Below are 55448 nucleotides of genomic sequence, written 5' to 3'. Positions count from 1 at the left end.
TTTGCTTGGACGGGAACTCGATACGGCTCAGGCCGGCTTTTGGCTCGGTCGGCTGGGCGATCTTGGCCATAGCCGGGCCTTTGGGCAGCGACGCGGACACCTTGGCCGTCATGGCTTCAGCTTCGGCGCGGGTCAGGTCGCCCACCACTGCAATCACCGCGTTACCCGCCGCATAGGCCTTGGCGTGGAACGCCTGCAACTGCGCCAGGGTAATCTTCGGCACGCTCTCGGGGGTGCCTTCGCTCGGGTGCGCGTAAGGGTGGTCGCCGTACAGACGCTTGAACAGCTCGATGCTCGCCAGTTTGCCAGGGTTCTGCTTCTGGTACTCGAAACCGGCCAGGATCTGGTTCTTGATGCGTGCCAGTGAGTCTGCCGGGAACGTCGGCTGGCCGATCACCTGGTTGAACAGTGACAGGGCTGCGTCACGCTTGGCGCTGTCGCTCAGGCTGCGCAGGGTCACCAGCGCCATGTCGCGGTAGGCGCCGTTGCCAAAGTCGGCCCCCAGGCCTTCGAACCCGCTGGCGATCTGGCTGACATCCTTGCCCGGCACGCCTTCGTTGAGCATGGCGTTGGTCATCAGCGCCAGGCCTGGCACGTCGCCATCCTGGCTGCTGCCGGCGGCGAACAGCAGGCGCATGTCGAACATCGGCAACTCATGGGCTTCGACGAACAGCACCTTGGCGCCTTCGGCGGTGGTCCAGGTTTGTACGTCGAGCTTGCGGTTGGTCGGTGCCTTGCCATCCAGTTCCGCCAGGGATTGCAGGGTGCTGGCCGTTTGAGCCTTGTCCAGGGCCTGGCTGGCGACCGACTCGCTGGGGCGCAAGAAGTAAACGGCGCTGGCCGCCATCAGGGTGACGGCGATCAGGCCGGGCAGGATCAGGCGGCTGTTTTTGCGATCACTCATGAGCGGTCTCCTCAGGCAAAACATGGGCGACGCTCAGACGTTCGCGGGTGAAATAGGTGCGTGCAGCCTTCTGGATGTCTTCCGGGGTCACGCTTTGCAGGTCGGCAAGCTCGGTGTCCATGAGTTTCCAGGACAGGCCGACGGTTTCCAGGGAGCCAATGGCCGTGGCCTGGCTGGTGATGGAATCACGCTGGTACACCAGGCCGGCAATCACCTGGGCACGGATGCGCTCCAGTTCTTCGGCGGTCGGCGGCTTGGCCTTCAACTCATCGAGCAGGCGCCACAGGCCGGCTTCGGCTTGCGCGACGGTTTTCTTCTTCTGCTGGTTCGGCGTGGCCGAGAGGGTGAACAGGCTGTCGCCACGGGTGTAGGCGTCGTAGTTGGTGGAAGCGGCGGACACCAGCTCCTCACCGCGTTCCAGTTGCTCGGAGATCCGTGCACTGTAGCCGCCGTCCAGCAGGGCCGAGATCAGGCGCAGGGCCTGTACCGAGCGTTTGTCTTCGGCGGTGGCCAGGCCGGGCACGTTGAAGCCCAGGAACACGCTCGGCAGTTGGGTCTGCACGTGCAGGGTCAGCAGGCGCTCGCCGGGCTCGGCCAATTCCATCGGGATTTTTGCCGGCGGCACGTCACGCTTGGGGATCGGCCCGAAGTAACGTTGGGCGAGGTTTTTCACCTCGTCCGGGGTCACGTCGCCGACCACCACCAGGGTGGCGTTGTTCGGCACGTACCAGGATTGGTACCAGTGGCGCAGTTCCTCGACCTTCATGCGGTCCAGGTCGGCCATCCAGCCAATGGTCGGCGTGTGGTAGCCACTGGCCGGGAACGCCATGGCCTTGAAGCGCTCGAACGCCTTGGACATGGGGTTATCGTCGGTGCGCAGGCGGCGTTCTTCCTTGATTACCTCGATTTCACGGCTGAACTCGTCGGCCGGCAGGCGCAGGCTGGCCATGCGGTCGGCTTCCAGCTCAAAGGCCACGCCCAGGCGGTCACGGGCCAATACCTGGTAGTACGCGGTGTAGTCGTCGCTGGTGAACGCATTTTCTTCGGCGCCCAGGTCGCGCAGGATCAGCGAGGCTTCGCCGGGGCCAACCTTGGCGCTGCCTTTGAACATCATGTGTTCCAGGGCGTGGGACAAACCGGTCTGGCCCGGGGTTTCGTAGCTTGAGCCAACCTTGTACCAGACCTGGGAAACCACCACCGGCGCACGATGATCTTCGCGCACGACCACCTTGAGGCCGTTATCGAGGGTGAATTCATGGGTGGGTTGTGGATCGGCAGCCAAAGCTGAGAGAGGCAGACAAACTGTGCTGAACAGCAGGCCTGCGGCGCGGCGGGCTAGAGCATTCATTCGTTTTTAAACCTGTTGGGCTGCCCGCTTGGTCTTAGCGTCGGCGGGCGAGGAGGTGCTAGGATACTGGTCCGACTTAAGGACGGCCACTGCGGCTGTCTTGTGAAGGCCCTATTTAGGCCTTACAAAATGTTGCGCATGAACGAGCTGGCTAAAAAACAGTCTGTTACGCATCGAATTTTATTTACCGGCGCGCCCTGTGGCGCGTCGCTACCTTGAGATAGCCGTCTCCATGTTTGGTTCCAACGACGACAAGAAGACCCCAGCTGCGGCTGGCGAGAAGAAAGGCCTGTTCGGATGGCTGCGCAAAAAGCCGCAGGAAACCGTCGTCGAACAGCCACAGGTTCACGCCGAACCGACCCCTGAACCCGTAATAGAAGCCGAACCGGTTGCCGAGACGCCAGTTCCGGTGGTGTTGCCGATGGCTGAGCCGGTGTTGCAGCCGGTCGCCGAGGCCGCGCCGGAGCCCGAGCCCGAGCACAAGCCCTGGTTGGAGCTGCCCGTGGCCGAAGAGCCTGTGGCGTTGGTGGAGGATGTTCAGGCCGAGCACGTCGTGCCGCCGATTCCTGCGGTGGTTGAGCCGGTGCCGGTAGAGGTTGTGGCTGAAGTACCGCCCGTCGTTGAAGTGCCTGTACCGGTTGTCGCTGCACCTGCCGTTATCGAGCCAGAGCCTGTCGTCGCCACCACCGAAACCAGCAAAACCGGATTCTTTGCCCGCCTCAAGCAGGGCCTGAGCAAGACCAGCGCCAGTATTGGCGAAGGCATGGCCAGCCTGTTTCTGGGCAAGAAAGTCATTGATGACGAGTTGCTGGAAGACATCGAGACCCGCCTGCTAACCGCCGACGTGGGCGTCGAAGCCACCGCCGTGATTATCCAGAGCCTGACGCAGAAGGTCGCGCGCAAGCAGTTGACCGACGCCGATGCGCTGTACAAATCCCTGCAGGCTGAGCTGGCCGCCATGCTCAAGCCGGTTGAGGCGCCGCTGGTGATCACGCCGAAAAAGCCTTTCGTCATCCTCGTGGTAGGCGTAAACGGCGCTGGCAAGACCACCACCATCGGCAAGCTGGCCAAGAAGCTGCAGGGTGAAGGCAAGAAAGTCATGCTCGCCGCCGGTGACACCTTCCGTGCCGCGGCCGTCGAGCAGTTGCAGGTGTGGGGTGAGCGCAACAAGATCCCGGTGATCGCCCAGCACACCGGTGCCGACTCTGCTTCGGTGATCTTCGATGCTGTGCAAGCCGCCAAGGCGCGCAACATCGATGTGCTGATCGCTGATACAGCCGGCCGCCTGCACACCAAAGACAATTTGATGGAAGAGCTGAAGAAAGTGCGCCGCGTGATCGGCAAGCTCGACGCCGATGCACCCCATGAAGTCCTGCTGGTGCTCGACGCCGGTACCGGCCAGAACGCCATCAGCCAGGCCAAGCAATTCAACCAGACGGTGCAGCTGACCGGCTTGGCATTGACTAAGCTCGACGGCACGGCCAAGGGCGGTGTGATTTTCGCCCTGGCCAAACAGTTCGGGTTGCCGATTCGTTATATCGGCGTCGGTGAAGGCATCGACGACCTGCGCACCTTTGAAGCCGAACCCTTTGTACAGGCACTGTTTGCCGAGCGGGAGCGTTCATGATTCGATTCGAACAGGTCGGTAAACGCTATGCCAACGGGCATGTGGGCTTGCATGAGCTGAGCTTTCGAGTGCGTCGCGGCGAATTCTTGTTTGTCACCGGCCATTCGGGCGCAGGCAAAAGTACGCTGTTGCGCCTGCTGCTGGCCATGGAACGCCCGACTACCGGCAAGTTGCTGCTGGCGGGCCAGGACCTGGCCACTATCAGCAATGCGCAAATTCCATTCCTGCGCCGCCAGATCGGCGTGGTGTTCCAGAACCACCAGTTGCTGTTCGACCGCACGGTGTTCAACAACGTGGCCCTGCCGTTGCAGATCCTCGGGCTGTCCAAGGCCGAGATCGTCAAACGCGTGGACTCGGCCCTGGAACGCGTGGCCTTGTCGGACAAGACCGACCTCTTCCCCGGCGACCTGTCCACCGGCCAGCAACAGCGTGTCGGTATCGCCCGCGCCATCGTCCATCGCCCGGCTTTGCTGCTGGCGGACGAGCCCACCGGTAACCTCGACCCGCGCCTGGCGGCCGAGATTATGGGGGTGTTCGAAGACATCAACCGCCTGGGCACCAGCGTCTTGATCGCCAGCCACGACCTGGCCCTGATTGCCCGCATGCGCCATCGCATGCTCACCCTGCAACGCGGCCGCCTGATCGGCGATGGGGAGGCTGGCGTATGAGTGCTACACGCAGCCCTAAAGTATCCGAACGGGTGGCTCCGAAGCCGGCCGACCCGCAACCGAAAAAGAAAAAACACGACGAAGACGACGGCCCGGACTTCGGCACCCTGGTGCACGCCTGGATCGAAAGCCACCGCGCCAGCCTGCTGGACAGCCTGCGTCGCCTGGGCAAGCAGCCGATCGGCAGCTTTTTCACCTGCCTGGTCATGGCCGTGGCCTTGAGCCTGCCGATGGGCTTGTCGCTGTTGCTTAATAATGTGGAGCGCCTGGGCGGCTCCTGGCAGCGGGCGGCGCAGATTTCGCTGTACCTGAACCTGGACACCAGCAGCAAGGAAGGCGAAGCGCTGCGCGATGACATCAAGAACATCCCGGGGGTTGCCGAGGCTGAGTACATCAGCCGCGACCAGGCCCTTGAAGAGTTCCAGCAGCAATCGGGCCTGGGCGAGGCGCTCAAGGAGCTGCCGCAGAACCCGCTGCCGGGCGTGGTGCTGGTAACGCCGAACGAGGTCGACAAGCCGGCGCTGGAAGCCCTGCGACAAAAACTCGCAGAGATGCCGAAGGTGCAACAGGCGCAACTTGATCTAGTCTGGGTAGAGCGCCTGGCCGCGATCCTCAAGCTGGGTGACCGCTTTGTGTTCGGCCTGACGGTGTTATTAGTGTCTGCATTACTTTTGGTGATAGGTAATACCATTCGTCTTCATATTGAAAATCGTCGCACCGAGATAGAAGTGATTAAACTGGTGGGCGGCACAGACAGCTATGTGCGTCGGCCTTTCCTCTACATGGGCGCGTTGTATGGCCTGGGTGCGGGGATCTTGTCCTGGGGCGTACTGGCGTTTGGCCTGGATTGGTTGAACGACGCGGTTGTCGGCTTGGCCGGGCTCTACGGCAGTGATTTCGCGTTGGCGGGTGTGCCGGTAGCCGATGGTCTGAGTCTCTTGCTTGGCGCGGTCTTGTTGGGGTATATCGGTGCGTGGATTGCGGTGGCACGGCATTTACGTGAGCTGGCGCCGAAGTAGTTAATGCCAGATTAATGTGGTTTCGTTTGTATTGACCGTATCAGCGGTTTAGGGAACTTGTCCTACGGTTCCCAGGTCAATTTTCGCAGTGCTGAACTGCACGAGTTATGTGAGTCGGAGGTTTTTTCGTATGACCACTTCTTTGCAACCTGCTTATGCCTTGGTCCCAGGTGCGAACCTGGAGGCTTATGTGCACACGGTCAACAGCATTCCATTGCTGACGCCCGAGCAGGAGCGTGAACTGGCCGAGAGTCTCTACTATGAGCAGGATTTGGGGGCGGCTCGGCAGATGGTGCTCGCCCACCTGCGTTTTGTCGTACATATCGCCCGTAGCTATAGCGGCTACGGTCTGGCCCAGGCCGACCTGATTCAGGAAGGCAACGTCGGCCTGATGAAGGCTGTGAAGCGTTTCAACCCTGAAATGGGTGTGCGCCTGGTGTCGTTTGCCGTGCACTGGATCAAGGCGGAAATCCACGAGTTCATCCTGCGCAACTGGCGCATCGTGAAAGTGGCCACCACCAAGGCCCAGCGCAAGCTGTTCTTCAACCTGCGCAGCCAGAAAAAACGCCTGGCGTGGCTGAACAACGAAGAAGTCCACCGCGTGGCCGAAAGCCTCGGCGTGGAGCCGCGTGAAGTGCGCGAGATGGAAAGCCGCCTGACCGGCCATGACATGGCCTTCGACCCAGCCGCCGAAGCGGATGACGACAGCGCCTTCCAATCGCCGGCCAACTACCTGGAAGACCACCGGTACGACCCGGCGCGTCAACTCGAAGACGCCGACTGGAGCGACAACTCCAACCACAACCTGCACGAAGCGCTGGAAGTGTTGGACGACCGCAGCCGTGACATTCTCTACCAGCGCTGGCTGGCAGAAGAAAAAGCCACGCTGCACGACCTGGCGCAGAAGTACAACGTGTCGGCCGAGCGGATTCGTCAGCTTGAGAAAAGCGCAATGAACAAGCTGAAGTTGTCGATCGCCGCCTAAAACGCAGCGAACAAAAAATGCCCCGGTCGAAAGATCGGGGCATTTTTGTATGTGTTCGAAAAGTCTCAAGCCCAACTCGGTTTAATGTGGGAGCTGGCTTGCCTGCGATGAGGCCGTGTCAGTTAAAACATGGGTTACTGACCCACCGCTATCGCAGGCAAGCCAGCTCCCACAGGTCCCGTATTGTGTCAGTCGGACCAGGGGGCTTTGCGGGTAGTGTTCAGCTCCATTAGGTAACCATCCCCACCCAACTGGCTCATCTGCTGACGAATCCATGCCGCTCTGCGTGCCACATAGGCCGTCGGATGGCTGGCACTCCACACCCGCGGATTAGGCAGCACCGCCGCCAGGTAGCTGGCCTGCTGCCGCGAAAGCGCTTTGGCATTCACGCCAAAATGGTGCCGCGCCGCGGCCTCTGCGCCAAACACACCTTCATCCCATTCCACGCTGTTGAGGTACACCTCAAGAATCCGCTGCTTGGGCCACAACACTTCGATCAAGCCGGTAAACCACGCCTCCAGGCCTTTGCGCAAATAGCTGCGCCCGGCCCACAGGAACAGGTTTTTCGACACCTGCTGGCTCAGGGTGCTGGCGCCGCGAATCGAGCCGCCACGTTCGTTGTGCAGGATCGCGGCCTGGATCGCGCCGAAATCAAAACCCCAGTGTTGTGGGAAGCGTTGGTCTTCACCGGCCATCACCGCCACTTTCAGGTCATCGGAGATTTCATCCCACGGCACCCAGCTGCGTTGCAGGTCAATGGGTTCGCCATCTATCCAGGACTCAACCTTGCGCTCCACCATCAGCGCAGTGAACGGCGGCGGCACCACACGAAACAGCAGCACCAGCAACACACTGCCGATGGCAAACCATTTCACGACGTTGAGAAAGCGTTTGAAGAGGACACGCAGCATAGAGATGGCTTGGCCGAACCCGTTGAGCGGGCCATTATACAGACCCTGCCCGATGAGTCTGACTGGAGTTCCCCATGCTGCGTAGCTTTCTGATGCTGGCTGCCTTTTTCGGCTTTACTGGCGTTGCGCTGGGCGCGTTCGCCGCCCACGGCCTGAAAAACCGCCTGAGCGCCGACTACCTGGCGATCTTCCATACCGGCGTGACCTACCAGTTGGTGCATGCCCTGGCATTGTTCGGCGTGGCCTTGCTGGTGGCGCATATTCCGGGCCGGCTGGTCACCTGGGCGGGAATTTCGTTCACCGTCGGCATCCTGCTGTTCTCGGGCAGCCTGTATGTGCTGACGATGACCGGCATCAGTAAACTGGGAATCATCACGCCGTTTGGCGGGCTGGCGTTCCTGCTTGGCTGGTTCTTCCTGGGCCTGGCGGCGTGGCGCTTGCAGCTTTGACCGCTTGACGCTTGGAGCTGACCTTCAGGTTCCAATCGCGCTAGAATGCGGGCCCCTAAAAACGATGGCGGCCCGTGGCATGCGCATTCAGTTGAACGGCGAACCCTTTGAACTTCCCGATGGCGAAACCGTTGCGGCCCTGCTGACCCGTCTGGACCTGACCGGGCGTCGCGTCGCAGTGGAGCTCAACCTGGATATCGTCCCGCGTAGCCAGCACGCCGAGACTGCGCTCACCGAAGGTGACCAGGTCGAAGTGGTCCACGCCATCGGCGGCGGCTAGCCTGCCACGGCCGCAACGCATTCTGCAGAACCTCATCCAACCAGAGGATTTCCCATGAACATCGTTCGTAGCGACAAGCCTTTCGTCCTGGCCGGTCGTACCTACCGGTCCCGTCTGCTGGTCGGCACCGGCAAGTACCGCGACATGGAAGAAACCCGCCTGGCCATCGAAGCCTCGGGTGCCGAGATCGTCACCTTCGCCGTGCGCCGCACCAACCTCGGCCAGATCGAGGGCGAGCCGAACCTGCTCGAAGTGCTGTCGCCGCAGCGCTACACCTTTCTGCCAAACACCGCTGGCTGCTACGACGCCATCGAAGCCGTGCGCACCTGCCGCCTGGCCCGTGAGCTGCTCGACGGCCACAACCTGGTGAAGCTGGAAGTGCTGGCCGACCAGAAAACCCTGTTCCCCAATGTGATCGAAACCCTCAAGGCCGCCGAAACCCTGGTCAAGGAAGGTTTCGACGTGATGGTCTACACCAGCGATGACCCGATCATCGCGCGCCAACTGGCAGAAATCGGCTGCATCGCCGTGATGCCGCTGGCCGGTCTGATCGGTTCCGGCCTGGGCATCTGCAACCCGTACAACCTGCAGATCATCCTTGAAGAAGCCAAGATCCCGGTGCTGGTGGATGCGGGCGTGGGCACTGCCTCCGACGCAACCATCGCCATGGAACTGGGCTGCGACGCGGTGCTGATGAACTCGGCCATTGCCCATGCCCAGCAACCAATCATGATGGCCCAAGCCATGAACCACGCCATCGTCGCGGGCCGCCTGGCCTACCTCGCCGGGCGCATGCCGAAAAAACTCTATGCCAGCGCCTCTTCGCCGCTGGATGGTCTGATCAAGTAAGAGCTATTGATGACTGAATCAAACGAAACGCCGAACACCGTGGAAGAGGGCGACGAGTCCAAGCATCGCCGCATCAAGAGTTTTGTGATGCGCGCCGGCCGTATGACCGAAGGCCAGCAAAAGGGCCTGGAGCAGGGCACGCCGCTGTTCGTACTGCCCCTGGCCGATGCGCCGGTGGACTATGACCAAGTGTTCGGCCGGTCGGCCCCGCGCTCCCTGGAAATCGGTTTCGGCATGGGCCATTCCCTGCTGGAAATGGCCGCAGCCGCGCCGGAGCAGGATTTCATCGGTGTGGAAGTCCACCGCCCAGGCGTCGGCGCACTGCTCAACGGTGTGCTGACCCAAGGCCTGAAAAACCTGCGGGTCTACGACTGCGACGCGATTGAAGTGCTCAACCGCTGCATCGCTGACAACAGCCTCGACCGCCTGATGCTGTTCTTCCCCGACCCATGGCACAAGGCCCGTCACCACAAGCGCCGCATCGTCCAGGCCTCCTTCGCGGAGCTGGTACGCAGCAAGCTGAAAGTGGGCGGCATCCTGCACATGGCCACCGACTGGGAACCGTACGCGGAATACATGCTGGAAGTGATGAACGTCGCCCCTGGCTACCGCAACCTGGCCGAAGACGGCAAATGCGTGCCACGCCCGGCCGAGCGGCCGATCACCAAGTTCGAACGCCGTGGCGAGCGATTGGGGCATGGGGTGTGGGATTTGAAGTTCGAGAAGCTGGCTTAACTCGCGTTGCTAATCACGGCGGTGGAATCGCTGCGTTCCACTGCCGCTTCGCTTTTTACTTGTAAAGGAATACAAGCGCTTGAAAACCCTCCTTTCCAGTCTACTGTTGCTCAGCCTGCTGTCTGCGACAGCCTTCGCGGCCAGCACATCCTCTTTGGCAGTGACTTCCAGTGACGACTACTTTGAGCGTGCTCAGAAGAAGGCGGAACAACTCAAGCTGATGTTCGATGAGAACGTCAAGCTGGAGGCCAGCGGCAAGCTGGATAAAGCCACGTTGCCCGAAAAACTCAAAGAGGTTCAGGGTGTCATGATTGCGTTCCAAGATGATCTGAAAATGGCCTCGGAGGGCGGGCATGTTGTTGCGACCTATATGCTGGCCAATATCCAAAGCCGGTTCGGCATGTCCGAGGAAGAACGCAAACAGGTGTGTGAGCCGATGCACAAGGCAATGGATCAAGGTTTGTTAGCCGCCGGCGTGGGGTATTACTATCAATGTGATATGGCGTACATGCGTCTAAATCCGCTTGATCCTGGGCACGTAAAGTACCTGGAAGCGCTCAAGCAGATGCTTCTGAACGTTGACCCCAACCATGACTATTATCCGCTGTACACCAATCGCTCGCTTTGTTTCGAAGGTGATCGGCTAGCTGAGATCAAGGAAGAAAGAACCTTGGGCAACATGCAAGCACGCGCCAGCGCGCGGATGCTGACCTATGATCAGTACCGGGCGGATGCCTACTACATCTTGGCGGCGACTCGTATGAACGACAAAGGTGAGCCCGACAGCGTGAATTTGACCTACCTGAATCAGGCGCTGGCGCTGGGTTGCAAAGACCCGATGACACTTAAAGAGTATTACGAAAAAGCATTTGGCAGTCAGGTCTCTAAATAGCTTCGAGGAACTGGGCAGGAACCTGCTCCGTCAGCCAAACCCCATTCTGCGCCTGATAAAACTTGAAACCCTGGGCCAGCATCTTCGAAGTGTTGATCTTCAGAATAACCACTTTCCCATAGCGCTGCCCAACTTCCCTGGCCGTCTCAAGCTGTTCACTGAGATGCACATGATGTCGTGACCCGGGAATCAGCCCCTTTTGGTTGATTGACTCGATGAAGCGCGTTGCGGTGCCGTGGTACAGGACGGCTGGTGGTTGTCTTTCATCGAGTTGCAGCTGGACGCCTTGGTTGGAGTGACCCTGCACGGCGCGGATGTGTTGACCGTCCTCGGAGAACGAAAAGCGCTTCTTCTCGTTTGTGTGCACCACCTGCTCCAGCAGTTCTCGGCTAAGGCTGCGCCCGTCGCGGCTGGCCGCCTCAATCAGCTCTGCAATGCCTGCCCAGCCTTCTGAATCCAATGAAAGGCCAATTGCCTGAGGCTCATGGCGCAGTACATAGCTGAGAAATTTGCTAGTGTCGTCCAGAAGCTTTTTGCTCATGAGATGTCCTTGCCTTCATCTGGATGAAATCAGCGGCGGTCTGCCACAACGCCAATCAACACCAGCACCACGACCAACACCGGCGCCAGGCTGTAGTTATTGAACTGGCTCAACCCCCGCACAATCCACGGCGTGGCGTAGATCAACGCCGCGCCGCTGCCGATCAGGCACAGCAGGGCCATCAAGGGCACGCGCAAGGCGCCGGCGATGCTGCCCAGGCGTGCTTCGACCCAGCCCTTGATGTCGGCGCCGAACAGCACCAGCAAACAACCCACAAGGGCTAACGAGATTTCCGACAGGTTGCTACGGCTCCAGCGGGATACGGTGGCGAGCAGGTCGAGTACCAGATCCATTCGATTTCCTTAAGAGCTATCAGCTCAAAAACTTCTGCAACAGGTCATTGAGAAAGAGTTGCCCGCGATCGGTGGCCGCCAGGCGTGACGGTTCGACCTGCATTAATCCACTTTGTTCTGCGTCGCGGCGGCCTTCGTCGAGGCTCGCCAGATCAAGGCCGGTGCGCTCGGCGTAGAGCTTGGCATCAACCCCGTCGGTGAGGCGCAGCGCGTTCATCAGGAACTCGAACGGCAGTTCATCGTTGGTCAGTTCTTTCGCGCCGGCCTGGAAGCTTTTGGCCGGGTTGAGGTAGTCCTTCGGTGCACGGGTTTTCCAGGTGCGGATGATGCGTCCGTCCGGGTGGCTGAGCTTGCCGTGGGCGCCGGCGCCGATGCCGATAAAGTCGCCAAAGCTCCAGTAATTGAGGTTATGCCGCGCCGGCCGCCCCGGTTGGGCGTAGGCCGAGACTTCATATTGTGCGTAACCGTGTTCGGCGAGCAGTGCCTGGCCGGCTTCCTGGATATCCCACAGCGTGTCGTCTTCCGGCAGCACGGGTGGCTGGTTCCAGAACACGGTGTTGGGTTCCAGGGTCAGTTGGTACCAGGACAGGTGCGTCGGCTTGAGCGCAATAGCCTGGCGCAAGTCGCCCAAGGCGTCGTCGAGGGACTGGTTGGGCAAACCGTGCATCAAGTCCAGGTTGAAGTTATCGAACCCGGCCTGGCGCGCCATACCGGCGGCGCGTGCGGCTTCGTCACCATTGTGAATGCGGCCCAGGGCTTCAAGCTTCTCTTGCTGGAAGCTCTGGATGCCGATGGACAGGCGATTGATCCCCAGCTTGCGGTACGCCACGAACTTCTCTTGTTCGAACGTTCCGGGGTTGGCTTCCAGGGTGATCTCGATATCGTCGGCAAACGGGATGCGCGCTTCAACGCCTTTGAGCAGGCGGCCCAGTGCAGCAGCGCTGAACAGGCTGGGCGTGCCGCCGCCGAAGAAAATCGAACTCAGTTCACGGCCATAAACGGCGTGCAGGTCTTGGTCCAGGTCCGCCAGCAAGGCGTCCACATACTCTTCTTCCGGCAGCACCTTACTGGCGGTGTGGGAGTTGAAGTCGCAATACGGGCATTTGCGCACGCACCACGGAATATGGATGTACAGCGCCAGGGGCGGCAGGTGGGGCAGCGCCGCCCGGGGTGTTTGCGCGCCGCCGTGGATCAGCGGCTGCGCAGAGGTGTTCTGGGTCATTTCAAACCTAGGCGCTGGCGCAGCAACGCCATGGCGCGGGCGCGGTGGCTGATTTGGTTTTTGTCGGCCGGGCTCAGTTCGGCGCTGGAGACATTACGCTCCGGCACCCAGAACAGCGGGTCATAGCCAAAGCCATGCTCACCGCTGGCCGCCTGCAGGATGCGGCCGTGCCACAGGCCTTCACACAGGATCGGCAACGGGTCATCGGCGTGCCGCACCAACGCCAGCACGCAGACGAACTGCGCGCCGCGCTCGGCCTCCGGCACGTCCTTGAGGGCGTCGAGCAGCTTGGCGTTATTAGCCGCATCACCTTTGCCGTCGGCGTAACGGGCCGAGTAGATGCCAGGCGCGCCGCCGAGGAAATCCACGGCCAGGCCCGAATCATCTGCCAGGGCTGGCAGGCCAGAGATACGTGCGGCGTTGCGGGCCTTGAGGATGGCATTCTCGACGAACGACAGGCCGGTCTCTTCCGGCTCGACCTGGCTGAACTCGCCAATCGAACGCAGGTGCACAGACTCACCGAGCATGGCTTGCAGTTCTTTGAGTTTGCCAGCGTTGTGGCTGGCGAGTACGAGTTGGGTAAGGTTCATCATTCGGCCGGGAACAGTTCTTGGTTGAATTGGAAGCCGTGGGCCTTGCCGCCGGTTTCAACGTTGATGGTAAACGTCTTGTATTCCCGCTGGGTCACCGAGTAGGGCGCGAGGTAGCTGATGCCGCTTTTCTCTTCGATCTGCTTGAACGTCAGGATCTCGCTCTTGCCGCCCAAATCCTTGACCGTGCCAGTGACTTGCGCGGCCACCGGGCTTACGCCCTTGATCACGGTCACGTTGATCAAACCCTTCTCCTTGCTGCGCACCACACCGACTTTTTGGGCGGTCTCAGCGGGCAGGAAGCTTGAAGTGAAGGTGTTGTAATGAACGGTGATATCGCCGAAGTCTTTTTTGCGATTAGCGTCGATAGTGTCGGCGGCCATGGCGCTGGCGCCCAGGCATGCGGTCAATAGAAAAATAGCCAAACGACTCATGAACGTCCCTCTTGAAGATGATTAGACGGCAACTTTGTGGTCGGTCAGGCCAGGACTGCTGACCCGGTAAATACCAATTTCGCCCAACAGGTTGGGCCATAGCTTACTCGCCCAGCCGTGGCGGTGCTGTTGATCGACGGCAAGGCGGTTGATCACCTTGGCTTCACGCTCGCCACACAGGGCTTCGAAGTCTTCGAAGGTGCAAAAGTGGATGTTCGGCGTGTTGTACCAGGTGTAGGGCAGGAAGTCGGAGACCGGCATGCGCCCCTTGGTGGCCAGGTACCAGCGGCAGCGCCAGTGGCCAAAGTTGGGGAAAGTGATGATGCATTGGCGGCCAACGCGCAGCATTTCGTCGAGGATGCGGTCCGGGTAGTGCACCGCTTGCAGGGCCTGGGTCATCACCACGATATCGAAGCTGTTGCTGGCAAAGTTGCCCAGGCCCTTGTCCAGGTCCTGCTCGATCACGTTGATGCCCTTGGCCACGCACTGGGCGATGTTGTCCGGGTCGTTTTCCAGGCCGTAGCCGGTGACTTGCTTGTGGTCGCGCAGCCAGCTCAGCAGTTCGCCGTCGCCGCAGCCCAGGTCGAGCACGCGGCTGCCGGCGGGGATCCAGTCTTGGATGATTTCCAGGTCGGCTCTCATGGCGTTCTCACAAAGTAATGCGGTTCATGTAGTTACTGAACGCCTGCAGGTAACGTGGGATCGGAATCAGGAAGGCGTCGTGGCCTTGCGGTGCATCGATCTCCAGGTAGCAGACGTCTTTCTTGGCGGCCGTCAGGGCATCCACCAGCTCACGGGAGCGTGCCGGCGAAAAGCGCCAGTCAGTGGTGAACGACATCACGCAGAACTTGGCCGTGGCGTGCTCGAAGGTTTTTGCCAGGTCGTCATCGTGGTTGGCGGCCGGGTCGAAGTAGTCCAGGGCCTTGGTCATCAGCAGGTAGGTGTTGGCGTCAAAGCGCCCTGAGAATTCCTCGCCCTGGTAACGCAGGTAGCTCTCCACTTGGAACTCGACGCTGTGGAAGTCGTAGTTGAGTTTCTCGCTCTTGAGGCCACGGCCGAATTTCTCGCCCATGGAATCGTCGGACAGGTAGGTGATGTGGCCGACCATCCGCGCCAGCATCAAGCCACGCTTGGGGATCACGCCCGCTTCCTGGAACGAACCACCGTGGAAGTCGGGGTCGGTGAGGATCGCCTGGCGCGCCACTTCGTTGAAGGCGATGTTCTGCGCCGACAACTTGGGCGCCGAGGCGATGGCCAGGCAATGACGCACGCGGTCCGGGTAAGTAATGGTCCATTGCAGGGCCTGCATGCCGCCCAGGCTGCCGCCAATCACGGCGGCCCACTGGCTGATGCCCAGCAGGTCGGCCAGGCGTGCCTGGCTGTGCACCCAGTCTTCCACGGTCAGCACCGGGAAGTCGGCGCCGAACGGCTTACCGGTTTCCGGGTTGAGGCTGCTGGGGCCGGTGGAACCGTTGCAGCCGCCGAGGTTGTTCAGGCTGACCACAAAGAACTTATGGGTGTCGATGGGCTTGCCGGGGCCGATACAACTGTCCCACCAGCCGGGCTTGCGGTCGTCAACGCTATGGAAACCGGCGGCGTGATGATGGCCGGACAAGGCATGGCAGATCAGCACGGCGTTGCTCGCCGTGGCGTTCAGTTGGCCATAGGTTTCGTAGATCAGGTCGTAGGCTGGCAACGAACGGCCGCAGGCCAGGGCCAGGGGTTCGCTGAAATGCGCCACTTGTGGCACGACCAGTCCAACAGAATCGGGGGGGAAGGCAGCTGGCATCGACCCTGCTCTCGTTTAAATGAGGCGTAAGTCTAAAGAGCGGGGACCCTAGCGGCAAGCAATGGTCGGGGGTTAGCGTGATCGTTCCCACGCTCCGCGTGGGAATGCCTCTTGGGACGCTCTGCGTCCTGCCCTGGTGACGCGGAGCGTCACGGGCTGCATTCCCACGCAGAGCGTGGGAACGATCAGCACAAGCCATGCTATCGCAGGCAAGCCAGCCCCCATAGGGGCTACGGCATTCAGATCAGGCCAAACAACTCTTTTGGCATGTAAGCAAAGTACGCCAGGCGCGGAATCACCCAGCTTTGCAGCAACTGAATCACGATAAACGCGAAGATCGGCGAGATATCCAGGCCACCCAGGTTCGGAATCAGGCGACGGAAGGGTGCCAGCACGGGCTCGGTGATCTGAGCCACCAATTCGGCACCCGGGCTACGGCTACCCGGTGCGACCCAGGACAGGATCACGCTGATGATCATCGACCAGAAAATGATCTTCAGGAACAGCGAGAAAATCCCGATCAGGCCCCATGGCAACAGCAGGACGGTGAAGGCCTGGTAGCCATTGAGCATCAGGATCACCACGAACAGCAGGATTTGCAGCAGCAACGCCAGCACCAGCGACGACATGTCCAGGCCGAACAGGCTCGGGATCACTCGGCGCAGCGGCTTGAGCAGCGGTTGGGTGGCCTTCACCACGAACTGGCACAGCGGGTTGTAGAAGTTCGCACGCACCAGTTGCAGGATAAAGCGCATCAGTACGATCAGCAGGTACAGGCTGCCCAGGGTCTGGATGATGAAAATGGCAGCGTCATTGATTCCGAGCATGTTTGATTACCTTGGTAAGGGACGACTATTTGCCCAGTTGCTCAGCCATCTCGGCTGAACGATGTGCGGCGGCACCCAGTGCTGTTTCCACCAGGGCTTCAAAGCCCCCGGCCTGGAACGACTCAATAGCCGCTTGTGTGGTACCACCTGGCGAGGTGACGCGACGGCGCAGTTCGGCGGCATCCACCTCGCTGCCGACCGCCATCTTGGCGGCGCCCAGGGCGGTTTGTTCCGCCAGTTGCTCGGCCACGTCGTGGGGCAGGCCCAGCTTGACGCCGGCGGCCGTCATGGCCTCGATCAACAGGAAGAAGTAAGCCGGGCCGCTGCCGGAGACGGCGGTGACCGCATCCAGTTGCTGTTCCTGCTCCAGCCACACGGCGATGCCCACCGCAGACAGCAGTTCCTGGGCCTGGTCACGTTGCTGCACGGTGACTTCGCCAGTGGCATACAAACCGCTGACGCCCTGGCGCAGCAGCGCCGGGGTGTTGGGCATGCAGCGCACAATGGGCTGGGCACCGAGCCAGTTGGTCATGCTGGCGCAGGTGATGCCAGCGGCAATCGACACCACCAGTTGATGGGGTTGCAGGCTCGGGCGCAGGCTCTCGCACACGGCCTTCATGGCCTGGGGCTTGACCGCCAGCACGATCACATCGACGCCGTGGATGGCCTCGGCGTTATCGGCGAAGGTCTGGATACCGTGTTCGGCGCTGACGCGCTCGCGGGTTTCGGCACCGGGGTCGCTGGCGCGGATCTGCTCGGCGTCCAGGCCCTTGGCCCGCAGGCCACCGATCAGGCTGGCCGCCATGTTACCGGCGCCGATAAAGGCAATACGCGTGTTGCTCATGACAGGTCCTTATTTCGAGGGATGTCAGCCATTTCACGGCTGGCCGTAGTCGCGGGCGCCAAACAGGGCGGTACCGATCCGCACCCAGGTGGCGCCTTGGGCAATGGCCGACTCAAGGTCGTGGCTCATGCCCATGGAAAGTGTGTCCAGCGCCAGGTTCAAGCTGGCTTGCAAGTCGCGCACCGTGGCGAACGCCGCATCCTGCTCCGCCCGGTCTTGCGTCGGCTCGGGAATCGCCATCAAGCCCCGCAGCTTCAAGCGCGGCAGGGCGCTGATCGCTGTGGCCAGGGCCGGCAGGTCGGCGGGTGTGCAGCCGGACTTGCTGGCTTCGCCACTGACATTGACCTGAATGCAGATATTGAGCGGCGGCAGGTCGGCCGGGCGTTGTTCGGACAGGCGTTGTGCGATTTTCAGGCGGTCCACGGAATGCACCCAAGCGAAGTGCTCGGCGATAGCGCGAGTCTTGTTCGATTGAATGGGGCCGATGAAGTGCCAACTCAAGGGCAGGTCGGTTAAATCCGCCTGTTTGCCCAGGGCTTCCTGCAGGTAGTTTTCGCCAAAGTCGCGCAGCCCGGCGGCATAGGCTTCGCGCACTGCCTGCGCCGGTTTGGTCTTGCTCACGGCCAGCAGGTGGATGCTGCTTGCGTCACGTTGCACGGCGTCGGCTGCGGCGCGGATGCGCTGGCTAACCAGGCCGATGTTGTCTGCTATCGTCGACATTCAAGATGCGCCCGTGGATATGGAGTCCGCGGCATTCTACTGGAAATGGAAAGCCCTATGGATATCACGCAATTGCTGACGGCCAGCGTAAGCCGAGGCGCCTCAGACCTGCATCTGTCAGCCGGCCTGGCACCCATGCTGCGCATTGATGGCGAGGTTTGGCCCCTGGATGGGCCGGCGCTGAGCGCTACCCAAGTGGTCGACTTATTGAGCCCTTTGCTGAATAAACATCAACAAAAGGATTTCGAAACATCTCTTGAAACGGATTTTGCCTTCGAGTTGCCAGGCGTCGCCCGGTTCCGGGCGAACGTGTTCCGCCAGGATCGCGGCGTGGGTGCGGTGTTTCGGGCTATTCCGGCTGAGGTCCAGAGCCTGGAAGACCTGAGGTTGGGCGAGGTGTTCCAGCGTATCGCCCGCTTCCCTCGCGGGCTGGTGCTGGTGACCGGGCCCACCGGCTCGGGCAAGTCCACGACCCTGGCGGCGATGATTGACGACCTCAACCGACACCGTCGCCAGCATATCCTCACGCTGGAAGACCCCATCGAGTTTATCCACAGGCCGAAAATGGCCCTGGTCAACCAGCGCCAGGTGCATCGCGATACCCACTGTTTCTCGCAGGCCCTGCGTTCCGCCCTGCGCGAAGACCCGGATGTGATCCTGGTGGGTGAACTGCGCGACCTTGAAACCATCCGCCTGGCGCTGACGGCGGCAGAGACCGGGCACCTGGTGTTTGGCACCCTGCACACCTCGTCGGCGGCAAAGACGGTAGACAGGCTGGTGGACGTCTTCCCGGCCGGGGAGAAGGCGATGGTCCGCTCGATGCTGTCGGAGTCGTTGCAGGCGGTGGTGTCCCAGGTGCTGGTGAAGAAAGTGGGCGGTGGGCGCGTGGCCGCCCATGAAATCATGCTGGGCACCCCGGCGATTCGTAACTTGATTCGCGAAGACAAGGTGGCGCAGATGGTTTCGGCGATCCAGACAGGTGGGGCGTTGGGGATGAAGACCCTGGATATGAGTTTGAAGGCGTTGGTCGGCGCAGGGCTGGTCAGCCGGGAAGAGGCGCGGGAGAAGGCGAGGGTGCCGGCAGATATCTAAAACGCACAGACACACAATGTGGGAGCTGGCTTGCCTGCGATGGCGGGCTGTCAGGCACTCTCTCTGCCAACTGACACACCGTCATCGCAGGCAAGCCAGCTCCCACATTTGATTGCATTTCAAATGGGGAGCTTCAGTGACGCCTGGCTTAGCGCTGCACGATCCGCAGGTTGCTGTTCTGCTCTTTAGGCAGTACCCGCTTGGCAATTACGTAGTTCTTGTCCCAGAACGGCTTTTTCAGCGTGTCGATGCTCACCGACTTGCCACGGCGCGGTGCGTGGATAAAACGGTCGTTGCCCAGGTAGATGGCAACGTGGTTGACCTGGCGGCTCTTGAGCTTGAAGAACAACAGGTCGCCCGGTTTCAGATCCTTGCGGTCAACCTTCAACCCATGGCCGGCCGCCATGGCGTTGGAGGTGCGTGGCAGGTCCACCGCTTTTACATCGTTAAATGCATATTTCACCAGCCCGCTGCAGTCGAACCCTTTACTTGGGCTGCTGCCGCCCCAACGATAAGGTGTACCGAGCACGTTGACGGCACGGCTCAAGACGTTGCTGCTTTGCTTGGTGTTCACGGCCAGCTGGGTGGAAAGCACTTTGCCGTGGGCCTTGCTCAGTTGAGTCGGGCGGCTGACGGTCGGCTTTGCCGCTTTGGCAGTGCTGGGCGTGCTATGGACTTTAGGGGTGAAACCGTTAACGTTCGGAAGTCGTTGCTCACGATTGGTGGCGTGGGCGGCCAGTGGCATTAATAGGCAAATGGTTAGCCATGTCTTGAAAAATGGTCGCATTAGGCGTGGCTCTTATGGGTTTGCGCGCAACTTTATAACAGCTTTTTGTGCTGTTCTCAGGCCGTTTGTCGACTGAACCTTGGGGTCAAACTCAGAAAAAACGCGACGATTCGCCGCAATTGTCCTACACAAGGCAGGCGGTACAAGGCTTTGAGGGCAGGAAGATACCATTTACCGTACGTCGGGCGCCCGTAAAAAAGTCACAAAGAAAATGAAAAAATTTATCTATCGACGCAAAAGAGGTCCTTCATGAACACCTATCAACAGGTTGGTCAGCAGCACGACACCCACAGTAAGGCGATTGGTTACCTGCTGTGGATTTTCGGTTTTACCGGGGCTCATCGCTTCTATTACGGCAAGCCGGTGACCGGTACGATCTGGTTTTTCACTTTCGGCTTGCTGGGTATTGGCTGGCTGATCGACTTGTTCCTGATCCCGGCCATGGACCGTGAGGCCGACCTGCGGTTTACCGCTGGGCCGATTGAATACAACGTGGCCTGGATTCTGTTGGCGTTCCTGGGGGTGTTTGGTGTGCACCGCATGTATCAGGGCAAATGGATCACCGGCCTGATCTACCTGCTGACCGGCGGTTTGTTCCTGGTCGGAGTGCTGTATGACTTCTGGACGTTGAACACGCAGATTTCGATCCGCAATGCCGAGCGCAATAGCGGCCGTTGAGCACTATAGCGCAGTGTGGGAGCTGGCTTGCCTGCGATGCAGGCACCTCGGTGTATCAGGTAGACCGAGGTGATGCTATCGCAGGCAAGCCGGCTCCCACATTGACCGTAACCACATTAGATAGGCGAGTTATCAAGCCTGGTAGCTGATCCGCCCATCCATCAAGGTATACCGCACCGTCGCCGGCAGGCTGTGGCCGATGAACGGGCAGTTTTCGCCCTTGGACAACCAGCGCTCACCAGCCACCGTCGAGCTTGCCAGGTCGAACAGCACCAGGTCCGCCGGTGAGCCCACCGCCAACTGGCCCGCTGGCAAGCGCAGTGCCTCGGCCGGGCCGGCGCTCAGGCGTGCCAGCAGTGTCGGCAGGTCCAGCAAGCCGTCTTCTACCAGCGTCATCGCCAATGGCAGCAACAACTCCACGCTGCTGATGCCCGGCTCGGTCGCGCCAAACGGTGCCAGCTTGGCGTCGCGCTCGTGAGGTTGGTGATGGCTGGAAATCGCCGACACCACACCCGACTTTACCGCCGCACGCAAACCGTCACGGTCTGCCTTGGTGCGCAGCGGTGGCTGTACGTGGTACAGGCTGGAGAAGTCGATCAGCGCCTCATCCGTCAGGATCAGTTGGTACAGGGCGACATCCGCGGTTACCCGTAAGCCACGGGCCTGGGCCTGGGCGATCAAAGCCACGCCCCGGGCGCTGGTCAACTGGCTGAAATGCGCACGCACGCCGCTTTGTTCTACCAGCAACAGGTCGCGGGCGAGAGCCACGGTTTCTGCGGTTTCCGGAATGCCCGGCAGGCCGAGGAAGCTGGCCACTGCGCCTTCATGGGCCAGGCCACCTTCGGCCAGGTCGCGGTCCTGGGAATGGAAGATCACCGTCAAGTCGAACGTGGCCGCGTATTCCAGGGCGCGGCACAAGGTGCGTGTGCTGCGAAAGCTTTCCAGGCCATTGCCGAAGGCTACGCAACCGGCGTCACGTAGGGCGATCAATTCGGCAAGTTGTTCGCCATCCAGGCCCTTGCTCAAGGCGCCAATGGGAAACACTTTGCAATTGCCGGCTTCGCGGGCGCGGTCGAGGATCAGTTCGGTCACGGCCGACGTGTCCAGCACCGGCTTGGTGTTGGGCGGGCAACACAGGCTGGTCACACCACCGGCTGCGGCGGCCTGGGTTTCGCTGGCGATATTGCCTTTGCGGCTGTAGCCCGGCTCGCGCAGGGCGACATTCAAGTCCACCAGCCCAGGCGCGGCCACCAGGCCCTTGGCATCGATGCTCTGGCCGGCGTTGAAGCCTGCGGGGGCGGCGCCGATGGCGACGATCTTGCCGGCGTCCAGGTGTATATCGGTAACTTGGTCCAGGCCACTGGCCGGGTCGATGACTCGGGCGCCGAGAATGCTGAGCTTCACTGGGCCTGCTCCTGCTCGAATTGACGTTGCGCGGTTTGCCCGCTCATGGCCATGGACAGCACGGCCATACGCACCGCGATGCCGTAGGTCACTTGGTTGAGAATCACCGACTGTGGGCCGTCGGCCACCGCCGACTCAATTTCTACGCCACGGTTGATCGGCCCCGGGTGCATCACGATGGCATCCGGCTTGGCCATGCCCAGGCGTGCGGTGGTCAGCCCGAACAGGCGGTAAAACTCACCTTCGCTGGGCAATAAGCCCCCGGCCATGCGCTCGCGTTGCAGGCGCAGCATGATCACCACGTCCACATCCTTGAGGCCCTCGGCCATGTCGGTGTAGACCTTCACGCCATACTGTTCGATGCCGATGGGCAACAAGGTCTTGGGCGCAATCACGCGGATATCCGGGCAACCCAGGGCTTTGAGGGCCAGCATGTTCGAACGTGCTACCCGCGAATGCAGGATGTCGCCGACGATGGCCACCGAGAGGTTTTCAAAGCTGCCCTTGTGCCGACGAATGGTGAGCATGTCGAGCATGCCCTGGGTCGGGTGCGCGTGGCGGCCGTCGCCGCCATTGATGATCGCCACGTTCGGGCACACATGCTCAGCAATGAAGTGCGCAGCGCCGGAGTCGCCGTGGCGTACCACGAACATGTCGGCTGCCATGGCCTCCAGGTTGCGCAGGGTATCGAGCAGGGTTTCGCCCTTGCTCGCCGACGAGGTGGACACGTTCAGCGTGATCACATCGGCCGACAGCCGCTGGGCCGCCAGTTCAAAGGTGGTGCGGGTGCGGGTGGAGTTCTCGAAGAACACGTTGCAGATAGTTTTACCGCGCAACAACGGGACTTTCTTCACTGCTCGGCCACCGACTTCCAGGAATGAGTCGGCGGTGTCGAGGATTTCGGTGAGCAGTTCGCGGGGCAAACCGTCGAGGGACAAGAAGTGTTGCAACTGGCCCTGAGCATTGAGCTGCAGCGGGCGCTTGGCATCTAGAGGCGTCATCGCGGGGACTCTTTACAAGGCGGTTTAAAGGGCAAGGTCTTGCAGTTCGAGTTCGAGCGGCGTGGGACCGGACAATTTTACCCGTTGCTGGGGGGCAAGCGACAGGGTCGCGCCTACGACGTCCGGGCTGATCGGCAGCTCGCCAGCGTCCAGGTCCAACAGGCACACCAGGGTCACGCTGGCCGGGCGGCCATAGTCGAACAGCTCGTTCATGGCGGCGCGGATGGTACGGCCGCTCATCAGCACGTCGTCGATCAATACCAGGTGCTGGCCTTCGATCTCGAAGGGCAGGGCCGATGGGCGCACTTGTGGATGCAGGCCGTTCTGGCTGAAATCGTCGCGGTAGAAGGACACGTCCAGGGTGCCCAGGGGCGAATCGCTACCCAGTTCTTCCAGCAATGCCTGGGCCACCCACACGCCACCGGTGCGTATGCCGATAAAACGCGGTTCGCTGATGGCACGGTGTTCCAGGTGCGCCTTGAGGCGTATCGCCATCTGGCTGATCAGTTCGGCAGGGTTCGGCAAGCTCATGGTGGCTCCTTGTTAAGTGTGTAGGAGCGAGCTTGCTCGCGAAAAACTCATGGGCACCGCGTTCATCGAGCCTTCTCGCGGTATCGTTAACGTTCTTCGCGGGCAAGCCCGCTCCCACAGGATCGCGGCGGGTCAGGATTCAAATAAAGCGGTGTTTTCATCCAGCCAGCCCTGCAACAGCAAGGCGGCGGCGATGGCGTCCACCGGGTTGTCGCGGTAACTGCCTTTTTGCCCGCCACGGTCACGGCGCTCACCCTTGGCTTCAAAGGTGGTAAGGCGTTCGTCGTGGGTATAGAAGGGCAGGTTGTAGCGGCCATTGAGGCGGCGCGCGAATTTCTCGGCGCGCAGGCACATGTCGCTCGGGGTGCCATCCATGTTCAGGGGCAGGCCGACCACCACTGCGTCAGGCTTCCACTCTTTAATCAGGGCTTCGACCTGGTTCCAGTCCGGCACGCCGTTCTGGGCCTTGAGGGTGCACAGCTCACGGGCCTGGCCGGTGATGACCTGGCCAACCGCGACGCCGATCTGTTTGGTGCCGTAGTCAAAACCGAGGATCAGACGCAAAGCCATCAGGCGTGCCCCGCCTGGCTGGTCAGCAGGCTGAGGTTGACCCGCAGCTTGGCCGCGGCCGCTTCCAGGCGCAGTTCGCTGGCGGTGTTGAACAGGATGTCAGCGTCGAACGGGCAGGTCAGCCAGGCATTGCTGGCCAGTTCGGCCTCCAGTTGCCCGGCTTCCCAACCGGCGTAGCCCAGGGTGATCACACTTTGCTCAGGGCCGACGCCGTCGGCGATGGCAAACAGCACGTCCTGGGACGTGGAGAGTGACACGCCTTCAAGGTCTACCGTGGCCTGGAACTTCGGCCCGGTGGGGTGCAGCACAAAACCGCGATCGGTCTGCACCGGCCCGCCGATGTAGATCGGCACGTGCAGGCAGCTTGCCGGCGGGTCGATTTCCGGGCGCAGTTGCTCAAGGATATCCGCCAGGTTCAGCTCCTGCGGGCGGTTGACCACCAGCCCCATGGCACCATTGGCCGTGTGCTCGACGATGTAGGTCAAGGTCTGCGCAAAGTTCGGGTCGGCCATATGGGGCATGGCGATCAGGAATTGGTGCTTGAGGTAGGTCGGGCTGACGTTTTTCATGTCCGCTAGTGTGGCGTTGGAGGGACGAACTGACAAGTGCGGGCGCGAGCCTGATCGCTGATCGTTCCCACGCTCCGCGTGGGAACGCATCCCGGGGCGCTCCGCGTCCCAAGGGCAGACGCAGAGCGTCCGTGGCGGCATTCCCACGCGGAGCGTGGGAACGATCTGTAGTGCGGGCGCGATCAGTTGCTGGACAACCGGTCGCCCTTGGCAAACCGCCAGGTGCGGATGATTTCCAGGCGGTCCACGTCGTTCAAGTCGCCGCTGAACGGCGCAAAGGGCGCGGCCAGACGCACGATACGTTGCGCGGCCTGGTCCAGCAGCGGCTGGCCGGAGGACTCCAGCACCTGCACTTCATACAGCGAGCCGTCACGGTTGATCGACACCAGCAGGCGCAAATTGCCATAAATCTGCTGGCGCCGCGCCTCGTCCGGGTAATTGAGGTTACCGATACGTTCGACCTTCTTGCGCCACTCGTCCTTATACCAGGCACCTTTGTCGCGCATGGTCGAGGCCGCGTTCAGGCGGTAGATGCGCGGGCGCTTGGCATACAGCTGTTGCTCATGGGCCAGTTCGGCTTCCAGGCTGGAAATTTCGTCGGACAGCGTCGAGCTGTCGAACGTCGGCGCAGGTTTCACCGGTTCGGGCTTGGGTTCGGTCTTGGCTTTTTCGCGCTGGGTCGGGGCTTTTTGCGGCTTGGGCGCGACGGTGGTTACCGCAGCCTTGGGCGCGGCCTGCTTGACCTCGGGCTTGGGCGCCGGCGGCGGGGTGACCTTCTTGACCTGGTTGTCGTGGAAGGGCGCCACTTCGGTGGTCTTGGGCACGGCTTTCTTGTCGAGGGTGCCGCTGCCTTGCTGGTTGTCCTGGGCGAGAAAGTCAGCCTTTTCGGGCTTCTTTTCGCTCTTGAACGTGGCGAGGGTGATTTCCAGGGTCTTGGTGATCTGCTTGGGTTCCACCAGGGTGAACCCCACGCCCAGGAGCAGGGCGAGGTGAATCAGCGCAGCGAGAAACAGGGTAAAACCGAGACGATCAGCCGGGCGCACGCCGCTATGGGTGAATTCGGGGGGCAGATCGGACGGGAGTGTCATGACAAGAAAACCAACATCGCGCGTTTCACAGATGGCGCATGATAACGCAATGTTGGTGTGTGTCCGGCTGTTCTATGTCACTTGGCTTTTAGCTTGCGCTCAATGGCGGCCATCAGCATTTCGCCGATATTCGTGCCAAATGCATTGTCGATCTCGCGAATACAGGTGGGGCTGGTGACGTTGATTTCAGTGAGGTTCTCACCAATTACGTCGAGTCCGACAAACAGCAGGCCTTTTTCCCGCAGGGTCGGGCCGACTTGAGCGGCGATCCAGCGGTCCTTGTCCGACAACGGCCGCGCTTCACCGCGACCACCGGCGGCCAGGTTGCCACGGGTCTCGCCGGCTGCCGGGATACGCGCCAGGCAGTAATCCACCGGCTCGCCGTCGATCATCAGGATACGCTTGTCACCGTCCTTGATCGCCGGCAGGTAGGCCTGGCCCATGATCTGCTGGGTGCCCAGGGCGGTCAGGGTTTCGAGGATCACCGACAGGTTCGGGTCGCCGGCGCGGTGACGGAAGATCGAGGTGCCGCCCATGCCGTCCAGCGGCTTGAGGATCACGTCGCCATGCTTGGCGGCGAATTCACGCAGTACATCGGCGCGGCGGCTGACCACGGTCGGTGGCGTGCACTGCGGGAACAGGGTGGCAAACAGCTTTTCATTGCAGTCGCGCAGGCTCTGCGGTTTGTTGACGATCAACACGCCCGCACGTTCTGCCTGCTCCAGCAAGTAGGTGGAGTACACAAACTCCATGTCGAACGGCGGATCCTTGCGCATCAGGATCACGTCGAGGTCGCTCAGCGGGCTGTCGATTTCGTCAGAAAGCTCGAACCACTTCTCGGGGTTGGCGAACACCTGCAGCGGGCGCATGCGTGCGCGGGCTTCGCCGTCACCCTGGTAAAGGTCGCGCTGCTCCATATAGAACAAGGTCCAGCCGCGGGCCTGGGCGGCCAGGAGCATGGCCAGCGAACTGTCCTTTTTATAGGAAATGCTGGCGATAGGGTCCATGACAATGCCGACGCGAACGCTCATGGGGGATTTCCTCTAGCAAATTGGGGCGCATAAAAGTGGCGTCAGAGTGGCGCTGCGGCTGTTGTGGGTCAAGGAAAAACCACTGGGCGGGTGCCTCGATAGATTGCGCCAGGAGACTGTGCTAAAAAGGCTGGCACGGCGCAGCAGCCCTTGAATTCCAAGGCTTGCGGCGTTCATCCTGTGCAACGTCAGGCAGTACACACCGAAAACCGATTCGCTGTGGCGATGGTAGAGCAGATATGGAACAGCATTCCCACGCCTTGAAGGTGATGGTGATCGACGATTCGAAAACGATCCGCCGCACCGCCGAGACGCTGTTGAAGAACATGGGGTGCGAGGTCATCACGGCGATCGACGGTTTCGACGCCCTGGCCCGTATTGTCGATCATCACCCGCACATTATCTTTGTCGACATCATGATGCCGCGCCTGGATGGCTACCAGACCTGCGCCCTGGTGAAGAACAACCCGGCGTTCAAGTCGATCCCGGTGATCATGCTGTCCTCCAAGGATGGCCTGTTCGACAAGGCCAAGGGACGCATTGTGGGTGTCGATCAATTTTTGACCAAGCCTTTCAGCAAGGAAGAACTGCTGGGGGCGATCAAGGCTTATGTGCCTGGGTTCGCCGCAGTAGAACAAGCACACTGACGCCGCCTCACGAGGGCTGGCGCCGACCAATGTAGCGGGGAAAACCATGGCACGTATTCTGATCGTCGACGATTCGCCGACTGAAATGTACAAACTCACCGGCATGCTGGAAAAGCACGGCCACCAAGTCCTGAAAGCCGAGAACGGAGGGAATGGCGTGGCCCTGGCCCGCCAGGAAAAGCCCGACGCGGTGCTGATGGACATCGTGATGCCGGGCCTCAACGGCTTCCAGGCCACACGCCAATTGTCCAAGTCGCCCGAAACCAGCGATATCCCCGTGATCATCATCACCACCAAGGATCAGGACACCGACAAAGTCTGGGGCAAACGCCAGGGCGCCAAGGACTACCTCACCAAGCCGGTGGATGAAGAAACCCTGATCGCCACCCTGAACAAGGTGCTGGCCGGCTAAGGCTTGCGATCATGACCGAGTCGCAAACCGCTTTTGAGCTGCTGCTGGACATCGACCGCCGCTGCCGCTTGCTGGCCGCGGACCTGCCGTCCCAGGAAACGCGCCTGCAACGCTGGAGCGGTATCGCCTTTCGCATAGGGCCAAACGCCTACGTGGCGCCCATGGGCGAAGTCGCCGAGGTGTTGCATGAGCCGCGCTGCACCTTGATGCCGGGGGTCAAGCCTTGGGTCAAGGGCGTGGCCAACTTGCGCGGGCGCTTGCTGCCGGTGATGGACCTGGGCGGGTTCCTTGGCCTTGAGTTGTCCAAGGCGCGCAAGCAACGGCGGGTGCTGGTGGTGGAGTTCAACGACCTGTTTGTCGGGCTGCTGGTAGATGAGGTGGTAGGCATGCAGCATTTCCCATTGGACGCCTGGGTGGCGAGCACCGCCTCGAGCGCGCCGTTTATGCAGGGCCAGTTCGACGGCGACCCGCCGTGGCAAGTCTTCAGCCCCTTCGCCCTGGCCCAGGCCCCTGGCTTCATGGATGTTGCCGCATGAGCACCGCTACCACGCCCAAACCCCAGGCCGCTTCGCGCAGCCGTTCGCAGATCATCGTGCTGTTTATCGCCTTGATCGTGTTCATCATGTTGCTGTTCGCCAACTTCGCGTACCTCAACACCCAGTCCACCTACGATAAACAGTACATCGGCCACGCCGGTGAGCTGCGCGTGCTGTCCCAGCGCATTGCCAAAAACGCCACCGAGGCCGCTGCCGGCAAAGCGGCGGCGTTCAAGCTGCTGGGCGATGCGCGCAACGATTTTGCCCAGCGCTGGGGCTACCTGAAAAAAGGTGACCCGCAAACCGGTTTGCCGGCGGCGCCCAGTGCGGTACGCGCCGAAATGCGGGCAGTGCAGACCGACTGGGAGGCGCTGCTGAAAAACACCGACGCTATTCTCGCCAGCGAGCAGACCGTGTTGTCGTTGCACCAGGTGGCGGCGACCCTGGCCGAAACCGTGCCGCAACTGCAGATCGAGTCGGAAAAGGTCGTGGATAGCCTGCTGCAACGCGGCGCCCCGGCCAGCCAGGTGGCCTTGGCCCAACGCCAGTCGCTGCTGGCCGAACGTATCCTGGGGGCGGTCAACACGGTGCTGGCGGGGGATGAAACCGCCGTGCAGGCCGCCGATGCCTTCGGTCGCGATGCCAACCGTTTTGGCGCGGTGCTCAATGGCATGCTCAACGGCAACCCGGGGTTGCGTATCACCCAGGTCGAAGACCCGGACGCCCGGGCGCGGCTGGCGGACATTGCCGAGCTGTTCGAATTTGTCTCCGGCTCCGTGGATGAAATTCTCGAGACTTCGCCGCAGTTGTTCCAGGTGCGCGCCTCGGCGAGCAATATTTTCAACTTGTCGCAAACCCTGCTCGATGAAGCTTCGCACCTGGCCACCGGTTTTGAAAACCTCGCCAGCGGGCGCAGTTTAGACACCATCGGCGGTTACGTGCTGGGCTTGCTGGCGCTGGCCTCGATCATCCTGATCGGCCTGGTCATGGTGCGCGAGACCAACCGCCAACTGCATGAAACCGCGCAGAAGAACGAGCGCAACCAGAACGCGATCATGCGCCTGCTGGATGAAATCGAAGACCTGGCCGACGGCGACCTTACCGTCACCGCCTCGGTCACCGAAGACTTTACCGGCACCATCGCAGACTCCATCAACTATTCGGTGGACCAACTGCGCGACCTGGTCGCCACCATCAACCTCACGGCCGGGCAGGTCGCGGGCGCGGTACAGGACACCCAGGCCACCGCCATGCACCTGGCCCAGGCGTCGGAGCATCAGGCCCAGCAGATTGCCGAAGCGTCTACCGCCATCAACCAGATGGCGCAGTCCATCGATCAGGTATCGGCCAACGCGGCCGAATCCTCTGCGGTAGCAGAACGTTCGGTAGAGATCGCCAACAAAGGTAACGAGGTGGTGCACAACACCATCCACGGCATGGACAACATTCGCGAACAGATCCAGGACACCGCCAAGCGCATCAAGCGCCTGGGCGAGTCGTCCCAGGAAATTGGCGACATCATCAGCCTGATCGACGACATCGCCGACCAGACCAACATCCTCGCCCTCAACGCCGCAATCCAGGCCAGCATGGCCGGTGACGCCGGGCGCGGCTTTGCGGTGGTGGCCGATGAAGTGCAACGGCTGGCCGAACGCTCCTCGGCGGCCACCCGGCAGATCGAAACCCTGGTGCGCACCATTCAGGCCGACACCAACGAAGCGGTGATCTCCATGGAGCAGACCACTACAGAAGTGGTGCGCGGCGCACGCCTGGCCCAGGACGCCGGGGTGGCGCTGGAAGAGATCGAAGGCGTGTCCAAAACCCTGGCGGCGCTGATCCAGAGCATTTACAACGCGGCGCAGCAACAGACCTCATCGGCGGGGCAGATTTCCCTGACCATGAACGTGATCCAGCAGATCACCACCCAGACGTCGTCGGGTTCCACCGCCACCGCCGAAAGCATTGGTAACCTGGCGAAGATGGCCAGCCAGTTGCGCAGGTCGGTATCGGGTTTCACCTTGCCGCCGCCCAAGCAGGTCGATAATTGAAATACGACCTGAACAACACCACAGTCCAACTGTGGGAGCTGGCTTGCCTGCGATAGCGGTTTGTCAGATACAGATATAGTGCTGACCCACCGCTATCGCAGGCAAGCCAGCTCCCACATTGGATCTCCATTGTTTGTGAGATACCAGCAACTCATGAATTCTAAGCGGAGCAGTTATGGTTGATCGGCACGACTACGTGGCCCTCGAATGGGTCAAGGGCGATATTGCCGAAACCCTGAAGCAGGCCCGTTCGGCCCTGGACGCGTACGTTGAAACCCAGGTCGACGACGCCCTCAACGAATGCCTGGCCGGTATCCACCAGGTGCATGGCGCGCTGCAAATGGTCGAGTTCTACGGCGCGGCGCTGTTGGCCGAAGAGATCGAAGAACTGGCCCTGGCGCTACAGGCCGGGCATGTCGGCCAGCGCGATGAAAGTATCCGCCTGCTACAACAAGCCCTCGGCCAATTGCCGCTGTACCTCGACCGCGTGCACAGTGCCCGCCGCGACCTGCCACTGGTGGTGCTGCCGCTGCTCAACGACCTGCGCAGCGCCCGTGGTGAAAGCCTGCTGTCGGAAACCAGCCTGTTCAGCCCGCAACTACTGTCGATCGAGCCGTTGCCTGAGCAAGCCCTGGCCCAACGGGCAACGCCGGATCTGCATGAGCAGTTGCGCCAATGGCGCCACCTGCTGCAACAAGCCCTTGCCGGGTTGCTGCGTGAAGACCACGGCCCCAGCAACCTGGAAGACATGGCCCGGGTGTTCGCACGCCTCGAAGCGCTGTGCCAGGGCGCGCCGCTGTTGCCGTTGTGGCAGGTCACCTCGGCGCTGGTCGAAAGCATGCTCACCGGCGTGGTCGCCAACAGCCCGGCGTTGCGCAGCCTGCTCAAGGCCAGCGATAAACAACTCAAGCGCTTGCTGGTTCAAGGCGTCAATGGCATCAACCAGCCGGCGCCGGATGAGTTGCTCAAGAGCCTGCTGTTCTACGTCGCCAAAGTCACCCGGCCGACGCCGCGCATGCAAAGCCTGAAGGAACGCTACGGCTTGGACGAAGCCTTGCCCGACAGCGCCGTGGTCGATGCTGAACGTGCGCGGCTGGCTGGGCCGGATCGCAATGCCATGGGCTCGGTGCTCGGGGCGTTGTGTGAGGAACTGGTGCGGGTCAAGGAACGCCTGGATCTGTTCGTGCGCAGTGATCGCCAGCACACCCAAGACCTCGACCCCTTGCTGGCGCCGTTGCGGCAGATCGCCGATACCCTCGCGGTGCTGGGTTTCGGCCAGCCGCGCAAAGTGATCATCGACCAACTCGCGGTGGTGTTGAGCCTGGTCCAGGGGCAGCGCGAACCCAATGACGCGGTGTTGATGGATGTGGCCGGCGCGTTGCTGTATGTCGAAGCGACATTGGCGGGGATGATCGGCACCGTCGAACCGCAAAGCCGTGAAGACAGCCGCTTGCCCACCACCGACCTGACCCAGATTCACCAGCTGGTGATTCGCGAGTCGTGCCAGTGCCTGCGCCAAGCCAAGGAGCTGGTGATCGACTGCATCGAGGCCGACTGGGACCGTCAGCGCCTTGAGTCCTTGCCCGAGCTGTTGAGCCAGGTACGCGGTGCCCTGGCGATGATTCCTTTGCCGCGCGCGGCGAGCTTGATGCGCGGTTGCACCGATTACGTCGACGAGCAATTGATGATCAACCAGGCCGCTCCTTCGGCGGCTCAACTGGCGCATTTCGCCGAGGTGGTCAGCAGCCTGGAGTATTACCTCGAACGCATGCTCCAAGACCCTGACGCGGCGGGGGAAAAAGTGCTGGAGTTGGCCACCCAGGGCTTGAATGCATTGGGCTACCTGCCGGTGGAAAAACCTTGGCGCCAGGCCCTGGTTGCGCCCGAGGGCGCACTGTCCGAGGCCGCACCCAGCCAGTCCCAGTTCGATGCGCTGGCCAGCCCCACCTCACGTCTCAACCCTCCGGCCTTGCAGCGACCGGGCAGCCTGTTGCCGCCGCCGGCCGGTGAAGAACCGATTGACGATGAGCTGCGCGAAGTCTTCCTTGAAGAAACCGATGAAGTCCTCGACGTGTTGCATCGCTACCTGCCCGACAGCACGGACAAAGCCGCCCAGGGCGAAATGCGCCGCGCCTTCCATACCCTCAAGGGCAGCGGCCGCATGGTGCGCGCCCTGGTGCTGGCCGAGCTGGCCTGGGCCGTGGAGAACCTGCTCAATCGCGTGCTGGAACGCAGCGTAATCCTTGGCCCTGAGGTGCAGCAGGTGTTGGATGAGGCCGTGGCCCTGCTGCCGGAGCTGATCGCCGATTTTGCCAGCGACGACCAACGCCAGCGCGATGAAGTGGACGCCTTGGCCGCCCGTGCCCATGCCCTGGCCAGTGGCGCCGCCACGTCGGCCACCGAGCCCCATGATCCGATGCTGCTGGAGATCTTCCGCAACGAAGCCCAGGGCCATCTGGACAGCCTCGAGCACTTCCTGCAACAGGCCGCCGAGCAGGTGCCGCTGCAGGTCAGCGATGAACTGCAACGCGCCTTGCACACCCTCAAGGGCAGCGCCTACATGGCCGGCGTGTTGCCCATCGCCGAACTGGCGCGCCCGCTGGACCACCTCACCCGTGAATACAAGGCCCACCGCCTGCCGCTGGGCAAGGACGAAGTGGCGTTGCTGCTTGAAGCACAAGCGCTGTTCCAGCGCGGGCTGGGTGACCTGGACCACAATCCACTGGCGCCGATCAACCGCGCGGCCGACCTGATCAGCCGCACCCAACGCCTGCTGGAGCATCAACTCGCCGCCTTGCTCGACGCGCCCACGGCCGGCCTGCGCGTCAAGCGTGACCCGCATTTGATCACCAACTTCCTGGCCCAGGGCATGGACATCCTGCTCGACGCCGAAAGCTTGCTGCGTCGCTGGCAGCAACACCCTGGCGACCGTCAGGAACTCACGGCGTTGCTGGACGAGCTGACCACCCTGGGCGAGGGCGCGCACCTTGCCGATCTGCATCCTATCGACGCGTTGTGCGAAGCCTTGCTCGACCTGTATGGCGCGGTAGAAGAAAGCAGCCTGGCGGTCAGCGCCCGGTTTTTCCAGGAGGCCGAACAGGCCCATGACGCGCTGATCAACATGCTCGACCAGTTGGCCGCCGGCCAGGAAATCAGCCCCGCGCCCGCACGGCTGCAGGCGTTGCGCGAGTTGCTCGATGAAGCACTGGACCCGTCCGCCACGGGCCTGATCAAAAGCGACGGCAGTCGCGGCCTGAGTATCGCCGAGTTGGGCGCGGCCACTGCGCAGCTGGATCACGCCACCGCGATGGACGACGAGATTGTCGAGATTTTCCTTGAAGAGGCCGTAGACATCCTCGACAGCGCCGGCCAGTCGCTCAAGCGCTGGTTGCTGGAACCCGAAAACGCTGCGCCCTTGTCCTCGTTGCAGCGGGACCTGCACACCCTCAAGGGCGGTGCGCGCATGGCCGAAATCGACCCGGTGGGCGACTTGGCCCATGAGCTGGAATGCGTTTATGAGGGGCTGGTGGACCGCCGCTATAGCTATTCTGTCGAGCTGTCCCAGGCACTGATGGCCAGCCATGAGCGCTTGGCCCAACAGTTGGACGAGCTGCAACAGCAGCAACCCTTGAGTGACGGTGCCGAACTGGTCGAAAGGCTGCGGGAATTGCGCCAGGCCAGCAGCCCTGCAGCGCCGGCTGTGGTGGCGCCGGCCTCGGGTGCCGACCCGGAATTGCTGGATATCTTCCTCGAAGAAGCCGCCGATATCCTCGACAGTTCAGGCAGCGCGCTCCTGCGCTGGCAGGCCGAACCGGGCAGTCGCCAGGAAGTGGAAACCCTGCTGCGGGACCTGCACACCCTCAAGGGTGGTGCACGCATGGTCGAGATCGGGCCGATCGGCGATCTGGCCCATGAGCTGGAATTTCTCTACGAAGGGCTGTCCGCCGGTTTGCTCGCGCCGACCCCTGAACTGTTCGCACTGCTGCAAGGCTGCCATGACCGCCTGGCGCAGATGATCGACGCCGTGGCCGAGGGGTTGCCGGTGGGTTCGGTGGATAAACTCATCGAGCGCATCAAGAGCCTGGTGCACCCCAGTGATGAGCCGGTCACACCGGTGGCGCTGCCGGCTGGCAAGGCCGAAGCGGTCGCCGACCCGGCTGCCGACATGGTGAAAATCTCCGCCGACTTGCTTGATGACCTGGTCAACCTGGCCGGCGAAACCTCGATCTTCCGTGGGCGTATCGAGCAGCAAGTCAAGGATGCGCGCATTGCCTTGAGTGAGATGGAAACCACCATTGAACGCATGCGCGACCAACTGCGCCGGCTCGACAGCGAAACCCAGGGCCGCCTCCTGAGCCGTCAGCAGGCCGAGGCCGAACGCCTGGGCTACGAAGAATTCGACCCGCTGGAAATGGACCGCCACTCGCAGCTGCAACAGCTGGCCCGTGCGCTGTCCGAATCTGCCTCCGACCTGCTCGACCTCAAGGACACCCTTGAGCGCCGCAACCAGGATGCCCACAACCTGCTGCAGCAACAGGCGCGCATCAACACCGAGTTGCAGGAAGGCCTGATGCGCACGCGCATGGTGCCTTTCGAGCGCATGTTGCCACGCCTCAAGCGCATCGTGCGGCAAGTGGCGGGCGAATTAGGCAAAGACGTGGAGTTCATCGTCGGCAATGCCGAAGGCGAGATGGACCGCAATGTGCTGGAGCGTATGGCGGCACCCTTGGAGCATATGCTGCGCAACGCCGTCGACCACGGCCTGGAGTCCCGCGAAGTGCGGCTGGCGGCGGGTAAACCTGAGAAGGGCCGCATCACCCTGGACCTGACTCACGAAGGCGGCGACATCGTCTTCGACATGCGTGACGACGGCGCGGGTGTGCCCCTCGAAGCGGTGCGACGCAAGGCGATCAAGCGCGGCCTGCTCGCGCCCCATCAAGAGATCAGCGACCGTGACGTGTTGCAGTTCATCCTGCAACCGGGCTTTTCCACCGCAGAAAAAATCACCCAGATTTCCGGGCGCGGCGTGGGCATGGACGTAGTGCATGAGGAAGTGCGTCAGCTCGGCGGCTCGATGGTGATCGACTCGACGCCGGGCATGGGCGTGCATTTTCGCATTCGCCTGCCGTTTACCGTGTCGGTCAATCGTGCGCTGATGGTGCACTGCGCGGACGACCAATACGCGATCCCTCTCAACACCATCGAAGGCCTGGTGCGCGTGCTGCCCCACGAATTGGCCGGGCACTACCAGCAAGACCCACCGCACTATGAATACGCCGGCCAGCGCTACGAGTTGTTCTACTTAGGCGACCTGCTGCACACCGCCAGCCGCCCGAAACTGCTGGGCCAGTACCAGCCGGTGCCGGTGCTGCTGGTGCACTGCAATGAACGCCGCGTGGCGGTGCATGTGGATGCCATGGCCGGTACCCGCGAGATTGTGGTCAAGGGCCTGGGGCCGCAGTTCTCCGGGGTGCAAGGCGTGACCGGCGCGACCATCCTGTGCGACGGCCATGTGGTGCTGATCATCGACCTGCTGGCGCACATCCGCGCCCGGCAACCGGCCTTGCCGGCCCAGGCGGTGGATGCGCCGCTGATCCTCAACGATCCACTGAAAAAACGTCCGCTGCTGGTGCTGGTGGTGGACGATTCGGTCACCGTGCGCAAAGTCACCAGCCGCCTGCTGGAGCGCAACGGCATGAACGTGCTCACCGCCAAGGACGGCATCGACGCCCTCGCCATCCTGGAAGAACACACCCCGGACCTGATGCTGCTCGACATCGAAATGCCGCGCATGGACGGCTTCGAAGTGGCCATCCAGATACGCAACGACCCACGCCTGATGCGCTTGCCGATCATCATGATCACCTCACGCACCGGCCAGAAACACCGCGACCGCGCCATGGCCATTGGCGTCAACGACTACCTCGGCAAGCCGTACCAAGAGTCGGTACTGCTGGAAAGCATCGCCTACTGGAGCAAGTCCCATGCTTGAGCACCGCACCAGCCAACTCACCGGGCTGCTGCTGCCCCTGGCCGACCGCCACCTGGTGCTGCCCAACGTTGCCGTGGCCGAACTGATCGACTTCCAGCGCGGCGAACCCGCCAGCGATGCGCCGCCGTGGTACCTGCGGCAAGTGACCTGGCGCGATCGGCAAATTCCGCTGATCAGCTTTGAGGCGGCCTGCGGCGAAGCCAGCATGACGGGTGAACGCTCGCGCATCGTGGTGTTGAATGCACTGGGTGGGCGACCGACATTGAAATTCATCGCGCTGGTGATCCAGGGCATTCCGCGTTCGTACAAGCTTGATAGCGAATTGAGCTACGTGGATGTGCCGCTATGCCCACTGGAACTGGCGGCGGTGCAAGTGGGCGAGCAGGTGGCGAAGGTGCCGGATTTAATGGGCCTTGAAGCGCTGCTGGTAGAGTCCGGCCTGGCCTGATCCTGAGCCCTATGACTGTTCGTTCCCACGCTCCGCGTGGGAATGCCGCCCTGAACGCTCCGCGTCCTGCCAGTCAGCATAAGGGTGACGCAGAGCGTCACAGGATGCATGCCCACGCGGAGCGTGGGAACGATCAGTTAAAAGCCTTAAAGACAGTTGCTCCCACACTGAGCTGCGCTCATCTCCAGGTCTCAATCAATCCACGCAGAGCGTGCAAATAATCGATGAATGTCGGAATAGGATGGAGTTGCTGTAGGCGAGTTCTGAATTTGGAATAGGCGGGTTTTCAGGCCGCAGTGGAGTGGCTAGTTTCTGCACTCCTCACTGCCGGCAAGGACTCGCAAATGGCCGTGCCGTTAATGCCGCCCGGTGTTTCAACTCTTGAAAACATGGCGATATCCCAATCCAAACGCATTCATCTCAAGCCCGGCTCGGCATTCGCCTATTCCTGGTTTGAATCCCAGGTCCGTGCGGCCGGCCCTTGGAACTATAAGAAGCAGAGGCGTCAGTACGAAGCTTTTGGTAACTTCAATTACGGTGCCACAGGCACAGTGCTGGGCATTCCCGAAAATGTGTTGCTGCGAGCCGCCGGTGTGGCTCAAACCGTCGCCAGAACGACTCGTCCGGATTTTGGATCATGGTGGGGCGGTGAGCCTTTTGGTGACGACCCACGGGACCATTATTGGATAAGAAGAGGTATCGAATATGCCATTTCGCAAGGCCACTAAGCGGCTCATACCTGTGCTGCGTAATTGCCTGCTTGTGATCTGCCTGCTCTATATCGGCGGCAGTTGGGTCCTGGCGCCCGGAACACCGGACCTGGATGAAGTGGTGTTGAAGCATTCCCTGGGCAACGGTATGTCGATCTATGGTGCGCGAGATGGCCAAGGTGGCGCGACGGTGGGGTTTTCCTACAGGTACTACGTGCATAAGGATTTGGGAAGTGATCAGGAAATACTCAGCGCATTAGTGTCAGCACCTCCTTTTCTCAAAACAAAAGAGCCCGATGTTCAAGTCAATAATGAGGGTGGTGCCCTGCAGCTGGTTATTCAGGGAGAAGTGTATGAGTACCATAGCTATGCGCTGGAGGGCCTTGGGAAGGTCAGGGTGATGATGGTGTTGTGATGGGCCGGCGCTCGGATTTTTCCTGCAAGATATCGGGCTATGCATGAACTTGTTGTGATTGATCATCGCGCCTAGTCTTCGCTCCGTCATCGCAAAAAACGGTGACACGGACGTGCAAGTCCGGTTACATGTCGGCGCACCAACGCCCATAGCCATTCGACGGGCGTTTTTTATGCCTGCTGTACTCGTTATGGCGGCTGTGCGTGGGAGATTCTTCGGAGTCTGCCGGGGTCCGATATGCCCGGTCTTGCACACCTGCGTACAGCTGCCACCTTCATTCGCGTGCAAGCGGAGAGAGGGCAGCCTCCATCACATATCGGAGCTGTAAATCATGGTCAAACCTACGCCCAATCCACCGCTCTTCACCGTAAACCCCCACCAAGACACCGAAACCCTGCTGGTCAATGCCAGCGAAACCCTGTCCTCCCTCAACGCACTCACCTGCAACCTCGCCTTCGACCTGGACACTTCCCAGCGCGCCATCATGCTGGGGATTCAGCAAATGGCAGAGCTGGGTCAGTTGCTGGTCGATAGAGCACTGGAGCAAATCAGCCCGTCGCCAGCATGTTGAAACGGTCCCAAAAAGGGACTGATCGTTCCCTCTTTGGGACCGCTATCTAACCAACACCACCGACCAATGTGGGAGCTGGCTTGCCTGCGATGGCGGCCTGTCAGTCAACATCTCTGCAACTGACCTACAGCTATCGCAGGCAAGCCAGCTCCCACAGTTTGATCTTCGTTACTCCAGGCGTAACGGTTCGTCCTCCAGCTTGATTGATGCCTTAACGCTTCACTCCTAAGGTAAGCCCCACGACAGCAAACCCCGTGGAGCGACCATGACAACAACCATCACCCCCGACTCGCGCTGGACGCGGCGGCGCGACGAGAAGCAGCGGCGGCTCGGGCTGGTCAAGAAATACGCAGACGGGGCGGTGTTGCCCAGTGACAAGATCGTCGAGGCCCTTGAAGCCTTGATCCTCCCCGGCGACCGCGTGGTGCTGGAGGGCAACAACCAGAAGCAGGCTGACTTCCTCTCGCGCTCCCTGGCCAAGGCCGACCCGGGCAAGCTCCACGATTTGCACATGATCATGCCCAGCGTGGGCCGTTCCGAGCACCTGGACCTGTTTGAAAAGGGCATCGCCCGCAAGCTGGATTTCTCTTTCGCCGGCACCCAATCCCTGCGCATCAGCCAGTTGCTGGAAGACGGCCTGCTGGAAATCGGCGCGATCCACACCTATATCGAACTCTACGCACGGCTGGTGGTGGACCTGATCCCCAACGTGGTGCTCTCGGCCGGTTTCATGGCTGACCGCGCCGGCAATATCTACACCGGCGCCAGCACCGAAGACACCCCGGCGTTGATCGAGCCCGCCGCCTTCAGCGATGGTATCGTCATCGTGCAGGTCAACCAGTTGGTGGATGACGTCACCGACTTGCCCCGTGTCGACATCCCCGCAAGCTGGGTGGATTTCGTGGTGGTGGCCGACAAGCCGTTCTACATCGAACCGCTGTTCACCCGCGACCCACGCCATATCAAGCCGGTGCATGTGCTGATGGCGATGATGGCGATCCGTGGCATCTACGAAAAACACAATGTGCAGTCGCTCAACCATGGCATCGGCTTCAACACCGCCGCCATCGAATTGATCCTGCCCACCTACGGCGAATCCCTGGGTCTGAAAGGCAAGATCTGCCGCAACTGGACCCTCAACCCGCACCCCACATTGATCCCGGCGATTGAAAGCGGTTGGGTGGAGAGTGTGCATTGCTTCGGCACCGAACTGGGCATGGAAAACTACATCGCCGCTCGCCCGGATGTGTTCTTCACCGGCCGCGATGGTTCGATGCGCTCCAACCGCATGTTCTGTCAACTCGCCGGCCAATACGCCGTGGACCTGTTTATCGGCGCCACCCTGCAAGTGGATGGCGACGGGCATTCCAGCACCGTGACCCGTGGCCGCCTCGCCGGTTTTGGTGGTGCGCCGAACATGGGCCACGACCCACGCGGCCGCCGCCATGGCACCCCAGCCTGGTTGGATATGCGCCACGACGATGCGCCAGAAGCCCTGCTTGAACGCGGCAAAAAACTGGTGGTGCAGATGGTCGAGACCTTCCAGGAAGGCGGCAAACCCACCTTCGTCGACACCCTGGACGCGGTGGAAGTGGCGCGCAAAAGCGGCATGCCCCTGGCACCGATCATGATCTACGGTGACGACGTCACCCATTTGCTCACCGAAGAAGGCATCGCCTACCTGTACAAGGCGCGCTCCCTGGAAGAACGCCAGGCGATGATCGCCGCCGTCGCCGGGGTGACCGCCATCGGCATGCGCCACAACCCCAAGGACACTGCGCGCATGCGTCGCGAAGGCTTGATTGCCTTGCCCGAAGACTTGGGTATTCGCCGCACCGACGCCACCCGCGAGTTGTTGGCCGCCAAGAGCGTGGCCGATCTGGTGGAGTGGTCTGGTGGCCTGTACAACCCGCCCGCCAAGTTCAGGAGCTGGTAAATGCGCGCGCTCAAACTGCATGAACTCAGCCTCGCCGATCGCCTCGCGGATATGGCCGTCGATGCGCTGATCGATGAAGCCGACCTGTCGCCCAAGCCTGCGCTGGTGGACCGGCGTGGCAATGGTGCCCACAGCGATTTGCACCTGGGGCTGATGCACGCTTCGGCGCTGTCACTGTGGCCGATGTTCAAGGAAATGGCCGAGGCTGCGCTCGACATCGGCGAAGTCGGCCTGCCGTTGCGCGAAGCGCTCGGGCGTATTGGCCGTGAAGGCGAGCAAGCCATGCTTGCTACCACCCAGGGCGTGAACACCCATCGCGGTGCGATCTGGGCGCTGGGTTTGCTCACCGCTGCGGCGGCCTTGGAACCCCGTGCCATAACCCTGACCGCCGCCAAGCTGGCGCTGCTCAACGACCGCTACGCACCGCAACCCATGAGCCATGGCGCCCAGGTTGCCCAGCGCTACGGCGCACGCGGTGCCCGTGAAGAAGCCCAGCTTGGCTTCCCCTCGGTGACCCAACGCGGCCTGCCGCAGCTGCACAAAAGCCGCCGCGAAAATGCCGGTGAACAGAACGCTCGCCTGGATGCCTTGCTGGCGATCATGACGGACCTGGCAGACACCTGCGTGCTCTACCGCGCCGGTACCCAAGGCTTGGCCGCCATGCAACAGGGCGCCCAGGCCGTGCTCGACGCCGGTGGCAGCGCAACCCTCGCGGGGCGCCGCCAATTGCATGAGCTGGACCTGCAACTGCTGGCCTTGAATGCCTCCCCCGGTGGCGCCGCCGACCTGTTGGCCGCCTGCCTGTTTATCGACCGCCTCGACGGAGCGTTGTGATGGAAACCTTGTCCTTTGAATTCCCCGCCGGGCAGCCCCCCAAAGGCCGTGCGTTGGTGGGTTGCGTCGGCTCGGGCGACCTGGAAGTGCTGCTGGAGCCGGGCACGCCCGGCACCCTGACCATTCAGGTGCAAACCTCAGTCAATGGCGCGCAGCAACGCTGGCAGCACCTGTTCGAACGCATCTTCCAGGAGCAGACGCCGCCGGCCCTGAACATTGATATCCACGACTTCGGTGCCACGCCCGGCGTAGTGCGCTTGCGCCTGGAGCAAGGTTTCGAGGAGGTAGGCCATGACTGACTTACTTGCCAAACACAGCTTTGTGGAGCTCGGTGCCCGGCAGCGCGCCAAGGCGCTGTTGGATGCGGGTACCTTCCGCGAGTTGATCGACCCGTTCCAGCGGGTCATGTCGCCGTGGCTCAGCCGCCAAGGCGTGGTGCCACAGGCCGATGACGGGGTGGTGATCGCCAAGGGCAGCATCGGCGCCAAGCCTGTGGTGATTGCCGCGATCGAAGGTAATTTCCAGGGCGGCAGCCTGGGTGAAGTTGGCGGTGCGAAAATCGCGGGCGCCTTGGAGCTGGCCGCCGAAGACAACCGCAACGGCATCCCCACCTGCGCGGTGCTACTGCTGGAAACGGGTGGCGTGCGCTTGCAGGAAGCCAACCTGGGCCTGGCCGCCATTGCCGAGATTCACGCGGCGATTGTCGACCTGCGTCAGTACCAGCCAGTGATCGGCGTGGTGGCCGGCAGTGTCGGTTGCTTTGGGGGCATGTCCATCGCGGCTGGCTTGTGCAGCTACCTGGTGGTCACTCGCGAAGCACGCCTGGGCTTGAATGGCCCGCAAGTGATCGAACAGGAGGCGGGCCTGGAGGAATACGATTCCCGCGACCGCCCCTTTATCTGGAGCCTTACCGGTGGCGAGCAACGCTTCAACAGCGGCTTGGCCGACCGTTATGTGGCGGACGATATCGCGCAGATCCAGCAAACCGTCAGCACACTGTTGCAGCAAGGTGTGCCCTCACAACCTCGCAGCCGGCGCGCTGATTTCTACCTGGCGCGCCTGGCCGAACTGGACACCACGGCGCAGATCGAGCCGGCGGCGGTTCGCGCGCTGTATCAGGGAGAACGCTCATGAGAGGCTTGCAGTGGTTCAACGCATTGAGCGCCAACGCAACGCCGGTCGAAGGTTTGCCGGGCTCATTGAAAGTGGCGGACGGAGTATTGGGTGAACAGGCGGTACGCTATATCGCCGTGGTTCCCGACCCGCACAACCGCTTCCCCCGCGCCCGCAATGGTGAAGTTGGCCTGCTGGAAGGCTGGGGCTTGGCCAAGGCGGTGGACGAAGCCATCGCCCGGGGTGACAAGCGGCCCATCATCGCTATCGTCGACGTACCCAGCCAAGCCTATGGCCGCCGCGAAGAAGCCCTGGGCATTCATCAGGCCCTGGCCGCCGCTGCTGACAGCTACGCTCGCGCCCGGCTTGCCGGCCACCCGGTGATCGCCCTGCTGGTGGGCAAGGCCATGTCGGGCGCGTTCCTCGCTCACGGCTACCAGGCCAATCGCCTGATTGCCCTGCGCGACCCAGGCGTAATGGTGCATGCCATGGGCAAAGCCTCGGCCGCCCGGGTGACCTTGCGCAGCGTCGAAGAATTGGAAACCCTGGCTGCCAGCGTGCCGCCGATGGCCTATGACATCGACAGCTATGCCAGCCTGGGTTTGCTGTGGGAGACGCTGACAGTCACCCAGATTGAACAACCCACGGCGGATGACGTGGCGCGGGTCAGCGATTGCCTGGTGCAGGCGGTCAAGGATATCGGCAGCACCGACTTGAGTTCACGCCTCGGCGCCACCAACCGTGCTGCCTCCAGCCACGTGCGCCAACTGTTGCGGGAGCAATGGTGAACGCCCACGACTTGCTCTGGGGCATGACCCTGGCGCATCTGCCTGCGGATGCTCCGGCCTGGGTGCGGGAGGCGATCCGTGCCGGGCATCCGGTGGTGGTGCGGCGCGCCATCGCCGAGCCGGGCCATGTGGCGGTCGGGGTGCGTGGGCGTGTGCGTGAGCAGCGTTTTGCCGCCCGGATGCCTGTGGCGGCGGTGCATCGGCGGGTGGTGCCGCAGGATTTGCGAGACGTACCCTCCGCACGGGATTTACCGGCGCTGCGGGCCCTCGATCAACTGCGGCCGGTGCTGGCGCAGCAAGACTGGGGCGTCAGCGGCAGTGCCGGGTTTGAACTGGCCAGCGGCATTGAAGCGCTGCATGCCAACAGTGACCTGGATTTGATTCTGTGTACGCCCAAGCATCTGGATCGTAGGGAGGCACGAGCGCTGTTGGCGATCCTGGACACTGCGCCCTGCGCCGTCGATCTGCAACTGCAAACCCCTTTCGGTGCCGTCGCCTTGCGCGAATGGGCCGGCCCCTCACACCGTGTACTGCTCAAAACCGTCAGCGGTGCGCACCTTGTACTCGACCCTTGGCAGGCCGTGGCATGAGCAGCCTTTTGGTGTTTCCGGGGCAGGGCGCCCAACGCAGCGGCATGCTCCAGGCGTTGCCGGCCGACATTGTGCAAGAGGCCAGTGATGCCCTGGGTGAAGACGTTCGTCTGCTCGATTCGGCGCAGGCGCTTGAGTCGACGCGGGCTGTGCAGCTGTGCCTGTTGATCGCCGGTGTGGCCCATGCGCGGCAATTGGCGTGCACGCCGGATTACGTGGCGGGCCTGTCCATCGGCGCCTACCCAGCTGCGGTGATCGCCGGGTCCCTGGGCTTTGCTGATGCGATAAAACTGGTCAGCCTGCGTGGCGAACTGATGCAGCAGGCTTATCCACAGGGCTATGGCATGACGGCGCTGATCGGCCCTGATCTGTCCAGTGTCGAAGCGCTGCTGGCGGATATCCACAGCGTGCAAACGCCGGTGTACCTGGCCAATATCAATGCCGATAACCAGACCGTCATCGCCGGCAGCAACGAGGCGATGAAGCGGGTTGCCGAGCGCATCAAAGGCAACGGCGTCGCCAAGCGCCTGGCCGTCAGCGTGCCGTCCCATTGCCCGTTGCTGGAGCAACCCGCCCAGGCACTGTTCCAAGCCTTCGTCCCACTCAAGGCGCCGCGCATCACTTACCTGAGCAGCACCCGCGCGCGACCTATCCACAACCCCGAACAACTGCGTGACGACCTGGCCTTCAACATGTGCCGCGTCGTCGATTGGCGCGGCACGGTGCAAAGCGCCTACGAGCGCGGTGTGCGGCTGCAGATCGAACTGCCTCCGGGTGCGGTGCTCACCGGTCTGTCACGCCGTGTTTTTGAACAAGGCACGGTGATCGCCTGCGAAGGCGCCCGCCTGGACTCCTTGCAGGCCCTGCTGCAAGAGGAGGAACGCCGCCACCGATAACGCAATACCCAAGGCTTTCGAAGCACAAAAACAACAATTTCGAACGAGCACTTTGAGGACAACAACATGATTATCTACGGTGTGGCTTTTTTGGCGTTCTGCACGTTGGCAGGGCTGTTTGTGGGTGAACTGCTGGGCAAGCTGTTGGGTATTCCGGCCAACGTCGGCGGGGTGGGTATTGCCATGCTGCTGTTGATCGGCCTGGGCAGCTACCTGAGCAAACGCGGCTTGTTTACCGGCAAGTCAGAGCAAGGCGTGAGTTTCTGGGCCGCGATCTATATCCCGATTGTGGTGGCGATGGCTGCCCAGCAAAACGTGTATGGCGCCATCAGCGGTGGGCCTATGGCGATTCTGGCCGGCACTCTCGCCGTGGTGCTTGGCTTTGCGCTGGTGCCGGTGCTGGTGCGTATCGGTAACCGCGAGCCGGTTGCTCCTGTTCCCACCAAAGAAGCCGGGTGATCGCCATGTACGAATCGATGATGAAAGTGATTACCGGCTACGGCTTGATCAGTGGTTTTGCCGTGATCGGCCTGACCATGTGGGTGTCCTATTGGATCTCCGATACCTTCACCAAGGGCCGCCTGCATGGTTCGGCCATTGCCATTCTGCTGGGGTTGGCGCTGTCGTATGTGGGCGGTGCGTTTACCGGTGGTTCCAAGGGCGTGGTGGATATTCCACTGTTGTCGGGCATCGGCCTGCTCGGTGGTGCGATGTTGCGGGACTTTGCCATTGTCGCCACGGCGTTTGGCGTGAGTGTCGATGAGTTGAAACGCGCCGGCTTCGTGGGTGTGCTGGCGCTGTTTGTCGGCGTGGGCTCGTCGTTCGTTGCCGGTGTAGGAGTGGCGATGGCGTTCGGGTACACCGATGCGGTAAGCCTCACCACCATCGGCGCCGGGGCCGTGACCTATATCGTCGGCCCGGTGACTGGCGCGGCGATTGGGGCCAGCTCCGAGGTGATGGCGCTGTCCATTGCCGCAGGGTTGATCAAGGCCATTTTGGTGATGGTGATGACGCCGTTCGTGGCGCCGCTGATCGGGCTGAACAACCCACGTAGCGCGGTGATCTTCGGTGGCTTGATGGGCACCTCCAGCGGCGTGGCGGGCGGCTTGGCGGCGACTGATCCGAAGCTGGTGCCTTATGGGTGTTTGACGGCGGCGTTCTATACGGCGCTGGGGTGCTTGCTGGGGCCGTCGTTGTTGTTTTTGCTGATGCGTGGGTTGGTGGGCTGACAGGTCGGGCCTCATCGCAGGCAAGCCAGCTCCCACAGGTGATCTCGGTCCGCTGTGGGAGCTGGCTTGCCTGCGATGGCGGTCTCAAACCTGGCGATTGGCATACATCCGACACTCCGCCAACAACGCCAGCAAATTCGGATCGCGCTCTTTGGCTTTCAAAAACACCACACCGATTTGCTGCTGCAACCGATACCTGGGCTGCAGCGGTATCAGCTTCACGCGGTTCTCATACACCGCCGCGATCCGCCCAGGCAGCAGCGCATAACCCACCCCTGAACTGACCATGCTCAGCAAGGTGAAGATATCGTTCACCTGCATCGCCACCTTCGGTTCGAACCCTGCCTGATGGAACACTCGGTTGCCGTCCTGATGCGTGGCGAAGCCCTGGGTGAGGGTGATGAAGGTGGCATCGCGCACGTCGGCCAGGTCGATTTCCTGATTGCGGTCCAAGGGTGAATCGGCCGGGGTGGCGAGGAAGATGTCATCGCTGAACAGCGCGATCTGCTCGCAGTCGGGGTCGTGGGCGTGTTCGTCGAGGGAGATGAGGATCGCGTCCACCTCCATGTTCTTGAGCTTGTAGAGCAGGTCGAAGTTGGAGCCCAGGATCAGGTCGATATTCAGTTCGCTGCGCCGGATTTTCAGGCCCATGATCAGTTGCGGCACGGTTTTGACCGTCAGCGAATACAGCGAGCCGAGCTTGAAGCGTTCGGCCGAGAACCCGGCGGCTTCGCGGGTCAGGCGCACGCTGTCGACCACGTCGGCCACCAGTTTCTGCGCGCGTTCTTCGAGTACGTAGGCGCTTTCCAGCGGGGTGAGGTTGCGCCCCTCGTGTTTGAACAGCGGGCAGCGCAGGGCACTTTCCAGGGAGTGAATGGCGCGGTGCACGCTGACATTGCTGGTTTGCAGCTCGGCGGCCGCGCGGGCCAGGTTGCCGGTGCGCATGAACGCCAGGAAGATCTCCAGCTTCTTGAGGGTGAATTCTTCGTCGATCAGCATGGCCTTGGGCTCTTGTTCGATTGCACTCGATTGTGCCCGTAAACGCGGCTGTCGTCGCCGGAACGTCACGTGCCGCTTGCACTCTGATGCGCAAGGCAGGACGCTTGTCCGCCTGTTCTTGAGGGTTGCGGGAGGTCAGTGACAGATGTACCACGGGGAACGATTCAACGCCTGGAGCCATTTGCTCGGTGCAGTCGCGGCCTGTATTGGCGCCGTGTGGATGTTGGTGGTGGCGAGCCTGGACGGCAGCCCCTGGAAGATCGTCAGCGTGGCGATTTATGGTTTTACCCTGATGGTGCTGTACAGCGCGTCAACGGTGTACCACAGCGTGCGGGGCCGGCGAAAAGCGATCATGCAGAAGGTCGATCACTTTTCCATTTACCTGTTGATCGCCGGCAGCTACACGCCATTCTGCCTGGTGACCCTGCGCGGGCCGTGGGGCTGGACGCTGTTCGGGATTGTCTGGGGGCTGGCGGTGATCGGCATCCTGCAGGAGATCAAGCCGCGCTCGGAGGCGCGGATTCTGTCCATCGTGATCTACGCCGTGATGGGCTGGATCGTACTGGTGGCGGTCAAACCACTGATGGCGGCGCTGGGCACGGCCGGTTTTATCTGGTTGGCGTCAGGCGGAGTGCTGTACACCGTAGGCATTATCTTTTTTGCTCTGGAGGATCGCTTGCGCCATTCCCATGGCATCTGGCATTTGTTTGTGATCGGCGGCAGCCTGCTGCATTTCGTGGCGATCATGCATTACGTGCTCTGACCTGCGGGAGGTCCAGCAACTCCCGCGCCCGGGTGCCGAAAATCTGCAGCAGGTCGGCCAACATATGCGGCGGCGGTTCGTGGGCGCGGGTCAAGGCGTACAGGGTAATCGGCAGGGGTGGCGTGAGCGTACGGATACATACGGTCGCCGTGGAGGCACTGAGGGCGGTGAAGGGGTCGATGACCGTTATGCCCGCGCCCGATTCGACCATCGCCCTGGCCAGGGAATAGGTTTGTACGCAAATGCTTATTTGTGGCGGTGGGCTGACGTTTTCCAGATAGTTGTCGAGCTTTGCAGCCAACGGATCGGCGCTGGAAAGGCCGATCAGCGACGTACTTGCCAGGTCGGCCAACGGCAGTGCCTTGTGTGATTCAGATTCAGGCCAGTAGCCTTTTGAGGCCAACGCCACCAGCGCTCCGTTCGCCAGTATCTGGGTGGTGAGGCCCGGGTGGCCGGAGAAATTGAGGGTCAACGCCAGGTCGATTTCACGCATCAGTAACTGCTGCACGAGCTCGCGGCTATGGTCGCTGGACAGCTCGCAGGCGATGTCCGGGTAGCTGCGCTTCCACTCCAGAATGGAGGGAGGCAGCAGTGACTGCGCCAGCGCGGGGATCGCCCCAATGCGCACACTTTGCTCCGGCGTATGGCGCAAGCTCTTGGCCAGCCGCTGCACCCCCTGCAGGCTCGTCGTCACTTTCTCTACTTCACTTTCCAGGGCCAGAGCTTCCGAGGTGGGCTGCAATTTGCCGCGCACCCTTAGAAACAGAGGAAAGCCCAGTTGCAATTCGGCGTGTTGCAATACCTTGGTTACCGCGGGTTGCGAGACATGAAGCAACTGCGCGGCGGCGCTGATGGAGCCCGTCTGCCGGATGGCCTGGAAGATTTCTATATGTCGCAAGCGCATGAAAGTTCATAACCTCAACTTATGGGTCGCTTACCTTTATTCATTGTTCAACTTTTGTCACTGGAACCTACTCTGGAATTCGTTTCAATCCATGTGAGGTGTCAATATGGCAAGGCGAGTATGTATCATCGGCGGCGGCGTCATTGGCTTGGCGAGTGCCTATGCATGTGTGCGTGCAGGCATGGAAGTCACCCTGGTCGAAGCGCAAAAAAAGTTGGGCAGTGCCACCAGCTACGCGAACGGTGGCCAACTGTCCTATCGCTATGTCACTCCCCTTGCCGACGCAGGTGTTCCACTCAAGGCGCTGGGCTTTCTGTTGCGTTCTGAGTCGCCGCTGAAGCTGCGGCCTCGACTTGACTCGTCGCAATGGCGCTGGCTCGCCTCGTTCATCGGGGCATGCCGCACCTCTGTCAACCGCACCAACTCCGCGCATTTGCTTCGCCTGGCGTCGATGAGCCAGGACGTGTTGAACCGTTGGCGGGTAGAGGACCATCTGGAGGGCTTCAACTGGAAACGCAATGGAAAACTGCTGACCTTCCGCTCCGAAGACAGCTTCGCAGAGGCGCGGCGCAAACTGACAGACCCCCTCCAGCAACAGGTGCTATCGGCCGAAGACTGCCGCAAGCTTGAGCCTTCGCTGATGGAGGGCACCTTTATCGGAGGTATTTACAACCCTACCGAAGAAGTCGCCGATTGCCATGCCTTCTGCCAACTGCTAGGCGGGGAATTGGAGGCGTCGGGACGTTGCCGCATTGTGTACGGACGCAAGGTGCAACGTATTCATGAGGCATTTGGTACGGTCGTGGCGGTGGAGCTTGAAGATGAAGTTCTGCCTGTAGAGAACCTCATTCTGGCGGCAGGCCATAACAGTTCGAGCCTGGGGTTGCCGGGGATGCGTTTACCGCTTTACCCCCTCAAGGGCTACAGCCTCAGTGTGCCCATCGGCGAACATCACTGTGCGCCGAAGATCAGCGTGACGGATTACGATCGCAGGACTGTTTATGCCCGAATCGGCGAGCAGTTGCGTATCGCCGCGATGGTCGACATGGTCGGCTTCAACAGCTCACCAGAGCCTAAGCGTCTGGCGGTCGTAAAACGCTTGGCCCGCCAGACATTTCCGATGGCCGGAAATTACGACGCTGCGGTTGAATGGGCAGGTATGCGGCCAGCGACGCCCACGGGCCTGCCACTGATTGGCGCCAGTTCTTATCGCAATCTGTGGCTCAACCTCGGGCACGGCGCCCTCGGTTTCACACTTGCGTGTGCCAGTGGCCAGTTGCTGGCTGAAATGATTGCCGAACGGCCCACCTCGATCGACGCCCATGTATTTCTTCCCAGGGCGGCCTGATCGCTAATTAGCGGAGCGTACAACGATGAATAATGATGTCTGGATAGGCGTGACACCGGCTCGAACGGCAGCCCGGCCCGTGGCCAGTGGTACCGCCTGATGCCAGGAAAAGTGGTTGCCTGTCGCGTTTTCAAGGCATGTGCTTTCGTTTCGCTGGTGCTGGGAGGGCATCTGGCGCTGGCGGACGACTTCAGCGCAACCTTGAAAAAAATCACCACCACCCAACAAATTTCTGTCGGCTATCGCGATGCGTCAGTGCCGTTCTCGTATATAGGCGATCAGAGCGGCAGGCCAATGGGCTATTCGGTGGACCTCACGCACAGGATCATCGAGCGCCTTCGGGAAAAAACCGGCCTGCCGAAGTTGCGGGTGAAGTATCGCCTGGTGACGTCCCAGACCCGCATTCCATTGGTGCAGAACGGCACCGTCGACCTGGAGTGTGGCTCCACTGGGGTGACAGCCGAGCGACAGAAGCAGGTGGCGTTTTCCTATGGGTTTATCTATGTGAAAGGGCAGTTATTGACGGCCAAGGACAGTGGCATCAATGGCTTTTCTGACCTCAAGGGCAAGCACGTAGTGACTACCGCCGGCACTACCAACGAGCGGTTTCTCAAACGCTATAACGCCGAGCATCAGAGCAATATGTTCGTGATCAGCGCCAGAGATCATGGCGAAGCGTTCAAGATGCTCGAAACCGGCCGGGCGGTAGCGTTCTATATGGATGACGCCCTGCTTTACGGCGAGCGCGCCAAGGCCAGGGACCCGCATCATTGGGTGGTGGTAGGCAAGGGACAGTCGCGGGAGATCTACAGCTGCATGGTGCGCAAGGATGACCCGCAGTTCCTCGCGGTGGTCAACGAAACCCTGGGCGACCTGTACCGCTCGGGGGAAATCAACGGGATTTACCAGCGCTGGTTCGAGCAGCCGATTCCGCCCAAGGGCTTGAACCTGGAGTTCCCGATGACCAGCGAGTTGAAGGCGATCATCGCCAAGCCGGTGAGTGATCCGGTGGAATGAGTAAGTGCTAACCCGATCAAACTGTGGGAGCTGGCTTGCCTGCTCCACAGTTGATTGGGTTTACAGGGTGAGGTTAGAAGTCGCCCCACAATTGCTGGGCGACTGCCAGCGCGACGACAGGCGCGGTTTCGGTACGCAATACCCGCGGGCCGAGGCGGGCGGCGTGGAAGCCTGCACTTTGGGCCGTTTCGACTTCGTTGTCCGTCAGCCCACCCTCGGGGCCGATCAAAAACGCCAGGCTCGATGGCTTGGCGTGGCTGATCATCGGCTCTGCCACCGGGTGCAGCACCAGCTTCAAATCCGCCTCGGTTTGCTTGAGCCAGTCGGCCAGCAAGAGCGGTGGGTGTATCACCGGCACCGTCGAACGCCCACATTGCTCGCACGCGCTGATTGCCACCTGGCGCCAGTGCAGCAAGCGTTTGTCGGCGCGTTCGTCCTTGAGGCGCACTTCGCAGCGGTCGCTGAAGATCGGTGTGATCGCGTTGACGCCCAGTTCAGTGGCCTTCTGGATCGCCCAATCCATGCGCTCGCCCCGGGACAGGCCCTGGCCGAGGTGAATGTGCAGGGGAGATTCGGCCTGGCCGGCAAAGCTTTCCGTGAGTTGCACGGTGACGCGTTTTTTACCGACTTCCAGCAAGGTGCCACGAAACTCCTGGCCGGAGCCGTCGAACAATTGCACGGCATCGCCTTCACCCATGCGCAGCACGCGGCTGATGTAATGCGCCTGGGCTTCGGGCAATTCGTGGTCACCGAGGCTCAGCGGGGCGTCGGTGAAAAAGCGGGACAGTCTCATTTCTGTTCTCTGAAGAGGTTGTTTACGTAGGAGCGAGGGGGACGCCTAGTTCTTGCTCGCGAAAAATATACATCCGACGCAGCGGTGCGCCTGGAATACCTTCGCGAGCAAGCTCGCTCCTACAAGGATTTGGGCAATCAACCCGGGTCTCGGAAGCCTGGGTGGAAGTCTTTCGGCACCGCCACACTGACCTTGCTGTTAGTGGCGATATCGATGCCTTCGCTGGCCACTTCGGCCAGAAAGTCGATCTGTTCGGGTGTAATCACATACGGCGGCAGGAAATACACCACGCTGCCCAACGGCCGCAACAACGCACCACGTTCCAACGCGTGCTCGAAGACCTTCAGGCCACGGCGCTCCTGCCATGGGTAGGCGGCTTTGGTGGCTTTGTCCTGCACCATCTCGATGGCCAGCACCATGCCGGTCTGGCGCACTTCGGATACGTGAGGGTGGTCCACCAAGTGCGCGGTGGCGGTGGCCATGCGCTGGGCCAAGGCCTTGTTGTTCTCGATGACGTTGTCTTCTTCAAAGATATCCAGCGTTGCCAACGCCGCCGCACAGGCCAGCGGGTTGCCGGTGTAGCTGTGGGAGTGCAGGAAGGCACGCAGGGTGGGGTAGTCATCGTAGAACGCGCTGTAGACCTCTTCCGTGGTAACCACCGCGGCCAGCGGCAGGTAACCGCCGGTGAGGGCCTTGGACAAGCACAGGAAGTCCGGGCGGATGCCGGCTTGTTCACAGGCAAACATACTGCCGGTGCGGCCAAAGCCCACAGCGATCTCGTCGTGGATCAAGTGCACGCCATAGCGGTCGCAGGCTTCGCGCAGCAGCTTGAGGTACACCGGGTGGTACATGCGCATGCCACCGGCGCCCTGGATCAGCGGTTCGACAATCACGGCGGCAACGGTGTCGTGATGCTCGGCCAGGGTCTGTTCCATGGCCAGGAACATAGTGCGCGAGTGTTCTTCCCAGCTCATGCCTTCAGGGCGCAGGTAGCAGTCCGGGCTCGGCACCTTGATCGTGTCGAGCAGCAGCGCCTTGTAGGTCTCGGTAAACAGCGGCACGTCGCCCACCGACATCGCGGCGATGGTTTCGCCGTGGTAGCTGTTGGTGAGGGTGACGAAGCGCTTTTTATTCGGCTGGCCGCGGTTGAGCCAGTAGTGAAAGCTCATCTTCAGCGCCACTTCGATGCAGGACGAACCGTTGTCGGCGTAGAAGCAGCGGGTCAGCCCTTCGGGCGTCATTGCGACCAGGCGCTCGGACAGCTCGATCACCGGCTGATGGCTGAAGCCGGCGAGAATCACGTGCTCCAGTTGATCGACCTGGTCCTTGATGCGCTGATTGATACGCGGGTTGGCATGGCCGAATACGTTGACCCACCAGGAACTGACGGCGTCGAGATAGCGCTTGCCTTCGAAGTCTTCCAGCCATACGCCTTCACCGCGCTTGATGGGCACCAGCGGCAATTGCTGGTGGTCTTTCATCTGGGTGCAGGGATGCCACAGCACCGCGAGGTCGCGTTGCATCCACTGGTTGTTCAAGCCCATCGGTGATCTCCTCGAAGCGGTCCTGCGGCGGGCGCAGGCGAAACAATCGCGCAAGCCTATGCAATGGTGGCGTGGCTCACAAGCCATTGTGCGGAAATTGGCAGTAAATGCAGGACGGTCTGTCACGTTTCCCAGGGATAGTCTTAATCCCTTGTTAATTTATGATGCCTAGCCTCTTTATCGTATTTCTCGATATTTCAAAGCAAAATTTTCCGCTTTAATTCGATAGGTAAAGCGCTAGTCTTGGGCACAGTTCTTACGGGATTAAGTACATGCAGCTACGTAATTCGCCGGCCCGCTATGGTTGGGTCAGCATGGTTCTGCACTGGGGCGTAGCCCTGGTGGTGTTCGGTTTGTTTGCCTTGGGCCTGTGGATGGTCGGTCTCGATTACTACAGCGCTTGGCGCAAAGATGCGCCCGACTTGCACAAGAGCATTGGCATCACGCTGTTCGCCATCATGCTGGTGCGGATCGTCTGGCGCCTGGTCAGCCCGCCGCCGCCACCGCTGGCCAGCTATAGCCGCATGACGCGGATCGGTGCCGCATTTGGGCACGCGTTCCTTTATGTTGGGCTGTTTGCCGTGATGATTGCCGGTTACCTGATTTCCACCGCAGACGGTGTCGGTATCCCGGTGTTTGGCCTGTTTGAAATTCCTGCCGTGGTTTCCGGTCTACCGGACCAGGCAGATACCGCCGGTTGGGTGCACCTGTACCTGGCCTGGGTGTTGGTGGTCTTCGCCGGCTTGCACGGCGTGGCGGCACTGAAACACCATTTTATCGATCGTGATGCGACCCTTACGCGAATGCTGGGACGCAAAGCCTGATGTTCAACCTCGACTCACAAGGAATAGAAAGCATGTTGAAAAAAACACTCGCTGCGCTGGCAATCGGTTCTGCACTGCTGTCCGCAGGTTCGGTGATGGCCGCTGACTATGTGATCGACAAGGAAGGCCAGCACGCCTTCGTCGATTTCAAAATCAGCCACCTGGGCTACAGCTACATCACCGGCACCTTCAAGGACCTGGACGGCAAGTTCAGCTTTGACGCTGCCAAGCCTGAAGACGCCAAGGTGGAAGTGAATGTTCGCACCGCCAGCGTGTTCTCCAACCACGCCGAGCGCGACAAGCACGTCACCAGCAAGGACTTCCTGGATGCGGGCAAATTCCCTGATGCCAAGTTCGTCTCCACCAGCGTCAAGCCAACCGGCAAGAACGCTGATGGCAAGCAGACTGCCGATGTAACTGGCGACCTGACCTTCCACGGCGTGACCAAGCCTGTTGTGGTCAAGGCCACGTTCCTTGGCGAAGGCAAGGATCCATGGGGCGGCTACCGTGCCGGCTTTGAAGGCACCACCTCGATCAGCCGAAAAGAGTTCTTCCCGGCTGGCATGGACGTAGGCCCACAGTCCGACGCTGTTGAGCTGTACATCACCTTTGAAGGTGTGAAAGCGAAGTAATGCTTCGTATGTAGGAGCGAGCTTGCTCGCGAAGGCCGCAAGTGCACCGCGTTAAACCGGGATGCCCGCGTTATCGTTGACGACCTTCGCGAGCTAGCTCGCTCCTACAGGCAAAAAAAACCCGTATCTCGCGATACGGGTTTTTTTTATGCCTCGCGGTTGCGAGTCAGCAGCGCTGGTTTCTCACCACGAGGACGGCCTGGCAGTTGGTCCAACTGCTCAGGTGTCGGGAAGCGATCTGCTTTCGACTCCTTGTGGATGATCTTCGGCGCCGGGCCACCGCGCGGGTTTTGTACCGCAGGCTCGGACGAGCGAGGCTGATCGTCACGGGCCGGGCGGCGGTTGTTGCTGCGCGAGTCTTCGCGACGGGCCTGGCCGTCACGCGGTGCGCCATTACGCGGGCCGCTGCGCTTGGCAGGCGGGGTACCGGTGGTGCCGCCGCTGCTGTTGCGCGGGGCGTTCTGGCGACCGCCCTGTGGCTGGCCGCTACGTGGAGCGCCTGCGCCCTGGGCCGGAGTCCCTGGACGACGGCCGCGGCCCTGGGCTGGTTTGGCCTGGGGTACGTAGTCGACGCGGTTACCGAAGTTATCGATATCGTCGTCAAGGAACTCGTCCGGGGCACGGTCGGCCGCGGCGCGTGGTGGCTGGCTCGGCTGGCGCTGTTCGCGGGCCGGGGTACCTTCACGGGGCTTCTGCTCACGGGCCGGGCGTTCGCCACGGC

The 55448-nt window shown here is 61.5% G+C and carries 59 protein-coding genes and 1 pseudogene (1 of these 60 running past the window's edge); 34 read left to right on the top strand and 26 right to left on the bottom strand.

Features of this window, described 5'->3' with window-relative positions:
* Together GIW04_RS01385 and GIW04_RS01380 are read right to left on the bottom strand one after the other, a co-directional pair.
* Positions 1-904: the 5' portion of a M16 family metallopeptidase gene (locus GIW04_RS01385; protein ID WP_032894697.1), read on the bottom strand. 587 nt of this gene lie to the left of the window's left edge; the window shows 904 of its 1491 coding nt (coding positions 1-904); it begins with the start codon at positions 902-904; its stop codon lies off the left edge, out of view.
* On the bottom strand, positions 897-2252 hold the full coding sequence (locus GIW04_RS01380; RefSeq protein WP_003195117.1) for a M16 family metallopeptidase: 1356 nt from the start codon (positions 2250-2252) through the stop codon (positions 897-899). Before GIW04_RS01380 ends, GIW04_RS01385 begins: the two co-directional genes overlap by 8 nt.
* A gap of 232 nt (positions 2253-2484) precedes the next feature.
* Here GIW04_RS01380 and ftsY point away from each other — a divergent pair, with 232 nt between their 5' ends.
* The 4 genes from ftsY to rpoH all read left to right on the top strand — a co-directional run bounded on the left by ftsY (position 2485) and on the right by rpoH (position 6551).
* Positions 2485-3879, top strand: coding sequence for a signal recognition particle-docking protein FtsY (ftsY, locus tag GIW04_RS01375; RefSeq protein WP_120247500.1), 1395 nt, complete (start codon positions 2485-2487; stop codon positions 3877-3879).
* A complete protein-coding gene (ftsE, locus tag GIW04_RS01370) occupies positions 3876-4547 on the top strand; it encodes a cell division ATP-binding protein FtsE (RefSeq protein ID WP_003195112.1) in 672 nt (223 codons plus the stop codon). Before ftsY ends, ftsE begins: the two co-directional genes overlap by 4 nt.
* Complete coding sequence (ftsX, locus tag GIW04_RS01365; RefSeq protein WP_003195111.1) at positions 4544-5566, top strand: permease-like cell division protein FtsX; 1023 nt, start codon at positions 4544-4546, stop codon at positions 5564-5566. The genes ftsE and ftsX overlap by 4 nt, the downstream gene beginning before the upstream one ends.
* Positions 5567-5696: 130 nt before the next feature.
* On the top strand, positions 5697-6551 hold the full coding sequence (gene rpoH / locus GIW04_RS01360; RefSeq protein ID WP_003176698.1) for an RNA polymerase sigma factor RpoH: 855 nt from the start codon (positions 5697-5699) through the stop codon (positions 6549-6551).
* Positions 6552-6739: 188 nt separating this feature from the next.
* Here the strand turns inward: rpoH and mtgA are convergent, their stop codons facing one another.
* Positions 6740-7462, bottom strand: a complete 723-nt coding sequence (mtgA, locus tag GIW04_RS01355; protein ID WP_003195110.1) for a monofunctional biosynthetic peptidoglycan transglycosylase — start codon at positions 7460-7462, stop codon at positions 6740-6742.
* Between the two features lie 74 nt (positions 7463-7536).
* Between mtgA and GIW04_RS01350 the strand changes: the two genes are divergently transcribed.
* The 5 genes from GIW04_RS01350 (at position 7537) to GIW04_RS01330 (ending at position 10667) form a co-directional block, all read left to right on the top strand.
* The gene (locus GIW04_RS01350; protein ID WP_003195108.1) at positions 7537-7911 is read left to right on the top strand and encodes a DUF423 domain-containing protein; all 375 of its coding nucleotides are present in this window, start codon (positions 7537-7539) and stop codon (positions 7909-7911) included.
* Positions 7912-7990: 79 nt separating this feature from the next.
* On the top strand, positions 7991-8191 hold the full coding sequence (thiS, locus tag GIW04_RS01345; protein ID WP_032901150.1) for a sulfur carrier protein ThiS: 201 nt from the start codon (positions 7991-7993) through the stop codon (positions 8189-8191).
* A gap of 54 nt (positions 8192-8245) precedes the next feature.
* Complete coding sequence (locus tag GIW04_RS01340; protein ID WP_120247501.1) at positions 8246-9040, top strand: thiazole synthase; 795 nt, start codon at positions 8246-8248, stop codon at positions 9038-9040.
* A 9-nt stretch (positions 9041-9049) separates the two neighbouring features.
* A complete protein-coding gene (gene trmB, locus GIW04_RS01335; protein WP_003195101.1) occupies positions 9050-9775 on the top strand; it encodes a tRNA (guanosine(46)-N7)-methyltransferase TrmB in 726 nt (241 codons plus the stop codon).
* Positions 9776-9854: 79 nt separating this feature from the next.
* The gene (locus GIW04_RS01330; protein WP_120247502.1) at positions 9855-10667 is read left to right on the top strand and encodes a hypothetical protein; all 813 of its coding nucleotides are present in this window, start codon (positions 9855-9857) and stop codon (positions 10665-10667) included.
* Here GIW04_RS01330 and GIW04_RS01325 read toward each other — a convergent pair.
* The 10 genes from GIW04_RS01325 to GIW04_RS01280 form a co-directional block, all read right to left on the bottom strand.
* Positions 10660-11208 carry an RNA 2'-phosphotransferase gene (locus GIW04_RS01325; protein ID WP_057710244.1) on the bottom strand — a complete coding sequence of 183 codons (549 nt, stop codon included), beginning with the start codon at positions 11206-11208 and terminating at the stop codon, positions 10660-10662. The two genes, GIW04_RS01330 and GIW04_RS01325, sit on opposite strands and share 8 nt — an antisense overlap.
* Positions 11209-11237: 29 nt before the next feature.
* Positions 11238-11561, bottom strand: coding sequence for a DUF3392 domain-containing protein (locus GIW04_RS01320; RefSeq protein ID WP_034133991.1), 324 nt, complete (start codon positions 11559-11561; stop codon positions 11238-11240).
* Positions 11562-11580: 19 nt separating this feature from the next.
* On the bottom strand, positions 11581-12783 hold the full coding sequence (hemW, locus tag GIW04_RS01315; protein ID WP_094773925.1) for a radical SAM family heme chaperone HemW: 1203 nt from the start codon (positions 12781-12783) through the stop codon (positions 11581-11583).
* The gene (gene rdgB, locus GIW04_RS01310; protein ID WP_003195095.1) at positions 12780-13376 is read right to left on the bottom strand and encodes an RdgB/HAM1 family non-canonical purine NTP pyrophosphatase; all 597 of its coding nucleotides are present in this window, start codon (positions 13374-13376) and stop codon (positions 12780-12782) included. The genes hemW and rdgB overlap by 4 nt, the downstream gene beginning before the upstream one ends.
* The gene (locus GIW04_RS01305) at positions 13373-13807 is read right to left on the bottom strand and encodes a DUF4426 domain-containing protein (protein ID WP_003195093.1); all 435 of its coding nucleotides are present in this window, start codon (positions 13805-13807) and stop codon (positions 13373-13375) included. Before GIW04_RS01305 ends, rdgB begins: the two co-directional genes overlap by 4 nt.
* 21 nt (positions 13808-13828) lie before the next feature.
* Positions 13829-14449, bottom strand: a complete 621-nt coding sequence (gene metW / locus GIW04_RS01300; protein WP_003195091.1) for a methionine biosynthesis protein MetW — start codon at positions 14447-14449, stop codon at positions 13829-13831.
* Positions 14450-14456: 7 nt separating this feature from the next.
* The gene (metX, locus tag GIW04_RS01295; RefSeq protein WP_120247503.1) at positions 14457-15596 is read right to left on the bottom strand and encodes a homoserine O-succinyltransferase MetX; all 1140 of its coding nucleotides are present in this window, start codon (positions 15594-15596) and stop codon (positions 14457-14459) included.
* A 239-nt stretch (positions 15597-15835) separates the two neighbouring features.
* Positions 15836-16423, bottom strand: coding sequence for a YggT family protein (locus tag GIW04_RS01290; protein ID WP_003195087.1), 588 nt, complete (start codon positions 16421-16423; stop codon positions 15836-15838).
* Between the two features lie 25 nt (positions 16424-16448).
* Positions 16449-17267: a pyrroline-5-carboxylate reductase gene (gene proC, locus GIW04_RS01285; protein WP_120247504.1), complete on the bottom strand. Its 819-nt coding sequence runs from the start codon at positions 17265-17267 to the stop codon at positions 16449-16451.
* A gap of 33 nt (positions 17268-17300) precedes the next feature.
* On the bottom strand, positions 17301-17987 hold the full coding sequence (locus GIW04_RS01280; RefSeq protein ID WP_120247505.1) for a YggS family pyridoxal phosphate-dependent enzyme: 687 nt from the start codon (positions 17985-17987) through the stop codon (positions 17301-17303).
* A gap of 57 nt (positions 17988-18044) precedes the next feature.
* Here GIW04_RS01280 and GIW04_RS01275 point away from each other — a divergent pair, with 57 nt between their 5' ends.
* Entirely contained in the window at positions 18045-19079 is a 1035-nt protein-coding gene (locus GIW04_RS01275) for a type IV pilus twitching motility protein PilT (RefSeq protein WP_057710248.1), read from the top strand.
* A 148-nt stretch (positions 19080-19227) separates the two neighbouring features.
* Here GIW04_RS01275 and GIW04_RS01270 read toward each other — a convergent pair whose 3' ends face one another.
* On the bottom strand, positions 19228-19866 hold the full coding sequence (locus GIW04_RS01270) for a C40 family peptidase (RefSeq protein ID WP_003195078.1): 639 nt from the start codon (positions 19864-19866) through the stop codon (positions 19228-19230).
* Positions 19867-20115: 249 nt separating this feature from the next.
* On the opposite strand from GIW04_RS01270, the gene GIW04_RS01265 reads away from it, so the two are divergent.
* Positions 20116-20544 carry an NINE protein gene (locus GIW04_RS01265; RefSeq protein ID WP_003195076.1) on the top strand — a complete coding sequence of 143 codons (429 nt, stop codon included), beginning with the start codon at positions 20116-20118 and terminating at the stop codon, positions 20542-20544.
* A gap of 132 nt (positions 20545-20676) precedes the next feature.
* Here the strand turns inward: GIW04_RS01265 and GIW04_RS01260 are convergent, their stop codons facing one another.
* The 7 genes from GIW04_RS01260 to gshB form a co-directional block, all read right to left on the bottom strand.
* Entirely contained in the window at positions 20677-21948 is a 1272-nt protein-coding gene (locus GIW04_RS01260) for a dihydroorotase (protein WP_034133985.1), read from the bottom strand.
* Positions 21945-22949: an aspartate carbamoyltransferase catalytic subunit gene (locus GIW04_RS01255; RefSeq protein ID WP_003195072.1), complete on the bottom strand. Its 1005-nt coding sequence runs from the start codon at positions 22947-22949 to the stop codon at positions 21945-21947. Before GIW04_RS01255 ends, GIW04_RS01260 begins: the two co-directional genes overlap by 4 nt.
* A gap of 24 nt (positions 22950-22973) precedes the next feature.
* Positions 22974-23480, bottom strand: coding sequence for a bifunctional pyr operon transcriptional regulator/uracil phosphoribosyltransferase PyrR (pyrR, locus tag GIW04_RS01250; protein ID WP_003195069.1), 507 nt, complete (start codon positions 23478-23480; stop codon positions 22974-22976).
* A 132-nt stretch (positions 23481-23612) separates the two neighbouring features.
* Positions 23613-24050 carry a Holliday junction resolvase RuvX gene (gene ruvX / locus GIW04_RS01245; protein WP_003195067.1) on the bottom strand — a complete coding sequence of 146 codons (438 nt, stop codon included), beginning with the start codon at positions 24048-24050 and terminating at the stop codon, positions 23613-23615.
* Positions 24050-24619, bottom strand: a complete 570-nt coding sequence (locus GIW04_RS01240) for a YqgE/AlgH family protein (protein WP_003195065.1) — start codon at positions 24617-24619, stop codon at positions 24050-24052. Before GIW04_RS01240 ends, ruvX begins: the two co-directional genes overlap by 1 nt.
* A gap of 182 nt (positions 24620-24801) precedes the next feature.
* Positions 24802-25707 carry an energy transducer TonB gene (locus GIW04_RS01235; RefSeq protein ID WP_047711988.1) on the bottom strand — a complete coding sequence of 302 codons (906 nt, stop codon included), beginning with the start codon at positions 25705-25707 and terminating at the stop codon, positions 24802-24804.
* A 77-nt stretch (positions 25708-25784) separates the two neighbouring features.
* Positions 25785-26738 (bottom strand): glutathione synthase, encoded by a 954-nt coding sequence (gene gshB, locus GIW04_RS01230; RefSeq protein ID WP_003195061.1) that lies wholly within the window; start codon positions 26736-26738, stop codon positions 25785-25787.
* A gap of 239 nt (positions 26739-26977) precedes the next feature.
* On the opposite strand from gshB, the gene pilG reads away from it, so the two are divergent.
* The 18 genes from pilG to madM all read left to right on the top strand — a co-directional run bounded on the left by pilG (position 26978) and on the right by madM (position 45903).
* A complete protein-coding gene (pilG, locus tag GIW04_RS01225; protein ID WP_120247507.1) occupies positions 26978-27385 on the top strand; it encodes a twitching motility response regulator PilG in 408 nt (135 codons plus the stop codon).
* A 46-nt stretch (positions 27386-27431) separates the two neighbouring features.
* Entirely contained in the window at positions 27432-27797 is a 366-nt protein-coding gene (pilH, locus tag GIW04_RS01220; protein ID WP_003195057.1) for a twitching motility response regulator PilH, read from the top strand.
* Positions 27798-27808: 11 nt separating this feature from the next.
* Entirely contained in the window at positions 27809-28333 is a 525-nt protein-coding gene (locus GIW04_RS01215) for a chemotaxis protein CheW (protein ID WP_003195055.1), read from the top strand.
* Positions 28330-30381 carry a methyl-accepting chemotaxis protein gene (locus GIW04_RS01210; RefSeq protein ID WP_120247508.1) on the top strand — a complete coding sequence of 684 codons (2052 nt, stop codon included), beginning with the start codon at positions 28330-28332 and terminating at the stop codon, positions 30379-30381. Before GIW04_RS01215 ends, GIW04_RS01210 begins: the two co-directional genes overlap by 4 nt.
* A gap of 175 nt (positions 30382-30556) precedes the next feature.
* Positions 30557-36373: an Hpt domain-containing protein gene (locus GIW04_RS01205; RefSeq protein WP_120247509.1), complete on the top strand. Its 5817-nt coding sequence runs from the start codon at positions 30557-30559 to the stop codon at positions 36371-36373.
* Entirely contained in the window at positions 36366-36821 is a 456-nt protein-coding gene (locus tag GIW04_RS01200; RefSeq protein ID WP_003195048.1) for a chemotaxis protein CheW, read from the top strand. The genes GIW04_RS01205 and GIW04_RS01200 overlap by 8 nt, the downstream gene beginning before the upstream one ends.
* Before the next feature lie 344 nt (positions 36822-37165).
* Positions 37166-37549, top strand: coding sequence for a polymorphic toxin type 44 domain-containing protein (locus tag GIW04_RS01195; RefSeq protein WP_120247510.1), 384 nt, complete (start codon positions 37166-37168; stop codon positions 37547-37549).
* Complete coding sequence (locus GIW04_RS01190) at positions 37527-37946, top strand: hypothetical protein (protein WP_120247511.1); 420 nt, start codon at positions 37527-37529, stop codon at positions 37944-37946. The genes GIW04_RS01195 and GIW04_RS01190 overlap by 23 nt, the downstream gene beginning before the upstream one ends.
* A gap of 331 nt (positions 37947-38277) precedes the next feature.
* Positions 38278-38517, top strand: a complete 240-nt coding sequence (locus GIW04_RS01185) for a DUF6124 family protein (protein WP_094773913.1) — start codon at positions 38278-38280, stop codon at positions 38515-38517.
* 265 nt (positions 38518-38782) lie between these two features.
* Positions 38783-40453 (top strand): malonate decarboxylase subunit alpha, encoded by a 1671-nt coding sequence (gene mdcA / locus GIW04_RS01180; RefSeq protein WP_120247512.1) that lies wholly within the window; start codon positions 38783-38785, stop codon positions 40451-40453.
* Entirely contained in the window at positions 40454-41287 is an 834-nt protein-coding gene (locus tag GIW04_RS01175; RefSeq protein ID WP_120247513.1) for a triphosphoribosyl-dephospho-CoA synthase, read from the top strand.
* Positions 41287-41586 (top strand): malonate decarboxylase subunit delta, encoded by a 300-nt coding sequence (locus tag GIW04_RS01170; protein ID WP_054897567.1) that lies wholly within the window; start codon positions 41287-41289, stop codon positions 41584-41586. Before GIW04_RS01175 ends, GIW04_RS01170 begins: the two co-directional genes overlap by 1 nt.
* Positions 41579-42421 (top strand): biotin-independent malonate decarboxylase subunit beta, encoded by an 843-nt coding sequence (locus tag GIW04_RS01165; RefSeq protein ID WP_034133977.1) that lies wholly within the window; start codon positions 41579-41581, stop codon positions 42419-42421. The genes GIW04_RS01170 and GIW04_RS01165 overlap by 8 nt, the downstream gene beginning before the upstream one ends.
* Positions 42418-43188: a biotin-independent malonate decarboxylase subunit gamma gene (mdcE, locus tag GIW04_RS01160; protein WP_034133976.1), complete on the top strand. Its 771-nt coding sequence runs from the start codon at positions 42418-42420 to the stop codon at positions 43186-43188. The genes GIW04_RS01165 and mdcE overlap by 4 nt, the downstream gene beginning before the upstream one ends.
* Positions 43182-43778, top strand: coding sequence for a malonate decarboxylase holo-ACP synthase (locus tag GIW04_RS01155; RefSeq protein WP_034133975.1), 597 nt, complete (start codon positions 43182-43184; stop codon positions 43776-43778). Before mdcE ends, GIW04_RS01155 begins: the two co-directional genes overlap by 7 nt.
* A complete protein-coding gene (gene mdcH, locus GIW04_RS01150) occupies positions 43775-44674 on the top strand; it encodes a malonate decarboxylase subunit epsilon (protein ID WP_120247514.1) in 900 nt (299 codons plus the stop codon). The genes GIW04_RS01155 and mdcH overlap by 4 nt, the downstream gene beginning before the upstream one ends.
* 66 nt (positions 44675-44740) lie before the next feature.
* Positions 44741-45133 (top strand): malonate transporter subunit MadL, encoded by a 393-nt coding sequence (gene madL, locus GIW04_RS01145; protein ID WP_003195024.1) that lies wholly within the window; start codon positions 44741-44743, stop codon positions 45131-45133.
* Between the two features lie 5 nt (positions 45134-45138).
* Positions 45139-45903 carry a malonate transporter subunit MadM gene (gene madM, locus GIW04_RS01140; RefSeq protein ID WP_032897715.1) on the top strand — a complete coding sequence of 255 codons (765 nt, stop codon included), beginning with the start codon at positions 45139-45141 and terminating at the stop codon, positions 45901-45903.
* Between the two features lie 84 nt (positions 45904-45987).
* On the opposite strand, the gene GIW04_RS01135 is transcribed toward madM, so the two are convergent.
* Entirely contained in the window at positions 45988-46902 is a 915-nt protein-coding gene (locus tag GIW04_RS01135; protein ID WP_003195021.1) for a LysR family transcriptional regulator, read from the bottom strand.
* Positions 46903-47047: 145 nt separating this feature from the next.
* Here GIW04_RS01135 and trhA point away from each other — a divergent pair, with 145 nt between their 5' ends.
* Complete coding sequence (gene trhA, locus GIW04_RS01130; RefSeq protein ID WP_003195019.1) at positions 47048-47665, top strand: PAQR family membrane homeostasis protein TrhA; 618 nt, start codon at positions 47048-47050, stop codon at positions 47663-47665.
* Here the strand turns inward: trhA and GIW04_RS01125 are convergent.
* Positions 47646-48569, bottom strand: coding sequence for a LysR family transcriptional regulator (locus GIW04_RS01125; protein ID WP_034133974.1), 924 nt, complete (start codon positions 48567-48569; stop codon positions 47646-47648). The genes trhA and GIW04_RS01125 overlap by 20 nt on opposite strands.
* 106 nt (positions 48570-48675) lie before the next feature.
* Between GIW04_RS01125 and GIW04_RS01120 the strand changes: the two genes are divergently transcribed.
* Positions 48676-49917, top strand: a complete 1242-nt coding sequence (locus GIW04_RS01120) for a D-amino acid dehydrogenase (RefSeq protein ID WP_003195011.1) — start codon at positions 48676-48678, stop codon at positions 49915-49917.
* A 99-nt stretch (positions 49918-50016) separates the two neighbouring features.
* A complete protein-coding gene (locus GIW04_RS01115) occupies positions 50017-50934 on the top strand; it encodes a transporter substrate-binding domain-containing protein (RefSeq protein ID WP_120247515.1) in 918 nt (305 codons plus the stop codon).
* A gap of 73 nt (positions 50935-51007) precedes the next feature.
* Here the strand turns inward: GIW04_RS01115 and GIW04_RS01110 are convergent, their stop codons facing one another.
* Together GIW04_RS01110 and GIW04_RS01105 are read right to left on the bottom strand one after the other, a co-directional pair.
* Positions 51008-51727: a 16S rRNA (uracil(1498)-N(3))-methyltransferase gene (locus tag GIW04_RS01110; RefSeq protein ID WP_003195008.1), complete on the bottom strand. Its 720-nt coding sequence runs from the start codon at positions 51725-51727 to the stop codon at positions 51008-51010.
* A gap of 137 nt (positions 51728-51864) precedes the next feature.
* Positions 51865-53271 carry an adenosylmethionine--8-amino-7-oxononanoate transaminase gene (locus tag GIW04_RS01105; protein WP_034133971.1) on the bottom strand — a complete coding sequence of 469 codons (1407 nt, stop codon included), beginning with the start codon at positions 53269-53271 and terminating at the stop codon, positions 51865-51867.
* A gap of 272 nt (positions 53272-53543) precedes the next feature.
* On the opposite strand from GIW04_RS01105, the gene GIW04_RS01100 reads away from it, so the two are divergent.
* Positions 53544-54095: a cytochrome b gene (locus tag GIW04_RS01100; RefSeq protein WP_034116206.1), complete on the top strand. Its 552-nt coding sequence runs from the start codon at positions 53544-53546 to the stop codon at positions 54093-54095.
* A 32-nt stretch (positions 54096-54127) separates the two neighbouring features.
* Positions 54128-54727 (top strand): YceI family protein, encoded by a 600-nt coding sequence (locus GIW04_RS01095; RefSeq protein ID WP_003195000.1) that lies wholly within the window; start codon positions 54128-54130, stop codon positions 54725-54727.
* Positions 54728-54873: 146 nt separating this feature from the next.
* On the opposite strand, the pseudogene GIW04_RS01090 reads toward GIW04_RS01095, so the two are convergent.
* Positions 54874-55448, bottom strand: a pseudogene (locus tag GIW04_RS01090) (DEAD/DEAH box helicase); the annotation flags it as partial.

Origin of the sequence: Pseudomonas sp. PA-4-8C (assembly GCF_021606625.1) — a bacterium.
GTDB lineage: Bacteria > Pseudomonadota > Gammaproteobacteria > Pseudomonadales > Pseudomonadaceae > Aquipseudomonas > Aquipseudomonas lactis.
Note: the sequence above shows the minus strand (reverse complement) of the source record. Positions and strands in the feature narration are given on the sequence as shown.

Coding starts and splice junctions, on each gene's coding strand:
- GIW04_RS01380 (WP_003195117.1), bottom strand. CDS start 2,252: ATGAATGCTCTAGCCCGCCGCGCCGCAGGCCTGCTGTTCAGCACAGTT.
- ftsY (WP_120247500.1), top strand. CDS start 2,485: ATGTTTGGTTCCAACGACGACAAGAAGACCCCAGCTGCGGCTGGCGAG.
- ftsE (WP_003195112.1), top strand. CDS start 3,876: ATGATTCGATTCGAACAGGTCGGTAAACGCTATGCCAACGGGCATGTG.
- ftsX (WP_003195111.1), top strand. CDS start 4,544: ATGAGTGCTACACGCAGCCCTAAAGTATCCGAACGGGTGGCTCCGAAG.
- rpoH (WP_003176698.1), top strand. CDS start 5,697: ATGACCACTTCTTTGCAACCTGCTTATGCCTTGGTCCCAGGTGCGAAC.
- mtgA (WP_003195110.1), bottom strand. CDS start 7,462: ATGCTGCGTGTCCTCTTCAAACGCTTTCTCAACGTCGTGAAATGGTTT.
- GIW04_RS01350 (WP_003195108.1), top strand. CDS start 7,537: ATGCTGCGTAGCTTTCTGATGCTGGCTGCCTTTTTCGGCTTTACTGGC.
- thiS (WP_032901150.1), top strand. CDS start 7,991: ATGCGCATTCAGTTGAACGGCGAACCCTTTGAACTTCCCGATGGCGAA.
- GIW04_RS01340 (WP_120247501.1), top strand. CDS start 8,246: ATGAACATCGTTCGTAGCGACAAGCCTTTCGTCCTGGCCGGTCGTACC.
- trmB (WP_003195101.1), top strand. CDS start 9,050: ATGACTGAATCAAACGAAACGCCGAACACCGTGGAAGAGGGCGACGAG.
- GIW04_RS01325 (WP_057710244.1), bottom strand. CDS start 11,208: ATGAGCAAAAAGCTTCTGGACGACACTAGCAAATTTCTCAGCTATGTA.
- GIW04_RS01320 (WP_034133991.1), bottom strand. CDS start 11,561: ATGGATCTGGTACTCGACCTGCTCGCCACCGTATCCCGCTGGAGCCGT.
- hemW (WP_094773925.1), bottom strand. CDS start 12,783: ATGACCCAGAACACCTCTGCGCAGCCGCTGATCCACGGCGGCGCGCAA.
- rdgB (WP_003195095.1), bottom strand. CDS start 13,376: ATGATGAACCTTACCCAACTCGTACTCGCCAGCCACAACGCTGGCAAA.
- GIW04_RS01305 (WP_003195093.1), bottom strand. CDS start 13,807: ATGAGTCGTTTGGCTATTTTTCTATTGACCGCATGCCTGGGCGCCAGC.
- metW (WP_003195091.1), bottom strand. CDS start 14,449: ATGAGAGCCGACCTGGAAATCATCCAAGACTGGATCCCCGCCGGCAGC.
- metX (WP_120247503.1), bottom strand. CDS start 15,596: ATGCCAGCTGCCTTCCCCCCCGATTCTGTTGGACTGGTCGTGCCACAA.
- GIW04_RS01290 (WP_003195087.1), bottom strand. CDS start 16,423: ATGCTCGGAATCAATGACGCTGCCATTTTCATCATCCAGACCCTGGGC.
- proC (WP_120247504.1), bottom strand. CDS start 17,267: ATGAGCAACACGCGTATTGCCTTTATCGGCGCCGGTAACATGGCGGCC.
- GIW04_RS01280 (WP_120247505.1), bottom strand. CDS start 17,987: ATGTCGACGATAGCAGACAACATCGGCCTGGTTAGCCAGCGCATCCGC.
- GIW04_RS01275 (WP_057710248.1), top strand. CDS start 18,045: ATGGATATCACGCAATTGCTGACGGCCAGCGTAAGCCGAGGCGCCTCA.
- GIW04_RS01270 (WP_003195078.1), bottom strand. CDS start 19,866: ATGCGACCATTTTTCAAGACATGGCTAACCATTTGCCTATTAATGCCA.
- GIW04_RS01265 (WP_003195076.1), top strand. CDS start 20,116: ATGAACACCTATCAACAGGTTGGTCAGCAGCACGACACCCACAGTAAG.
- GIW04_RS01255 (WP_003195072.1), bottom strand. CDS start 22,949: ATGACGCCTCTAGATGCCAAGCGCCCGCTGCAGCTCAATGCTCAGGGC.
- pyrR (WP_003195069.1), bottom strand. CDS start 23,480: ATGAGCTTGCCGAACCCTGCCGAACTGATCAGCCAGATGGCGATACGC.
- ruvX (WP_003195067.1), bottom strand. CDS start 24,050: ATGGCTTTGCGTCTGATCCTCGGTTTTGACTACGGCACCAAACAGATC.
- GIW04_RS01240 (WP_003195065.1), bottom strand. CDS start 24,619: ATGAAAAACGTCAGCCCGACCTACCTCAAGCACCAATTCCTGATCGCC.
- GIW04_RS01235 (WP_047711988.1), bottom strand. CDS start 25,707: ATGACACTCCCGTCCGATCTGCCCCCCGAATTCACCCATAGCGGCGTG.
- gshB (WP_003195061.1), bottom strand. CDS start 26,738: ATGAGCGTTCGCGTCGGCATTGTCATGGACCCTATCGCCAGCATTTCC.
- pilG (WP_120247507.1), top strand. CDS start 26,978: ATGGAACAGCATTCCCACGCCTTGAAGGTGATGGTGATCGACGATTCG.
- pilH (WP_003195057.1), top strand. CDS start 27,432: ATGGCACGTATTCTGATCGTCGACGATTCGCCGACTGAAATGTACAAA.
- GIW04_RS01215 (WP_003195055.1), top strand. CDS start 27,809: ATGACCGAGTCGCAAACCGCTTTTGAGCTGCTGCTGGACATCGACCGC.
- GIW04_RS01210 (WP_120247508.1), top strand. CDS start 28,330: ATGAGCACCGCTACCACGCCCAAACCCCAGGCCGCTTCGCGCAGCCGT.
- GIW04_RS01205 (WP_120247509.1), top strand. CDS start 30,557: ATGGTTGATCGGCACGACTACGTGGCCCTCGAATGGGTCAAGGGCGAT.
- GIW04_RS01200 (WP_003195048.1), top strand. CDS start 36,366: ATGCTTGAGCACCGCACCAGCCAACTCACCGGGCTGCTGCTGCCCCTG.
- GIW04_RS01195 (WP_120247510.1), top strand. CDS start 37,166: ATGGCCGTGCCGTTAATGCCGCCCGGTGTTTCAACTCTTGAAAACATG.
- GIW04_RS01190 (WP_120247511.1), top strand. CDS start 37,527: ATGCCATTTCGCAAGGCCACTAAGCGGCTCATACCTGTGCTGCGTAAT.
- GIW04_RS01185 (WP_094773913.1), top strand. CDS start 38,278: ATGGTCAAACCTACGCCCAATCCACCGCTCTTCACCGTAAACCCCCAC.
- mdcA (WP_120247512.1), top strand. CDS start 38,783: ATGACAACAACCATCACCCCCGACTCGCGCTGGACGCGGCGGCGCGAC.
- GIW04_RS01175 (WP_120247513.1), top strand. CDS start 40,454: ATGCGCGCGCTCAAACTGCATGAACTCAGCCTCGCCGATCGCCTCGCG.
- GIW04_RS01170 (WP_054897567.1), top strand. CDS start 41,287: ATGGAAACCTTGTCCTTTGAATTCCCCGCCGGGCAGCCCCCCAAAGGC.
- GIW04_RS01165 (WP_034133977.1), top strand. CDS start 41,579: ATGACTGACTTACTTGCCAAACACAGCTTTGTGGAGCTCGGTGCCCGG.
- mdcE (WP_034133976.1), top strand. CDS start 42,418: ATGAGAGGCTTGCAGTGGTTCAACGCATTGAGCGCCAACGCAACGCCG.
- GIW04_RS01155 (WP_034133975.1), top strand. CDS start 43,182: ATGGTGAACGCCCACGACTTGCTCTGGGGCATGACCCTGGCGCATCTG.
- mdcH (WP_120247514.1), top strand. CDS start 43,775: ATGAGCAGCCTTTTGGTGTTTCCGGGGCAGGGCGCCCAACGCAGCGGC.
- madL (WP_003195024.1), top strand. CDS start 44,741: ATGATTATCTACGGTGTGGCTTTTTTGGCGTTCTGCACGTTGGCAGGG.
- madM (WP_032897715.1), top strand. CDS start 45,139: ATGTACGAATCGATGATGAAAGTGATTACCGGCTACGGCTTGATCAGT.
- GIW04_RS01135 (WP_003195021.1), bottom strand. CDS start 46,902: ATGCTGATCGACGAAGAATTCACCCTCAAGAAGCTGGAGATCTTCCTG.
- trhA (WP_003195019.1), top strand. CDS start 47,048: ATGTACCACGGGGAACGATTCAACGCCTGGAGCCATTTGCTCGGTGCA.
- GIW04_RS01125 (WP_034133974.1), bottom strand. CDS start 48,569: ATGCGCTTGCGACATATAGAAATCTTCCAGGCCATCCGGCAGACGGGC.
- GIW04_RS01120 (WP_003195011.1), top strand. CDS start 48,676: ATGGCAAGGCGAGTATGTATCATCGGCGGCGGCGTCATTGGCTTGGCG.
- GIW04_RS01115 (WP_120247515.1), top strand. CDS start 50,017: ATGCCAGGAAAAGTGGTTGCCTGTCGCGTTTTCAAGGCATGTGCTTTC.
- GIW04_RS01110 (WP_003195008.1), bottom strand. CDS start 51,727: ATGAGACTGTCCCGCTTTTTCACCGACGCCCCGCTGAGCCTCGGTGAC.
- GIW04_RS01105 (WP_034133971.1), bottom strand. CDS start 53,271: ATGGGCTTGAACAACCAGTGGATGCAACGCGACCTCGCGGTGCTGTGG.
- GIW04_RS01100 (WP_034116206.1), top strand. CDS start 53,544: ATGCAGCTACGTAATTCGCCGGCCCGCTATGGTTGGGTCAGCATGGTT.
- GIW04_RS01095 (WP_003195000.1), top strand. CDS start 54,128: ATGTTGAAAAAAACACTCGCTGCGCTGGCAATCGGTTCTGCACTGCTG.